Origin of the sequence: Pseudomonas sp. YQ_5, from assembly GCF_043103305.1 — a bacterium.
Lineage (GTDB): Bacteria > Pseudomonadota > Gammaproteobacteria > Pseudomonadales > Pseudomonadaceae > Aquipseudomonas > Aquipseudomonas putida_Y.
On record NZ_JBICJS010000055.1, the window covers coordinates 111,049 to 166,427 of the forward strand.

The 55,379-nt window shown below is 61.2% G+C and carries 57 protein-coding genes and 1 pseudogene (2 of these 58 only partly in view); 26 read left to right on the forward strand and 32 right to left on the reverse strand.

The features are described from left to right. The 3 genes and pseudogenes from ACF8EA_RS13040 to ACF8EA_RS13050 all read left to right on the forward strand — a co-directional run. Nucleotides 1–351, forward strand: the end of a protein-coding gene (locus ACF8EA_RS13040) for an SDR family oxidoreductase (RefSeq protein ID WP_392522242.1). It extends 507 nt beyond the left edge of the window; 351 of the gene's 858 nt are visible here — the last part of the coding sequence; its start codon lies beyond the left edge, outside the window; its stop codon occupies nucleotides 349–351. Nucleotides 352–388: 37 nt separating this feature from the next. Further along, nucleotides 389–520: pseudogene (locus tag ACF8EA_RS13045) on the forward strand (hemerythrin domain-containing protein); the annotation flags it as partial. Between the two features lie 126 nt (nucleotides 521–646). Continuing rightward, entirely contained in the window at nucleotides 647–904 is a 258-nt protein-coding gene (locus ACF8EA_RS13050; protein ID WP_223271121.1) for a hypothetical protein, read from the forward strand. Here ACF8EA_RS13050 and ACF8EA_RS13055 read toward each other — a convergent pair. Then, on the reverse strand, nucleotides 846–1,787 hold the full coding sequence (locus ACF8EA_RS13055) for a GlxA family transcriptional regulator (RefSeq protein ID WP_325950869.1): 942 nt from the start codon (nucleotides 1,785–1,787) through the stop codon (nucleotides 846–848). The genes ACF8EA_RS13050 and ACF8EA_RS13055 overlap by 59 nt on opposite strands. 109 nt (nucleotides 1,788–1,896) lie before the next feature. Here ACF8EA_RS13055 and ACF8EA_RS13060 point away from each other — a divergent pair, with 109 nt between their 5' ends. Continuing rightward, nucleotides 1,897–2,694 (forward strand): SDR family oxidoreductase, encoded by a 798-nt coding sequence (locus ACF8EA_RS13060; protein ID WP_021782276.1) that lies wholly within the window; start codon nucleotides 1,897–1,899, stop codon nucleotides 2,692–2,694. 151 nt (nucleotides 2,695–2,845) lie between these two features. Then, the gene (locus tag ACF8EA_RS13065; RefSeq protein ID WP_392522244.1) at nucleotides 2,846–3,853 is read left to right on the forward strand and encodes a zinc-binding alcohol dehydrogenase family protein; all 1,008 of its coding nucleotides are present in this window, start codon (nucleotides 2,846–2,848) and stop codon (nucleotides 3,851–3,853) included. 119 nt (nucleotides 3,854–3,972) lie between these two features. Here the strand turns inward: ACF8EA_RS13065 and ACF8EA_RS13070 are convergent, their stop codons facing one another. Then, nucleotides 3,973–4,146, reverse strand: coding sequence for a hypothetical protein (locus ACF8EA_RS13070; RefSeq protein WP_021782274.1), 174 nt, complete (start codon nucleotides 4,144–4,146; stop codon nucleotides 3,973–3,975). 214 nt (nucleotides 4,147–4,360) lie between these two features. On the opposite strand from ACF8EA_RS13070, the gene ACF8EA_RS13075 reads away from it, so the two are divergent. The 4 genes from ACF8EA_RS13075 to arsH are packed head-to-tail and all read left to right on the forward strand — an operon-like array spanning nucleotide 4,361 to nucleotide 7,227. Then, a complete protein-coding gene (locus tag ACF8EA_RS13075; RefSeq protein WP_021782273.1) occupies nucleotides 4,361–4,708 on the forward strand; it encodes a metalloregulator ArsR/SmtB family transcription factor in 348 nt (115 codons plus the stop codon). 21 nt (nucleotides 4,709–4,729) lie between these two features. Continuing rightward, complete coding sequence (locus tag ACF8EA_RS13080) at nucleotides 4,730–6,013, forward strand: arsenic transporter (protein ID WP_392522245.1); 1,284 nt, start codon at nucleotides 4,730–4,732, stop codon at nucleotides 6,011–6,013. Between the two features lie 28 nt (nucleotides 6,014–6,041). Continuing rightward, nucleotides 6,042–6,512 carry an arsenate reductase ArsC gene (locus ACF8EA_RS13085; protein WP_021782271.1) on the forward strand — a complete coding sequence of 157 codons (471 nt, stop codon included), beginning with the start codon at nucleotides 6,042–6,044 and terminating at the stop codon, nucleotides 6,510–6,512. A 13-nt stretch (nucleotides 6,513–6,525) separates the two neighbouring features. Further along, the gene (gene arsH / locus ACF8EA_RS13090) at nucleotides 6,526–7,227 is read left to right on the forward strand and encodes an arsenical resistance protein ArsH (RefSeq protein ID WP_103444544.1); all 702 of its coding nucleotides are present in this window, start codon (nucleotides 6,526–6,528) and stop codon (nucleotides 7,225–7,227) included. 12 nt (nucleotides 7,228–7,239) lie between these two features. On the opposite strand, the gene ACF8EA_RS13095 is transcribed toward arsH, so the two are convergent. The 12 genes from ACF8EA_RS13095 to ACF8EA_RS13150 all read right to left on the reverse strand — a co-directional run bounded on the left by ACF8EA_RS13095 (nucleotide 7,240) and on the right by ACF8EA_RS13150 (nucleotide 17,617). Beyond that, nucleotides 7,240–8,604 (reverse strand): ATP-binding protein, encoded by a 1,365-nt coding sequence (locus tag ACF8EA_RS13095; RefSeq protein ID WP_021782269.1) that lies wholly within the window; start codon nucleotides 8,602–8,604, stop codon nucleotides 7,240–7,242. Further along, nucleotides 8,601–9,263 (reverse strand): response regulator, encoded by a 663-nt coding sequence (locus ACF8EA_RS13100; protein ID WP_021782268.1) that lies wholly within the window; start codon nucleotides 9,261–9,263, stop codon nucleotides 8,601–8,603. Before ACF8EA_RS13100 ends, ACF8EA_RS13095 begins: the two co-directional genes overlap by 4 nt. 2 nt (nucleotides 9,264–9,265) lie before the next feature. Then, complete coding sequence (locus ACF8EA_RS13105) at nucleotides 9,266–9,907, reverse strand: hypothetical protein (RefSeq protein WP_103444545.1); 642 nt, start codon at nucleotides 9,905–9,907, stop codon at nucleotides 9,266–9,268. Next, nucleotides 9,904–10,710 carry an SDR family oxidoreductase gene (locus ACF8EA_RS13110; RefSeq protein WP_103462402.1) on the reverse strand — a complete coding sequence of 269 codons (807 nt, stop codon included), beginning with the start codon at nucleotides 10,708–10,710 and terminating at the stop codon, nucleotides 9,904–9,906. The genes ACF8EA_RS13105 and ACF8EA_RS13110 overlap by 4 nt, the downstream gene beginning before the upstream one ends. Beyond that, nucleotides 10,697–11,377, reverse strand: coding sequence for a TenA family transcriptional regulator (locus tag ACF8EA_RS13115; RefSeq protein ID WP_103462401.1), 681 nt, complete (start codon nucleotides 11,375–11,377; stop codon nucleotides 10,697–10,699). The genes ACF8EA_RS13110 and ACF8EA_RS13115 overlap by 14 nt, the downstream gene beginning before the upstream one ends. 8 nt (nucleotides 11,378–11,385) lie before the next feature. Continuing rightward, a complete protein-coding gene (locus ACF8EA_RS13120; protein ID WP_392522248.1) occupies nucleotides 11,386–12,855 on the reverse strand; it encodes an AMP-binding protein in 1,470 nt (489 codons plus the stop codon). Further along, nucleotides 12,845–13,525, reverse strand: a complete 681-nt coding sequence (locus ACF8EA_RS13125; RefSeq protein ID WP_028697243.1) for a thermostable hemolysin — start codon at nucleotides 13,523–13,525, stop codon at nucleotides 12,845–12,847. Before ACF8EA_RS13125 ends, ACF8EA_RS13120 begins: the two co-directional genes overlap by 11 nt. 116 nt (nucleotides 13,526–13,641) lie before the next feature. Further along, nucleotides 13,642–14,439, reverse strand: coding sequence for an exodeoxyribonuclease III (gene xth / locus ACF8EA_RS13130; RefSeq protein ID WP_338444840.1), 798 nt, complete (start codon nucleotides 14,437–14,439; stop codon nucleotides 13,642–13,644). Then, nucleotides 14,436–14,678: a hypothetical protein gene (locus ACF8EA_RS13135; RefSeq protein WP_021782260.1), complete on the reverse strand. Its 243-nt coding sequence runs from the start codon at nucleotides 14,676–14,678 to the stop codon at nucleotides 14,436–14,438. The genes xth and ACF8EA_RS13135 overlap by 4 nt, the downstream gene beginning before the upstream one ends. A gap of 65 nt (nucleotides 14,679–14,743) precedes the next feature. Continuing rightward, the gene (locus ACF8EA_RS13140) at nucleotides 14,744–15,001 is read right to left on the reverse strand and encodes a hypothetical protein (protein WP_021782259.1); all 258 of its coding nucleotides are present in this window, start codon (nucleotides 14,999–15,001) and stop codon (nucleotides 14,744–14,746) included. Nucleotides 15,002–15,129: 128 nt separating this feature from the next. Beyond that, a complete protein-coding gene (locus ACF8EA_RS13145) occupies nucleotides 15,130–16,314 on the reverse strand; it encodes a M20 aminoacylase family protein (RefSeq protein WP_392522250.1) in 1,185 nt (394 codons plus the stop codon). A gap of 1 nt (nucleotide 16,315) precedes the next feature. After that, nucleotides 16,316–17,617, reverse strand: a complete 1,302-nt coding sequence (locus tag ACF8EA_RS13150; protein ID WP_392522252.1) for an MFS transporter — start codon at nucleotides 17,615–17,617, stop codon at nucleotides 16,316–16,318. Nucleotides 17,618–17,990: 373 nt separating this feature from the next. On the opposite strand from ACF8EA_RS13150, the gene ACF8EA_RS13155 reads away from it, so the two are divergent. Further along, a complete protein-coding gene (locus ACF8EA_RS13155) occupies nucleotides 17,991–19,121 on the forward strand; it encodes a porin (protein ID WP_392522253.1) in 1,131 nt (376 codons plus the stop codon). Here ACF8EA_RS13155 and ACF8EA_RS13160 read toward each other — a convergent pair. Together ACF8EA_RS13160 and ACF8EA_RS13165 are read right to left on the reverse strand one after the other, a co-directional pair. Next, nucleotides 19,098–20,036: a LysR family transcriptional regulator gene (locus tag ACF8EA_RS13160; protein WP_392522255.1), complete on the reverse strand. Its 939-nt coding sequence runs from the start codon at nucleotides 20,034–20,036 to the stop codon at nucleotides 19,098–19,100. The two genes, ACF8EA_RS13155 and ACF8EA_RS13160, sit on opposite strands and share 24 nt — an antisense overlap. An 86-nt stretch (nucleotides 20,037–20,122) precedes the next feature. After that, a complete protein-coding gene (locus ACF8EA_RS13165) occupies nucleotides 20,123–20,623 on the reverse strand; it encodes a peroxiredoxin (protein ID WP_021782254.1) in 501 nt (166 codons plus the stop codon). 231 nt (nucleotides 20,624–20,854) lie between these two features. Between ACF8EA_RS13165 and ACF8EA_RS13170 the strand changes: the two genes are divergently transcribed. The 4 genes from ACF8EA_RS13170 to ACF8EA_RS13185 all read left to right on the forward strand — a co-directional run bounded on the left by ACF8EA_RS13170 (nucleotide 20,855) and on the right by ACF8EA_RS13185 (nucleotide 24,463). Further along, on the forward strand, nucleotides 20,855–21,838 hold the full coding sequence (locus ACF8EA_RS13170) for a DUF1852 domain-containing protein (protein WP_392522256.1): 984 nt from the start codon (nucleotides 20,855–20,857) through the stop codon (nucleotides 21,836–21,838). A 26-nt stretch (nucleotides 21,839–21,864) separates the two neighbouring features. Further along, nucleotides 21,865–22,899, forward strand: a complete 1,035-nt coding sequence (locus tag ACF8EA_RS13175; protein WP_104961955.1) for a methionine synthase — start codon at nucleotides 21,865–21,867, stop codon at nucleotides 22,897–22,899. A 26-nt stretch (nucleotides 22,900–22,925) separates the two neighbouring features. After that, nucleotides 22,926–23,435, forward strand: a complete 510-nt coding sequence (locus ACF8EA_RS13180; RefSeq protein WP_021782251.1) for a flavin reductase family protein — start codon at nucleotides 22,926–22,928, stop codon at nucleotides 23,433–23,435. A 98-nt stretch (nucleotides 23,436–23,533) separates the two neighbouring features. Further along, on the forward strand, nucleotides 23,534–24,463 hold the full coding sequence (locus ACF8EA_RS13185) for a LysR family transcriptional regulator (RefSeq protein ID WP_338444835.1): 930 nt from the start codon (nucleotides 23,534–23,536) through the stop codon (nucleotides 24,461–24,463). Nucleotides 24,464–24,529: 66 nt separating this feature from the next. Here the strand turns inward: ACF8EA_RS13185 and ACF8EA_RS13190 are convergent, their stop codons facing one another. Continuing rightward, entirely contained in the window at nucleotides 24,530–25,417 is an 888-nt protein-coding gene (locus tag ACF8EA_RS13190) for a LysR family transcriptional regulator (protein WP_014860458.1), read from the reverse strand. 95 nt (nucleotides 25,418–25,512) lie between these two features. Here ACF8EA_RS13190 and ACF8EA_RS13195 point away from each other — a divergent pair, with 95 nt between their 5' ends. The 11 genes from ACF8EA_RS13195 (at nucleotide 25,513) to ACF8EA_RS13245 (ending at nucleotide 38,344) form a co-directional block, all read left to right on the forward strand. After that, nucleotides 25,513–26,955, forward strand: coding sequence for an aldehyde dehydrogenase family protein (locus tag ACF8EA_RS13195; RefSeq protein ID WP_367250418.1), 1,443 nt, complete (start codon nucleotides 25,513–25,515; stop codon nucleotides 26,953–26,955). Nucleotides 26,956–26,968: 13 nt separating this feature from the next. Next, complete coding sequence (locus tag ACF8EA_RS13200; protein ID WP_338444833.1) at nucleotides 26,969–27,955, forward strand: dipeptidase; 987 nt, start codon at nucleotides 26,969–26,971, stop codon at nucleotides 27,953–27,955. 55 nt (nucleotides 27,956–28,010) lie between these two features. Continuing rightward, nucleotides 28,011–29,561 (forward strand): BCCT family transporter, encoded by a 1,551-nt coding sequence (locus tag ACF8EA_RS13205; RefSeq protein WP_338444832.1) that lies wholly within the window; start codon nucleotides 28,011–28,013, stop codon nucleotides 29,559–29,561. A gap of 26 nt (nucleotides 29,562–29,587) precedes the next feature. After that, the gene (locus ACF8EA_RS13210; RefSeq protein ID WP_338444831.1) at nucleotides 29,588–31,282 is read left to right on the forward strand and encodes a hypothetical protein; all 1,695 of its coding nucleotides are present in this window, start codon (nucleotides 29,588–29,590) and stop codon (nucleotides 31,280–31,282) included. 2 nt (nucleotides 31,283–31,284) lie between these two features. Next, on the forward strand, nucleotides 31,285–31,980 hold the full coding sequence (locus tag ACF8EA_RS13215) for a DUF3726 domain-containing protein (RefSeq protein ID WP_338444830.1): 696 nt from the start codon (nucleotides 31,285–31,287) through the stop codon (nucleotides 31,978–31,980). Nucleotides 31,981–32,007: 27 nt separating this feature from the next. Then, entirely contained in the window at nucleotides 32,008–32,379 is a 372-nt protein-coding gene (locus ACF8EA_RS13220) for a RidA family protein (protein ID WP_003254071.1), read from the forward strand. 432 nt (nucleotides 32,380–32,811) lie between these two features. Then, nucleotides 32,812–34,221 (forward strand): circularly permuted type 2 ATP-grasp protein, encoded by a 1,410-nt coding sequence (locus ACF8EA_RS13225; RefSeq protein ID WP_338444829.1) that lies wholly within the window; start codon nucleotides 32,812–32,814, stop codon nucleotides 34,219–34,221. A gap of 3 nt (nucleotides 34,222–34,224) precedes the next feature. Continuing rightward, nucleotides 34,225–35,175, forward strand: coding sequence for an alpha-E domain-containing protein (locus ACF8EA_RS13230; protein WP_021783993.1), 951 nt, complete (start codon nucleotides 34,225–34,227; stop codon nucleotides 35,173–35,175). Next, on the forward strand, nucleotides 35,172–35,951 hold the full coding sequence (locus tag ACF8EA_RS13235) for a transglutaminase family protein (RefSeq protein ID WP_021783994.1): 780 nt from the start codon (nucleotides 35,172–35,174) through the stop codon (nucleotides 35,949–35,951). The genes ACF8EA_RS13230 and ACF8EA_RS13235 overlap by 4 nt, the downstream gene beginning before the upstream one ends. A 73-nt stretch (nucleotides 35,952–36,024) precedes the next feature. Further along, nucleotides 36,025–36,747 carry a peptidase gene (locus tag ACF8EA_RS13240; protein ID WP_392522258.1) on the forward strand — a complete coding sequence of 241 codons (723 nt, stop codon included), beginning with the start codon at nucleotides 36,025–36,027 and terminating at the stop codon, nucleotides 36,745–36,747. Nucleotides 36,748–36,994: 247 nt separating this feature from the next. Continuing rightward, nucleotides 36,995–38,344 carry a D-serine ammonia-lyase gene (locus ACF8EA_RS13245; RefSeq protein WP_392522259.1) on the forward strand — a complete coding sequence of 450 codons (1,350 nt, stop codon included), beginning with the start codon at nucleotides 36,995–36,997 and terminating at the stop codon, nucleotides 38,342–38,344. 42 nt (nucleotides 38,345–38,386) lie between these two features. Here ACF8EA_RS13245 and ACF8EA_RS13250 read toward each other — a convergent pair whose 3' ends face one another. The 15 genes from ACF8EA_RS13250 to pedF form a co-directional block, all read right to left on the reverse strand. Further along, nucleotides 38,387–39,001, reverse strand: coding sequence for a hypothetical protein (locus tag ACF8EA_RS13250; RefSeq protein ID WP_021783997.1), 615 nt, complete (start codon nucleotides 38,999–39,001; stop codon nucleotides 38,387–38,389). A 526-nt stretch (nucleotides 39,002–39,527) separates the two neighbouring features. Next, a complete protein-coding gene (locus ACF8EA_RS13255) occupies nucleotides 39,528–41,198 on the reverse strand; it encodes a NahK/ErcS family hybrid sensor histidine kinase/response regulator (RefSeq protein ID WP_392522260.1) in 1,671 nt (556 codons plus the stop codon). Further along, the gene (gene ercA, locus ACF8EA_RS13260) at nucleotides 41,182–42,345 is read right to left on the reverse strand and encodes an alcohol dehydrogenase-like regulatory protein ErcA (protein ID WP_053870448.1); all 1,164 of its coding nucleotides are present in this window, start codon (nucleotides 42,343–42,345) and stop codon (nucleotides 41,182–41,184) included. Before ercA ends, ACF8EA_RS13255 begins: the two co-directional genes overlap by 17 nt. Before the next feature lie 89 nt (nucleotides 42,346–42,434). Then, a complete protein-coding gene (gene pqqD / locus ACF8EA_RS13265) occupies nucleotides 42,435–42,707 on the reverse strand; it encodes a pyrroloquinoline quinone biosynthesis peptide chaperone PqqD (protein WP_392522261.1) in 273 nt (90 codons plus the stop codon). Nucleotides 42,708–42,758: 51 nt separating this feature from the next. Then, complete coding sequence (gene pqqA / locus ACF8EA_RS13270) at nucleotides 42,759–42,830, reverse strand: pyrroloquinoline quinone precursor peptide PqqA (protein WP_003243383.1); 72 nt, start codon at nucleotides 42,828–42,830, stop codon at nucleotides 42,759–42,761. A gap of 230 nt (nucleotides 42,831–43,060) precedes the next feature. Further along, on the reverse strand, nucleotides 43,061–44,581 hold the full coding sequence (locus ACF8EA_RS13275; RefSeq protein WP_392522262.1) for an aldehyde dehydrogenase family protein: 1,521 nt from the start codon (nucleotides 44,579–44,581) through the stop codon (nucleotides 43,061–43,063). A 163-nt stretch (nucleotides 44,582–44,744) separates the two neighbouring features. Beyond that, nucleotides 44,745–46,532, reverse strand: a complete 1,788-nt coding sequence (gene pedH / locus ACF8EA_RS13280) for a PQQ-dependent alcohol dehydrogenase PedH (protein WP_021784002.1) — start codon at nucleotides 46,530–46,532, stop codon at nucleotides 44,745–44,747. A gap of 163 nt (nucleotides 46,533–46,695) precedes the next feature. After that, nucleotides 46,696–47,913, reverse strand: a complete 1,218-nt coding sequence (locus ACF8EA_RS13285) for an MFS transporter (protein ID WP_209966616.1) — start codon at nucleotides 47,911–47,913, stop codon at nucleotides 46,696–46,698. A gap of 42 nt (nucleotides 47,914–47,955) precedes the next feature. Then, nucleotides 47,956–48,342 carry an ectoine synthase gene (locus ACF8EA_RS13290; RefSeq protein WP_176684102.1) on the reverse strand — a complete coding sequence of 129 codons (387 nt, stop codon included), beginning with the start codon at nucleotides 48,340–48,342 and terminating at the stop codon, nucleotides 47,956–47,958. 36 nt (nucleotides 48,343–48,378) lie between these two features. Next, nucleotides 48,379–49,080: a hypothetical protein gene (locus ACF8EA_RS13295; RefSeq protein ID WP_392522264.1), complete on the reverse strand. Its 702-nt coding sequence runs from the start codon at nucleotides 49,078–49,080 to the stop codon at nucleotides 48,379–48,381. Then, complete coding sequence (locus ACF8EA_RS13300; protein WP_392522266.1) at nucleotides 48,998–50,611, reverse strand: class I adenylate-forming enzyme family protein; 1,614 nt, start codon at nucleotides 50,609–50,611, stop codon at nucleotides 48,998–49,000. Before ACF8EA_RS13300 ends, ACF8EA_RS13295 begins: the two co-directional genes overlap by 83 nt. Before the next feature lie 809 nt (nucleotides 50,612–51,420). Continuing rightward, nucleotides 51,421–52,359: a quinoprotein relay system zinc metallohydrolase 1 gene (locus ACF8EA_RS13305; protein ID WP_392522268.1), complete on the reverse strand. Its 939-nt coding sequence runs from the start codon at nucleotides 52,357–52,359 to the stop codon at nucleotides 51,421–51,423. Nucleotides 52,360–52,399: 40 nt separating this feature from the next. Next, nucleotides 52,400–53,161: a quinoprotein dehydrogenase-associated SoxYZ-like carrier gene (locus ACF8EA_RS13310; protein WP_392522269.1), complete on the reverse strand. Its 762-nt coding sequence runs from the start codon at nucleotides 53,159–53,161 to the stop codon at nucleotides 52,400–52,402. An 8-nt stretch (nucleotides 53,162–53,169) separates the two neighbouring features. Next, the gene (locus ACF8EA_RS13315; protein ID WP_028697249.1) at nucleotides 53,170–54,045 is read right to left on the reverse strand and encodes an ABC transporter substrate-binding protein; all 876 of its coding nucleotides are present in this window, start codon (nucleotides 54,043–54,045) and stop codon (nucleotides 53,170–53,172) included. Between the two features lie 5 nt (nucleotides 54,046–54,050). Then, complete coding sequence (gene pedF / locus ACF8EA_RS13320) at nucleotides 54,051–54,512, reverse strand: cytochrome c-550 PedF (protein ID WP_021784006.1); 462 nt, start codon at nucleotides 54,510–54,512, stop codon at nucleotides 54,051–54,053. 254 nt (nucleotides 54,513–54,766) lie between these two features. On the opposite strand from pedF, the gene exaA reads away from it, so the two are divergent. Beyond that, on the forward strand, nucleotides 54,767–55,379 hold the start of the coding sequence (exaA, locus tag ACF8EA_RS13325) for a quinoprotein ethanol dehydrogenase (RefSeq protein WP_367250412.1). The gene runs 1,283 nt beyond the window's last position; the window shows 613 of its 1,896 coding nt (coding positions 1–613); its start codon is at nucleotides 54,767–54,769; its stop codon lies off the right edge, out of view.

The window sequence follows — 55,379 nt, forward strand, 5'->3', positions numbered from 1 at the left end:
GGCGGCTCGATCATCAACACCAGCTCGGTCAACTCTGACGACCCGTCACCCAGCTTGTTGGCCTATGCGGCCACCAAAGGGGCCATTGCCAATTTCACTGCAGGCCTTGCGCAATTGCTGGGCAAGCAGGGCATTCGCGTCAATAGCGTCGCACCCGGCCCGATCTGGACACCGCTGATACCGGCCACCATGCCTGATGAGGCGGTGAGAAATTTCGGTTCCGGTTACCCGATGGGGCGGCCGGGTCAACCTGTCGAGGTGGCGCCAATCTATGTCTTGCTGGGGTCCGATGAAGCCAGCTACATCTCGGGTTCGCGCTACGCCGTGACAGGGGGCAAACCTATTCTGTGAACGTGCTGCCGGGGCCTGCTGACGCGGGCCTCGGTGCCACATTGAGGAAGAGGAAGAAGAGCTCTTCCCCACCGCGAAAAAGCTGCTCGGAAAAGACCGACTGGACGAGCTGGGGCTCGCCATGCAAGCCCAGAAAAAACTGCTGAAGGGTGAGCAACGGGCCGCGTGAATCAAAGGCGCCAGGCCAGGTCGGGCACGATCGACCCAGCCTGGCGCCATGGGTTAATGTTTGGGACTCGCTTCGATGGAGAGCTGGATCGACTTGCTGGAGTGGCCGGCCATGCTGGTCACGGTGGTGGCAGCCTGGTGCATCGGGTCGCACCGTCCAGGACGGCGCATGGTGGGCTTCTGCTGTTTTATCGCCAGCAACATACTGTGGTCAGTCTGGGGGTGGCATGCCCAGGCCTGGGCTTTGATTGTGCTGCAGCTTGTGTTGTGCGTCATGAACCTGAGGGGATGGCGCAAGAATAAAAGCGCTTCAACGAAAGCGCAGGTCACACTTGCCGAGCATCCCTTCGCACCGCCTGAGGAGGGACGCCAAACCCACGGATGAACACCTCGCGCATGTGCCGGCGGTCCCTGAACCCGGTTTCCTTGGCCACCACCTCCAGGCTGTGCCGGCTCTGCTCGATCATCAGCCGGGCAGCCTCGAGCCGCAGGCCCTCGATGGCCTTGGCGGGTGATTGCCCGGTCTCGGCAGTGAATACACGGGTGAACTGCCGAGGGCTCAGGTGCGCCACCTGGGCCAGCTCTTCCACGCTCAATGGGCGGCTGAGGTGACCGCGCGCGTAATCCAGCGCGCTCTGGATACGGTCAGTCCTGGGCGACAGCGACAACAGTTCGGAGTGTTGCGACTGCCCACCAGAACGGCGTTGATGCATGACCATCTTGTGCGCCACCGACCTGGCTATCTCGTTGCCCAGATCCTTTTCCACCATGCCCAGGGCCATGTCCAGGGCGGCGGTCATGCCGGCGGACGTCCATATCGACCCATCGACGATGAAGATCCGGTCTTCCTCGACGTCGATTTCCGGGTGCAACTCACGCAACTTGTTCGCGTAGGCCCAGTGGGTTGTAGCACGCCGCCCATCCAGCACCCCGGCCTGTGCCAGTACGAAACAGCCGGTGCAAAGACCCGCAGTGCGCCGCGCAGCGTCGACGAAGCCCCGCACGCTGGCCAGCACCTCTTCACCAGGCGGTGTCAACGGCGTCAGCGTACCCGTCACCATCCAGGTGTCAGCCAGACCAGGGGCGGCCAGAGGCAGCGTCTCGACAGACATCCCCAACGAGGAGCGCACCGTGCCGCCACCGACAGAAAAGTTCTCGAGCCTGTAAACCGCTTTGCCGGCGACGATGTTGGCAAACTCGAACACGGTTTGCGTTGCCAGGGACATGATCTGAAAGCCTTCGGTTAACAAATAGCCAACCCGGTGCATGGTTGAACCCCACTTAGCAATGTCCTGAAACACTACCATATACGTCCTTTAAGACAATAACCGTCTTCTGCATCATGGCTCCACCCACTCAAAGCAACGGAGTATCACCATGGCACAGGCATTCAAAGGCACCGCGCTTGTCACCGGCGCTTCCACCGGCATCGGTTCGCTCTACGCAGAGCAGTTGGCACGCCGCGGTTATGACTTGGTACTGGTGGCCCGCAACCGGGAACGCCTTAACGCATTGGCGGGCCGGCTCACCACCGAAACCCAGCAGAATGTGGAAGTGTTCCCGGCCGACCTGGCCAATACAGATGACCTTGCCAAGGTAGAACGCAAACTGCGCGAAGATGCCAGCATCAGCATGCTGGTGAACAACGCCGGCATCGGCACCCATACCAGCCTGCTGGAAAGCGATGTCGAGCGCATGGCCGAAATGATCAGCCTGAACGTGACCGCCCTCACCCGCCTGACCTATGCGGCTGTACCCGGTTTTGTGGCGCGTGAGCGGGGGGCGATCATCAATATCTCATCCATCGTCAGCCTGGCGCCAGAACTGCTCAACGGCGTCTACGGCGGCAGCAAGGCGTACGTCACTGCGTTCACCCAGTCCTTGAACAAGGAGCTGACGGGCAAGGGGGTGCAGGTGCAGGCGGTACTGCCCGGGGCCACCGCCACTGATTTCTGGCAAATCGGCGGCTTACCGGTCGAAAACCTCGACCCCGGCATCGTGATGTCGGCCCAGGACTTGGTGGACGGTGCGCTGCAGGACTTCGACAACGGGGTGCTGATCTCCTTGCCGTCAATGCAAGATCTGCAAGCCTTCGACCAATACGAAGCTGCCCGCCAGGCCTTGTTCGGCCAATTATCCAGCAACCAGCTTGCACCGCGGTACAGCGCCAGCTGACGGTTGCGCGTGAGGCGCTTACACTTGGTAACGAGCGCCTCACACCATTTTCACTGAAGGAGGGAAAGTCTTGCGCTATTTGGCCAGTTTATCGCCTTAATCGAAACGACTAGCCTGAGCTCACTTTTCCCCTACCCAAGAGGTTGCGCCAATGAAGGCTGTCGTTTACACCCAACCCGGTTTGCCGATCCAGGACCCGCAGTCGTTGTATGACGCGCAGTTGCCCGAACCCAAGCCGGGAGCCCGGGATCTGCTGGTCGAGGTAAAGGCCATTGCTGTCAACCCGGTCGACACGAAAATCCGCGCGAGCCGCGGCGGTGAGCAACCACAGGTTCTCGGCTGGGATGCGGTTGGCGTTGTTCGCGAGGTTGGGCCAGAGGTCACGTTGTTCCAACCTGGCGATGAGGTTTTCTACGCCGGTGCCATCGACCGTGCTGGCAGCTACAGTGAGCGCCATGTGGTGGACGAGCGTATCGTCGGACGCAAGCCCCGCAGCCTGGACAACGCCAGTGCCGCAGCCCTGCCCCTTACTTCCATCACTGCATGGGAGCTACTGTTCGACCGCCTGGGTATTGAGGAAAACGGGGGCCAGGGCCAAAGCCTTCTGGTGATCGGAGCCGCCGGCGGGGTGGGCTCGATCCTGGTCCAGCTCGCCAGCAAACTCACACAGCTGGTTGTCATCGGCACCGCTTCAAGGCCTGAAACCCAAGCCTGGGTCAAGGAGCTGGGGGCGCATCATGTCATCGATCACACCAAACCGATCCCCCATCAACTGGAAGCGCTGAAGCTGAACCCGGTCGATCATGTAATCAGCCTGACCCATACCGACACCTACCTCCCCCAACTGGTCGAAGTGCTTCGTCCACAAGGCAAGCTCGCGCTGATCGACGACCCGGCACAACTGGATGTCATGCCGCTCAAGCGCAAATCCCTTTCCCTGCACTGGGAGCTCATGTTCACCCGTTCGCTGTACCAGACCGAGGACATGATCAAGCAGCATCAACTACTCGATCGCATTTCACAGCTGGTGGATGATGGGGTACTCAAGACTACCCTCGGCGAGCACTACGGCACCATCAACGCCGAGCACCTCAAACGCGCTCACGCCTTGATCGAGAGCGGGAAAGCACGCGGCAAGATTGTTCTGGAAGGTTTCTGATCGCGTTCCGGTTCCGAGGCAAGGCTCAGCTTTCATGACCACCCCGTACTCCGCTTCGCGAATGCACAAGCCGTGAACCATTACCTGAAAGGAACGTTTCACGGCGGGTGCCGGCATTCTCAAGGCTTTGCAGTGCGCCCTTTTTTCCATTGCGCCCTGGAGACACCTTCAGAGTAACCGGTGACACCGATCGCTACCTGCTGAATGCGGCCGCCATGCTGAAGGAAGGCCTCGACCTGCTCGCAGATGCGCACATGGGCTTTTTGGGCCGCGTTGGGGTACGTCTGGGACATGTTGGCCTCTCGGTTATGAGCCACTGAACGACAGTCACCCGAGCAGGCACTATACACCCTGCATTGCCGTCAGGGCCTGAAGCCTGCCAAAACCCTGCTTTTGTCGACCGGAGGGGCCATGGCCATGCTGGGCTGCATGTGCCCACGCCCAAGAATGCTTGCCTGTACATATGGTAATACGTATATTCGGTTTTCCATATGTTCAGGCGCCCCCATGATCACTCCGCCCGATGTCTTCAAGAGCCTCTCTGACGAAACCCGCGCTCGCGCCACCCTGCTTATCGCCAGCCTGGGCGAACTGTGCGTCTGCGAACTGATGTGCGCGCTGGACGACAGCCAGCCCAAGATCAGTCGCCATCTGGCACAACTGCGCAGCAATGGCATGCTGCTGGACCGCCGTCAGGGCCAGTGGGTGTATTACCGCTTGAATCCGGAGCTGCCTTCCTGGGTTCACGAGATGCTGCAGGTCACCTTGCAAGCCAATTCGCAATGGCTGGCAGACAACGCCCTTCGGCTGAAGAACATGGACGGCCGCCCCGTTCGTGATTCGGCCTGCTGCTGATCATCACCAAGCGAGATATTCATGCTGCCCGCCATTGCTGTCTTTGTGTTCACCCTCATATTGGTCATCTGGCAGCCCAGGGGGCTCGGGGTTGGCTGGAGCGCCGCGCTAGGCGCCCTCATTGCCCTGGCTACAGGCGTAGTTTCGCTGCATGACATCCCTGCCGTATGGGCCATTGTCTGGAACGCCACCGCCACGTTCATCGCGATCATCATCATCAGCTTGCTGCTGGATGAGGCAGGTTTCTTCGAATGGGCCGCATTGCATGTGGCGCGCTGGGCAAACGGCGGCGGCTACCGCCTGTTCGCCTTCTGCGTACTGCTCGGCGCCGCTGTATCGGCCCTGTTCGCCAACGACGGTGCGGCGCTGATCCTCACCCCCATCGTCATGTCGATGCTGCTCGCGCTGCGCTTCTCACCTGCTGCGACACTGGCCTTTGTCATGGCAGCAGGCTTCATTGCCGACACGGCAAGCCTGCCGCTGGTGGTCTCCAACCTGGTCAACATCGTCTCGGCCGACTACTTCGGCCTGGGCTTCGCCGAATACGCATCGGTGATGGTGCCGGTGAATATCGCCAGCGTGGCGACCACCCTGCTGGTGCTTTTTCTGTTTTTCCGTCGTGATATCCCCAAGCAGTACGCGCTCGATGCGCTGAAGGCGCCGAGCGAGGCAATTCATGACCACGCCACCTTCAAAGTCGGTTGGTGGGTGCTGCTGGTGTTGCTTGCAGGCCTGTTCGTACTGGAACCTCTGGGCGTCCCGATCAGTGCGGTGGCCGCCGTCTGCGCCGCAATCCTCTTTGCCGTGGCCGCTCGCGGTCACCGCATCTCAACCCGTCGTGTGCTGCGGGAAGCGCCGTGGCAGGTGGTGATCTTTTCTCTGGGCATGTATCTGGTGGTGTACGGCCTGAAGAACGCCGGCCTTACGGACATGCTCACCCATCTGCTGGACTGGCTTGCCGGGCAGGGACTGTGGAGCGCGGCCATTGGCACCGGGTTGATCTCCGCGCTGCTGTCCTCAGTCATGAACAACATGCCCAGCGTGCTGATTGGCGCATTGTCGATCCAGGCCAGCGGCGCAGACGGCCTGGTACGTGAGGCGATGATCTACGCCAATGTCATCGGCTGCGACCTTGGCCCGAAGATCACCCCGATCGGCAGCCTCGCCACGCTGCTTTGGCTGCATGTGCTGGCGCGTAAAGGCATGCGCATCACCTGGGGTTACTACTTCAAGGTCGGCCTGCTGCTCACGGTACCGGTTTTGCTGATCACCCTTTCTGCTCTGGCACTGCGCCTAAGCCTCTGACGTTCGCCACCCAGCGGAGGAGCCCTCCATGCGAGTCCTGTTCATGTGCACGGCCAACAGCTGCCGCAGCATCCTTTCCGAAGCAATGTTCAACCACCTGGCACCGCCCGGTTTCGAGGCAGTCAGCTCTGGCAGCTTCCCCAAGGGCCAGGTGTTGCCACGCAGCCTGAGCACGTTGCAGCAGGCCAATATCTCGACCAAGGGCCTGAGCAGCAAAGGCAACGATGCGTTCGAGGGCAACCCGCCAGACATCGTCATCACCGTCTGCGACAAGGCCGCGGGCGAAGCCTGCCCGGTGTATTTCGGCCCTGCGCTGAAGTCGCATTGGGGGCTGGAAGACCCGTCCGATGTCGTGGGTGACGAAGCTTCGGTCGATGCGGCTTTCCGCGCCACACTGGCCCGCATCGAATCTCGCTGCCAGGCCTTCTTCGCACTGCCGTTCGATCAACTCGACCGCGCGCAGCTCAAGCACGCGCTGGATCGCATCGGCTCGCTTTGAACAGGAAAAATACATGTCCGAGCAACTGCCTAACCTCGACCTCACGCTGTTCGACCTGCCGCCTTCGGCAACCCCGACCAGCGAACACAAACCACGTATCCTGCTGCTGTACGGGTCTACCCGAGAACGCTCCTTCAGTCGCTTGCTGGTAGAAGAAGCCGCACGCCTACTGGAGCACCTCGGTGCCGAAACCCGCACCTTCGACCCGTCGGGCCTGCCGCTGCCTGACGATGTACCCGTGGAGCATCCCAAAGTGCAGGAGCTGCGTGACCTGGTGCAGTGGTCAGAAGGCCAGGTGTGGTGCTCGCCGGAGCGCCATGGGGCGATGTCGGCGGTGTTCAAGGCACAGATTGACTGGATTCCCTTGGCGCTGGGTGCGCTGCGTCCCACCCAAGGCAAGACCCTGGCCGTGATGCAGGTGTGCGGCGGCTCGCAGTCGTTCAACGTGGTCAACCAGTTGCGCGTGCTGGGCCGCTGGATGCGGATGTTCACCATCCCGAACCAGTCTTCGGTTCCCAAGGCTTATCTGGAGTTCGACGACGCCGGACGGATGAAGCCTTCGCCCTACTACGATCGGGTGGTTGATGTCATGGAGGAGCTGGTGAAGTTCACCGTCCTGCTACGCGACCGTCAGGCATTCCTGGTGGACCGATATTCAGAACGCAAGGAAAGCGCCGAGCAGCTATCTGAGCGGGTCAATCAGCGATCAATCTGAAGCAACCTCGGTTCAAGACAGTGGAAACGACAGGGTAGCGGCCAGCCCGCCAGCCGATCTGTTTTCAAGACGTACCTGCCCACCCATGCGGCCGATGATGGTCGCGACGATGGAGAGCCCGAGGCCAGCACCATTTGGGCTATTGCGGCTATAAAAGCGTTCGAATACACGGGACAGGCTCTCCTCATCGATACCCGTCCCTTCATCCTCGACGACCAGTTCGACGCTGCTGTCCAGGCGCCGCAGTGACACGGCTATGCGCCCACCAGGCGGTGAGTGTTCTACCGCGTTGGACACAAGGTTCTGTAGCGCAATGCCCAGCGCGCCAGCGTCGATCTGCAGGTGGTGGTCCCCTTCGTCGATGTCCAGCGAAGGTTCCAGGCCACGGTCCAGTATCCATGGCGCCAGTTCAGCCAGGGTTTCGGTGACGACCTCGGCAAGGTCGACCCGGGTGCTGGCTCGCTGCCCCAGTTTTGGCTCAACGCGGGCCAATGTCAGCAACTGGTTGACCACCCGTGTCAGCCGATCGACCCCGCCCACAAGAAAGCCCAGGGCTTTCTCGCGCTCGGCATCATTGCTGGCGGCCAGCGCGTTCTGCGCGTGCAGCCGCAGTACGGCCAGAGGCGTACGCATTTCGTGGGCAGCATCGGCAATGAAGCGATGTTCACGTCGCAGCAGATCGTCGATCTGCGCCAGCAGGCGATTGATGGCCGCCTGCATGGGCTCCAGTTCAGTGGGAAGCGGTACCAGTTGCAGCGGCTCCAGCGAATCGGCATGGCGCCTGCGGATGACATTGGCCATGTTCTGCAGTGGCCGTAGCCCCCAGCCGATCGCAGCCCACACCAACAGTGCCAATGCCAGGCTGCCAAGCAGGAACGGGAACAGCGTGTGGCGAACGATGCGGTCGATCAGGTCGTAGCGCACATCATCACGCTCACCCACCCAGATAAGCCAGTGTTTTTCCGGCACCGGCAAAACGAAACCGCGCCATTGTTCACCACCACTGGAAAAGTCGTAGAACCCTGGAGCAGTGGGTGGTGGGTCAATTGACGGCGCACTGGGTGTATGTACCAGCAATGCCATGCCTTCACCCCAGACCTGGAACGCCAGCTTGCTTTCGTAAGGGTGGCCCACCTGGTGCCGCCCCGCTTTGCCCAAGGCATCGTTGAAGGCCTGATACAGCGCCTCACGCGAGCCCTCTTGTACCGGCATGCTCATTACACCTTGCAGCAAACGCGCATTCTGGGCCAGGTGCGCGTCATACACCTCGTTAATTTCGTGGCTGCTGTCATGGTAGTTATAGAGCGCGAGCAGGCCGGTGCCGAGTAGCAGCAAGAGCATCACACGCCACAGCGTACGCTGGCGTAGCGAGCTCATGCCTTGACCTCGACCAGATAGCCAATGCCGCGCACCGTGCGAATCAGGCCGTTGAACAGTTTCTTGCGCAGGTGGTAGATGTTCACCTCCAGCGTGTTGCTCTCCGGCTCTTCATCCCAGCCATACAGCAGTTGAGTCAGGCGTTCACGCGTGAATACCTTGCCGGGATGTGCCAGCAATTCATGCAACAGCACATACTCTTTGGGGGTGAGCACAACTTCGACGCCATTGTAGTGCACTTGCTGGGTGGCTGGGTCCAGGCTGACCCCGGCATGCTCGATCAGCACCTTGGCGCGCCCGACGCTGCGCCGCAGCAAGGCGCGCAAGCGCGCCTTGAGCTCGTTGAGGTCGAAAGGCTTGACCAGGTAATCATCGGCGCCGGCATCCAGGCCGGCAATGCGATCATCGAGAGCATCCCGCGCGGTGAGGATCAGCACCGGCAAGCTGTCGCCGCCGGCGCGTAATCGCCTGAGTAGCTCGATGCCATCCATACGGGGCAATCCAAGATCCAGGATCAGCAGGTCGAAGGTCTCGTGTTGCAGCGCATGCAAGCCGCTGACACCGTCACACAACCAGTCGAGGGTGTACCCCTCCTGGCGTAAGCCGTCGCAGATCCCCTCCCCCAGTGCAATGTCATCCTCAACCAGCAACAGCCGCATGTTCAGTCCTGTTTGTCCTTGATGGCCTTGAGTAAAGCATCGATATCGGCACGCCGGCCCTGGTCAGCCAACTCACGCCCCGGCCGGGGCGGTGCCTGCAAGGCTTTCTGCAGGGCTGCGGTAGCTTCAGGGTAGCGCTTCTGCCGATACAGATGATCAGCCCAGAAATAGTTGCTGTCGATACCGTTGGGGTTGATCTGCAAGGCTTTGCGCAGCATCTTGTCGGCCATTTCGGTATCACCGAAACCGATAGGCCAGCCTGGCACCTGATCATACAGCGTACCCAGGCTGGTGTAGGCCGAACCTTGCAGCGCGTTGGGCTCCAGCTTCATGGCCTGCTCCAGGCTGGCTTTCGCCGCCTTGACCTTGCCCAGTGCACTGAGGCCACCCGTCGCCCCCGCCCAACTGCTGTTGATGATGCCCTCCCAGATCAAGGGTTCAGGTGTGCCGGGATACTGATGAACAAATGTTGCTGCATCGCCTGCCAGCTTTTCGAAGGCGTCGGCACGCTTGTCCTTGGGCATTTGGTACTGAATCTGCGCCCAGCGCTGCTGCAAATCGCTCAGGCGCTGGCTGCCTGCCTGGTCCAAAGCCCAGGTGAAGGGTGCGAATGCCAGCAAGCTGGCAATGAACAGACGCTTCATTTGTTCGACTCCTTGGAATGGCTGCCGATATAGCGGCGAATGACAGGCAGTTGCTTGCGCAGTGCGCGATCGACCATGCCCGGCAACATGCCGTTGATACGCACGAAGAGCTTTTCCGGCCACCCCAGATAAAGCTCGGTGCGCTCGGATTGCACCGCCTGAAGCACAGCACGAGCGACGTCCGCAGGGTCGTCCATGCCAACTTTCAGCGCTTGATTGAGCGCAGTCGCGGCGCTGCTGTTCATCGTTGTACGGGTTGCCCTTGGGGCGGCATACAGCACGTTCACCGTGGTATCGGCCAACTCGCGGCGCAGCGCTTCCGAAAAACCACGCAGCGCAAACTTGCTGGCGCAGTAGGTGGCGTAGCCGGGGTAGCCGATCGACCCATAGGTCGACCCGACATTCACCACCAACGCCTTGGGCTGAGCGCGCAGCAACGGCAGGCAGGCGCGTGTCAGCTGCAAGGGCGCCTTCAGGTTGATGTCCAATAGCTCGTCCAGCGCATGCTCATCCAGCTGGTCGAGCAGAGCGAAGCGATTCACGCCAGCCGCGTTGATCAGCACATTGACAGCCCCCATCTCGCGTGCCCGCTCGATGACGTGTTCGCGTCCTGACTGGCTGCGCAGGTCGGCTTCCTGCCAGCGCAGACGATCAGGGTACCGGTTCATCAGGCCAGCCAGCTTGCCCATATGCCGGCTGACCGCCAACACCTGGGCACCGGCAGCGCAGAGCTGTTCAGCCAGTTCCAGGCCTATGCCCCCACTGGCGCCGGTGAGGATCACCACGGACTCAGCCAAACGCATGGTGCACCTCTTGCTGCCCGGCACGCGGCAAGCCCTGGAACATCTCGGTATACAAGCGGTAGACGACCTTGGCCGCGTGGAGGACGGCCTGCTGGTCACCGGCATCGTCGAGGCGGTCCATCAACTGTTTGTAGGTCACCATGTGGTCCTGATCGAGCGCACCGTGCGAGCTAAGGTAGCTGAACGCCTGGTCAGGCAGTGCCAATGTGTTCTGGATAACGCCCGCCGCCTGGGTGGCCAGGGCGATGCTGGTGCCTTCGAGCACGTTGACCATGCCGAACAACCCGACCGGGTTGCCGCGTGCGATCAAGTCGTACAGGTAGGCAACCATCAGCTCGATGGATTGCACCGGCTGGCCATCGCGCACGGCCTCCCAGTCACCGCCGCACGCTTTGATGTCGTTGAGGATCCACTGTTCGTGGCCGTATTCCTCCTCGATGTATTCGCAGACCGCGCCGCGCAGCCACTCCAGCCGTAGCGGCAATCGTGCCCCACAGGCCATCATCAGCGGCACGGTATGGCGCACATGGTAATAAGCCTGAGTCAGGAACGCGACGTAGCTGTCCAGGCTGACCTGGCCGGCCAGGGCCTCGCGGATCACCGGTACGGCGAACAGCGCCTGACGCTCTTGGGCGGTTTGTACTTGCAGGGTGTCGAAAAAGGACATTGTGAACCTCACAACGAGATGTCGGATAACAGGGTGTGGTAACGCTGCAAGATCGCCTCACGTCGCGGGCGGCCATTGGCAGTCAAGGTTTCGTCAAGCGTGCTCAGAGGCACAGGTAAACGGCGCCAGGCGTGCACCCGGGCGTAATCGGGCAACCGCGCGTTGCATTGCTGTACGGCCTGTTCGATGGCCTCGTCGCTGATGCCGGGATCCAGGGGCCAGAGCAAGGCAAGGTTGTTTGGCAGGGCTTCGCCATGCACGAAAGCCTGGGCGATCACGCCACTTTGGCTCAGCTCGGCTTCCACCCACTCCGGGTTGACGTTGCGCCCGAAGCTGGTAATGAACTGGTGCTTCTTGCGGCCATCCAGATACAGGTAGCCCTCCTCATCGAGGTGGCCTACATCGCCTGTTGCCCACCACTGCCCGGTTACAGGCGGCTCTCCCAGGTAGCCCAGCAATATCGAGCCGGCCACCAGAACTTCGCCATCCTCGGCGATGCGCACCTGCACATGCGGCAACGGCTTGCCAACGCTCCCCGGGCGTACAGCCCCTGTGCGGTTGAGCGCCACTACCGAGGCGCACTCGGACAAGCCGTAACCTTCGAACACCGGCAAACCGACCGCCTCGGCCCGCGCGAGCAGGCTTGGCGATACCCGAGCACCGCCTACCGCCACCAAACGCAGTGGGCCGACCCGCATCAGGCCACGCTCGATCGCTGTCACCAACCCCATCAGCAGCTGCGGCACCAGGATCAGGCTCTGCGCACCACTGAGGGCGATTGCGCCCAGCAGGCGCTTGAAGTCGACCTGGCTTGCCCCTCCCATCCCCAACTGCTGCTGTGGATAGAGCTGCACACAAGCGCCAGCCATGAGCGCAGCGTAGACGCCCAGGTTTTCCAGCAAAACGCCCAGTGGCAGTACCGCCAGGTATCGCTGCGGCTCGGCTGGGCGGCTGGCGGCCTCCAGCTCATGCGCCACACGCAGCATGGTTTCAGCGCTCAGGCACACGCCTTTGGGCGTACCGGTGCTACCGGAGGTGTAAGTGATCTTGGCAGTGCCCTCAGGCAGCGCCGGGGCGACAACACGGTCACGCAGCCAGACATTAGCTGTTGCCTGCCGGTCAAAGCCAAGCGCAGTGAGCTGATCAGCCCACTGCGCCTCGCACACGACCGTTGTCACTCCGCTTTGCTGCAAGCAGTGCTGGAACTGGGCTGCGCTGAAAAACGACGGCACTATCACACTGGCACGTTCAGCGAACAGCGCCGCCAGATCCCAGAATAGCGCTTCGGGCCCGTTATCCAGCACCACGGCGAAGGTTCCCGCAGGTTGGTTGCGCAGGCTGGCCGCGCGAGATTCGACTTCGTCAAGCAGTTGCTGGTAGGTGTAACGCTGCGCATCTCCCTGGACGGCCACGGCGTCAGGATGTTCCACCCCGTGCTGGCGCAACAGTGCCTTAAAGGCAGTCAGTTCATGCCGCATGGCCGGTCTCCAGGGCTAACATGGGAAACCCAAGCCGCTCGAACATGCCCGCCTGTTTCAGGGCATCGAAGCCAAAGCCTATGTTGCCGGCAAATACCTGTGGTCGCTGGTCGTAGTAGGTCCCCCACTGGTCCACTTGGCCCTGCATGCGAGCAGGATCCGCTGAGGCCAGAACAGTGGGCACCAGCCCCAGTCGCCGGAAACTGTTGAACAGTGTCGCGGCGCCCGTGAATGCCACCCACTCCAAACCGCGCATGGCCAGCAACCACGTAACGGCGATGATCATTATTCGAGCGCTGCCGGCGCTGAGCGAGGCCAGGTTGCCTACTTCTACCATGCAGTTGCGATCCGGTGAGGCACCGGTTACCCGTGAAACAGCAGATTCCAGAGGCTCGTCCAGATACCGCTCAAGGAAGAGCGGCCCTTCGCTGGCCGGTCGCATGCCTGCCGCCGCGATCAGGCGACCGTGGCTACCCTGCAAGGCAAGCAGTTCCGGCAGGTAATGCTGCACATCCGCCTGGTGCACGCTGGCAAAGCGCTCGTGGATGAAGTGCTCCAGCTCGCCGCGCCCTTGATCGTCGCTGAGGTGAAGAGAAAGATGCGCCTGATGATCGGCATGGCTACCGATGGGTAACGGAAGCAAACTGTGCCATTGATGAGACTGAGTCATGAAATATCCCCGCCTGGGTGCGACGGAGGGAATTATCAGGGCCGAATCTGAATGCAATCTGAAGTCGACTACCGTCGAAGCGCATCAGCCAGGCATTCGTTCATGTGCTGGATTGACTATGACCGAGCACGACGCGTACCCAGCTCGATCCAGACGGGTGCATGGTCGCTGGCCTTGGCCTCGTTACGCACCCACGCATCGACACCCGCCCGTTTCAGATAAGGCGCAAGCTCGGGGTTGAGCAACAGATGATCGATTCGCAACCCGGCATTGCGCGCCCAGTGGTTACGGAAATAGTCCCAGAAGGTGTAGACACGCTCGTCCGGGTACAGATGGCGTATGGCATCGAGCCAGCCCTGGTCAAGCAGTCGTTGGTAACACGCTCGCGACTCAGGTTGCAGCAATGCGTCCTTCATCCAGGAACGCGGGTTATAGATGTCCATGTCAGTGGGCACGACATTGAAATCCCCTGCCAGCAGCGTGGGGTGGCCACTTTCATAGAGGCTGCGTGCATGCTTGATCAGGCATTCGAACCAGTGCAGCTTGTAATCGAACTTGGGCCCGGGCTGCGGGTTGCCGTTCGGCACGTAGAGGCACGCGACCAATACCCCGTGTGCCGCAGCTTCCAGATAGCGGCTCTGGCCGTCCTCTTCCATGCCGGGCAAGCCGCGGCGAACCTCAAGCGGATCGCTGCCCCGCACCAGAATGGCCACGCCGTTCCATGACGGTTGCCCATGATGAAGGCTGCCATAGCCTGCCGCCTCAAGCTCCGCACGAGGGAACTGCTGATCGGCCGCCTTCAGCTCCTGCAGGCAGGCGATGTCAGGTTGCTCCCGTTCCAGCCAGGCCAAGAGCGCCGGCAGACGGCTGCGGATGCCATTGATGTTGAAGGTGGCAATCTTCAGCGCTTTCATGCGTCCGGGTCACTCACATGGGCCTGCACGGCATCTTCCAGCGCGCGGATATGCGCTTCATCGGCCAGCGCCTTGAGCGCCAACCAGTCGTCCCAGTCGATGGCACCGTCGTCGCGCAGGGCCTCGGCAGTGCGGAGCAGTTCATGGTGGTAGGCATCCGGTGACTCGCGCCGGTAACTGATGTCGTCGTACTGGGCGTACCAGGCTTCAAGCTCGGGAATGTTGCGTTCGATGCTCATGAAAGCGTCCTCGCCGTACCCTTTGCTTGTCAGAACCCGGGCACAGCGCGACGTTCAATCAGGTGTCACTGAAAGTAATGGGGATACAGTGCCATGTCGCTCTCCAGTTTGTCCGCATCGGCTGCCCTCTTGCGCACTTCGGCATAAAAAAGCTGGCACTGGTTCTGAAACCTTGTGAAATCGCGGTTGGCGGTTTCAATGGCACTGCTCAGGTCGATGCCCTCAAGGCCTTCGACAAGCCGCTGTGACAAGGTATACGCCTGCCAGCAGGCTTCAACCTGCTGCAGCCCCTTTGCAAGGTTCTCGGTGTCGATAGTCGCCATTGCAGCACCCTCTTTGGACCGAGCATGGTCCGTCGGTGTGAATCGCCAGAGCGACGATATCGGGATGAAGCCTGTAACGACGCGCTTCGGCTGAGAGCGTAGACCATTCCAGCGCAGATGACGCAGGGTCAACGCAGATAGTCCTGAACCCACTTCACCCAACAATCAGCGCCAATCTTCACCAACGCATCATTGAAATCGTAGTGGGGGTTATGCACCGAGCAACCATGGAACTCGCCCGTGCCATTGCCCAGCATGAAGTAACAGCCAGGCCGCGCCTGCAACATGTAGGCAAAGTCTTCGGTGCCCATGACCTTCTTCGGCATCTTGTCCAGCAGCGCGCCGTCGGCGAACAACGGCCTCAGGCTTTCACGCAGCAACGCACTTTCGTCATCGCTGTTGCACAAGGCGGGCGCCAGTTGGGTGAATTGCACGTCGATCTCCACGCCAAAGCTTTCAGCGTGCCCCTTGGCCAGGGCGTCAATGCGGCTGTTGATCTTCTGCTGGGTCTGGGCCGTGTCGGTGCGCACGCTCAGCAACATGCAGGCCTCGTCAGGGATGATGTTGTAGACAGTGCCGGCCTGGATCATGCCGATGCTGATCACGGCGTAGTCCTCGACGCTGAGGTTGCGCGACTTGATAGTCTGTATGCCACTGATCAGGCTGTTCAACGCCATCACCGGGTCTACCGACAGTTCCGGCATCGCCCCATGCCCGCCTTTGCCGGTAATCCGAATGCTGACACGCTCGGAGGACGCCATGGTGGGCCCCGCCTGCACCACGCAAGTGCCCACCGGCAGGCCGGGCATGTTATGCAGCGCATACACCGAGTCGCACGGGAAGCGCTCGAACAGGCCGTCGTCGATCATCGCCTTGGCCCCTGTCAGGCCTTCCTCGTCGGGCTGGAATATCACGTTCAACGTACCGTTGAACTGGCGTGTAGTCGCCAGTTGCGCAGCGGCTGCCAGCAGGATCGCGGTATGCCCGTCATGGCCACAGGCATGCATGCGGCCGGGGATCTTGCTGGCATGCGCAAACGCATTCTTCTCGCCCATGGGCAGTGCGTCCATGTCTGCACGCAAACCGATGCTGCGCGGGCTGTCCCCCACTTTCAGCACGCCGACCACACCATGCCCGCCCACATTGCGATGCACTTCGTAGCCCAAAGCTTGCAGCTTGTCGGCTACCAGGGCCGCCGTATCCGGGGTGTCGCCGCCAATTTCCGGCGCAGCGTGGATCTGCCGGCGCAGCATGACGAACTGTTCCAGCTCGGCGGCTGAGCCCGGTGTTTGATTGCTCTGCAAAATACCCATATCACTCGCATCCTTTGTTTTCGGGGAAGTACCTGAGGCAGGCCAGGCTTACAACACCGCCGGCCAGCAAAAAGTAGGCAGGCGCCAACGGCGTGCCCAGCGCTGCAATCAACCAGGTGGCCACCAACGGCGAAAAGCCACCGAACAAGGTCACACCCAGGCTGTAGCTGACCGAGGTGCCGAAGGACCGCTTGGCTTTCGGAAAGCCCTCCATGATCAGCGCGAAGAACGCACCGGCACCGATACAGGTCGGCAAGATCAGGATCGCCACGCTCATCATGGCCAGGCCCATGTGCTGCACGTGCCCAAGCAGATAGAACACTGGCAGGGTCAACACCACCGGCGCGGCGACCGTCCACACCAGCAGGCGTTTTCTGAGCTGATACTTGTCGGCGAATTTGCCGGCCAACGGGCAGATGACTGCCATGCAGCCGCTACTGATACAGGCAATCGCCATGGCGCTGCCGGGCGGGTAATGCAAAGCCGTGGTCAGGTAGGTCGGCATGTAGAACACGAACAGGTACATGCCAATGGTCGAGCTGGCCATCAGACCGATGCCTTGGGCGATGCGTTTGAGCAGCTCGGCATCCAGCCCCTGCTCCCCCTTCTGCGCCGGTACGGCCTCATGGGTTTCCGGCAAACGCGTGCGTATATACCAACCGACCGGCCCAATCAGCAGGCCAAAAATGAACGGTATGCGCCATCCCCAGCTTTCCAGCGCCGCGGGGTCGAGCAACTGGCTGAGGGCCAGGCCAAAGCCGGCCCCCACCAAGGCGGCATAGCCCTGGCTGGCGGCCTGCCAGCTGACGCTCTGGCAGCGATTGCCGACCGCACTGGATTCCATCAGGAACACTGACGCGGTACCGACCTCCCCGCCAGCCGACATGCCCTGGATGAGCCGGCCGGTCACCAGCAACAGCGTGGCGAAAATCCCGATCTGTGAATACGTGGGCGCAAAGGCAATCATTGCGGTGCCCAGGGTCATCAGCCCGATGGTCAGGCTCAATGCTGCCTTGCGTCCATGCCGGTCAGCATAGCGACCGATAACCATCGCCCCGACCGGGCGCATCAGGAAACCGACGCCAAAGGTGGCCAGCGACATCAACAATGACGCCATTGCCGAGTCGGAGGGAAAGAAATGCTTGCCGATCAGTACAGCGAAGAAGCTGTAGATCGTGAAGTCGTACATTTCCAGCGCATTGCCCAGCGAGCAGGCGATCAAGGTTTTACGGGAGGACGATACCTGCGCGGCTGAATGCGCACCTTTTTGCAGGCTCGGCGATGTGGGTAGCGGTCTGATCATTGTTATCTCCGTTGGCAAATCGCGGCGTGCAGCGAATATCAGCCAATCGGGCACTCAATACACTTGCGCTTTCGGCATGTGCCTAACCAATGGTTAATTACCCGGAACGATCGTTGGCCAAAATGCCCTGAGCTGGCGCACCGTTCGCCCTCGCTCCGCGCGCGGCCCCAAAAACGCCCACAAACCAGCATCCGTAGCGCAGCGTTGACGCTGTTACGAAGCCCTTCTAAAACGGATGCGCTCGCCAATCCACACGCCGCGCCAGCCCCTGATTAACCAAACGGCATGACCTGACCGAATAAGCAATCACGCTGCAACGTTCTGTTCACCGACGCTAAAGCCACCACATCACCGTGCTGGCCTGGAGTCGTGAATGAACACTCGCACTACGTCGTTGCTGTTGATGATCCAAGGGGTTTGCCTTGCTGCGCAGGCACAGGCAGAGGGTTTTCCGACGCTCGCGCGGATTGCGCCGGGTTTCGGTCACTACGGAGTTGATTACGGCTTCGATGACACGCTCAAGGTGTACGGCACCGTGGATGCATTCGCCAGCTATCACGATTCGCAGCACCACACGGGTTTCAAGCTGGCCGGTGGCGGCGCCTGGACCAACAAGCTCGGGCTGTACGCGCGCAAGGGGCTTGGCCCCGATACCGTCGTGGAACTTGACGTCGAGGAGGGCTTCAACCTCAATGGCAAGGCCCTGGAGGGCACCTGGGACACCGTCGGTAACCTGCGCCTGGCAACAGTCGCCCTACGCTCGCGCACCCTGGGCAAGCTCGAGTTCGGCAAGACCTACAGCATGGGCACGCCCACCTATGCCGACCCGTTCCTGGCCACCTATGGCTCGCCTTACACCTACCTGGCCCTGCCTGCCGCCGGCAAGGGCGCCTTCTACCTTGACCTGCGCCCCAAGCACACCCTGGCCTACACCAGCCCGACCCTCAGCGGCTTCAGCCTCGGTACCGCGCTAAGCTTCGGCTTCGACGATGCCGCCAGCTCGGGGCGCACCGTGCGTGGCGGTGGCGCCCGGCTGCAATACCGCAACAGCCGGGTGATGTTGCTGGCCTCCTACAACCGGTACTACAGCGACCCATGGGACGATGGTGGTGTCTCACGCCAGACCGTCAACGACTTCAAGAGCATGTCGGCGTTCTACGATTTCGGCCCGCTGGCCACCAGCCTCACCTGGCAACGTCAGGACGTGGACCAGGCCGGCACGCCCAGCACCACGCTGTACACATTCGGCATGATGGCGCCGGTGGGCGAACTGGACGTGCTGCGCCTGGCGGTGATGCAACGCCAGGTCAGCGCCCGCGACAAGGACGCGTGGGGTGTGATGATCGGCTATGACCACTTCATCAACCCCCGCTGGGCCATTTATGGACGCCTCGGTATGATCGCCAACCAGCGCGCCTCGTCGGTCACCTACGCCGGCACCCCGGTGGACCAGGCTGGCGATAACCCGAGCAACATCTCGCTAGGCATGTACTACCACTTCTGAAACCACGGGGCGGGTCTGCTTGAGCACCTGCCCGCGCAAGCTGTGGAACAGCTCCTGGGCAGGCGCCGTAAGGCTGTGGCGGTCAATGCAGACCAGGTTGATGGGGTAATCCGGAATCAACTCCTGCACCGCCATGGCTACGAACTCGCAATCGATACCGTAGGTAAACCCTTGGTCCACTGCCAGTTCGCTGATGGTCATCAACGATTCAGTGTTCTTCAACAGCTTCAGCGCCATCATCACTGACGTGCATTCAACGGTGTTCTGTGGCACCCGAAGGCCGTTGACTTCGAACAATTGGTGAAACTGCGAAGCCTGATCGGACAACTCGTCCAGGCTGATCCAAGGGGCGTATTGCAAGGTGCGCAGTGACTGGCTGAACTTCTGCCGATTCGACGCATGGCAAATCACCGTGCCCTTGATACTGCCCAGTGCCTCCCAGTCCAGGCTCAGCCGACTCAGCGGTTGCTGCGAAGTAATGGCAAAGTCCAGGCTGCCATCGCGCAAGCGCTGCAGGATCTGACTTGGGCGCAAGTCGGTGATGGTGATCTTCACCCGCGGGTACTTGCGCCGAAAGGCCAGAATGCTTTCATCGACGCCATCGAGCATCGCCGTCAACGACGTAACCCCGATCGACACGGCGCCCAGCGCCGCATCCTGAATGCTCGCCGCTTCGATCTGCAGGCGACGTATGCTCTCTACCACGAGGTTGGCATGGCGGATGACACGCTTGCCTTCCTCGGTAAGGGCCATGCCTTTGTGCGACCGCTGCAACAAGGTAAACCCCACCTCTCGCTCCAGCTCCTTGATCGAACGGCTCAGTGCGGGCTGAGTAATGTGCATGAGCTTGGAGGCTTCGAGGATGCTGCCTGCGTTATGAATGGCGACCAGCGCCCTGAGTTGGTGAAGTTTCAACCGTTTGTACCTTGTTTTTAGCGGCCGGTGCGAAAGGTGTTCTGGCAGCCCTGACAGTCGTTGTCGGCAAGGCCTGAAAGGTATGGCTAACGCAACACAGCCAGCATGCTGGCCGCATCGCTGACCTCGAACTTGCCGGGGCTTTCAACCGCAATGTACTTGACTATCTGGTCGTCGACCAACATCGCATACCGCTGCGAGCGCCGCCCCAAACCGCGTGCCGAAAGGTCCTGAGTCAGGCCCAGCGCCTCGCTGAATTCGCCATTACCATCGCCGATCATTTTCACCGCGTCCCCGACCTGCAAGCTATTGCCCCAGGCGTTCATGACAAAGGCATCGTTCACCGAGATGCACAGGATTTCGTCAATGCCAGCCGCAAACAACGCAGGGGCCGCCGTTACATAACCGGGAACATGACGTTCAGAGCACGTAGGCGTGAATGCACCCGGCAACGCGAAGATGAGCACCTTCTTGTGCTTGCAACGCTCGCGAAGGGAAAAGGCATTCGGGCCGATCGCGCAGGCGCCTGCGTCGTTGTTGTATTGATAAAGGGTAACGTCGGGCAATTGATCGCCGGTTTTGATCATCGCTGTCTCCTGGGTGAGGTGAAGGCCAGGCAGCCATGATGCCGCAGTCGACCAGGCAACGCATCATGAGCAGAGCTAAAAAAACTGTGAAATAACTTCAATATCATTCATGCCGCGCCCCGCCTAGGATACACCTCAATCAAACACATCAAGATTACGGTGTGAACGACTCAGCCTATGCAACTGACAAGCACTGAGTTGCTCACACTCAGGCATCTGGAAGCCGTCACCATGAATAAAGCGCCAACATTCACCGTCAAGCGCATTGCGTTCGACGAAGATTATCGCCCCGCCGAAAACACCCGCATCACGACCAACTTCGCCAATTTGGCACGGGGTGCAAACCGCCAGCAAAACCTGCGTAACACCTTGACGATGATCAATAACCGTTTCAATGCGCTGGCGCACTGGGACAACCCCGAACATGATCGCTACCGCGTAGAGCTGGACATCATATCGGTGGAAATGAATCTTGAGAACGCGCAGCATGGCAATGCCCTGCCGCTGATAGAAATCTTGAAAACCTATATTGTCGATCGCAAAAACAATACTCGCCTCGAAGGCATGGCAGGCAACAATTTCTCCTCGTACGTACGCGATTACGACTTTAGCGTCGTGTTACTGGAGCATAACAAGCATCGGTCGACCTTCAGCACACCCGAGCATTTCGGCGAGCTGCATGGCAACCTGTTCAAGTGCTTCGTCAACTCGCAAACCTACCAGGAGCATTTCAGCAAACCACCGGTTATCTGCCTGAGCGTATCGAGCAGCAGGACTTACCTGCGCACCGAAAATCAGCACCCTGTGCTAGGTGTTGAATACCAGCAGGATGAATACTCGCTGACAGATGAATACTTCAAGAAAATGGGCTTGAAGGTGCGCTATTTCATGCCACCGAACAGCGTCGCCCCGCTGGCGTTTTATTTTGCCGGTGACTTGCTCGCTGACTACACCGACCTTGAGCTGATCAGCACCATCAGCACCATGGACACCTTCCAGAAGATCTACCGCCCCGAGATCTACAACGCCAATTCTCCTGCAGGCAAGGCCTACCAGCCCAGCCTGAACAACCAGGACTACTCGCTCACGCGCATTGTCTACGACCGGGAAGAGCGCAGCCGCCTGGCAATCGAGCAGGGCAAATTTGCCGAGGAGCAATTTGTCAAACCCTACCAGGCCACGCTGGCGCAATGGTCCGCTCAATACGCACGTTGAACATTCAAAGCACAAGGTCACTGTTCATGAACACATTGCTACCCACCTCCACGGCCGGCAGCCTGCCGAAACCCGCCTGGCTTGCTCAACCCGAAACACTTTGGTCACCGTGGAAGTTGCAAGACGAGCAACTGATCGAAGGCAAACAGGATGCCTTGCGCCTGGCCTTGCAAGAACAACAACACGCCGGTATCGACATCGTCAGTGACGGTGAACAAACCAGGCAGCACTTTGTCACCACATTTATCGAGCACCTCAGCGGCGTTGATTTCGAGCAACGGAAAACCGTCAGAATCCGCGATCGCTACGATGCGAGCGTGCCGACGGTGGTCGGTGCTGTCGCTCGACAAAAACCGGTGTTTGTCGAAGATGCCAAGTTCCTCCGCCAGCACACCACACAACCGATAAAGTGGGCGCTGCCCGGCCCCATGACCATGATCGACACACTGTATGACAATCACTACAAAAGCCGCGAGAAACTGGCCTGGGAATTCGCCAAAATTCTCAATCAGGAAGCCAGAGAACTGGAAGCTGCGGGCGTAGACATCATTCAGTTCGACGAACCGGCATTCAATGTTTTCTTTGACGACGTGAATGACTGGGGCGTAGCTACCCTGGAAAGGGCCATCGAGGGCCTCAAGTGCGAAACGGCCGTCCATATTTGCTATGGCTATGGCATCAAAGCCAACACCGACTGGAAAAAGACCCTCGGTTCAGAATGGCGGCAATATGAACAGGCCTTCCCCAAACTGCAGCAGTCCAGCATCGATATCATTTCGCTGGAATGCCATAACTCGCATGTTCCGATGGACCTGCTCGAGCTGATTCGCGGCAAGAAAGTCATGGTCGGCGCCATCGATGTGGCCACCCATGTCATTGAAACACCCGAACAGGTCGCCGCCACCCTGCGCAAGGCACTGCAATTCGTCGATGCCGACAAGCTCTACCCTTGCACCAACTGCGGCATGGCGCCCCTGCCTCGCCAGGTCGCCAGCGGCAAGCTCAAGGCGTTGAGTGCAGGCGCGGCAATTGTCCGCCAGGAACTCGCTAACGCACGCTGAAAATGAATGCAGCCACAGGACCTACCATGTTGCTTTCCGGTACGGCGATCGAGCCGTCGACTTTTCGCCAGGCACTCGGGCACTACGCCTCCGGCATCACGGTGATTACATCGCACCACGAAGGTGAGCCGATCGGCTTCACCTGCCAGTCGTTCTACAGCGTGTCGATGAGCCCGCCGCTGGTGTCATTCAGCGTGATGTCCAGTTCGGCCAGCTACCCGAAAATTCGCCAGGCTGGGCGCTTCACGGTCAACATTCTGTCAGGTGAGCAGGTCGGCATTTCCAACCAGTTTGCCCGGCGCGGCGCTAACAAGTGGCACGGCGTCGAATGGCAAGCATCGCCGTTGGGCAACCCGATCATTGCCGGCAGCCTGCACTGGCTTGATTGCGAAATTCACGCCGAACATGCCGCCGGGGACCACCTGATCGTGATTGGCGAAGTCAAAGCGTTGAACCTGCAGGCCACTGCTGCCACGCAGCCACTGCTGTATTTCAAGGGGCAGTACTGCAACCTCGCCGCGCCTCACGCGGCTTGAGCCTCACCCCACTCACGGAAAACCCATCAAAGGAATTGTCAGGATCACGCAACAGTGAAGAAAGCCCGCCATTACTGCGTTGATCCGCCATTTTACTCATGATCGATTTACGCCACCTGCGAACCCTCCACGCGCTGCGTGAAACCGACAGCCTGCACGAGGCCGCCGAGCGCCTGCACCTGACACAATCAGCCCTGTCGCACCAGTTCCGCGATATGGAAGAGCGCATCGGCATGCCACTGTTCGTGCGCAAATCCAGGCCTGTGCGCTTCACCAGCGCCGGGCTGAAGCTGCTGCAGCTGGCCGATCAGGTGCTGCCTCAGATCCGCAATACCGAACGGGATCTGGGCAAACTGGCCGGGGGCTGCGCCGGACGGCTGCACATCGCCATCGAGTGCCACAGTTGCTACCAGTGGTTGATGCCTTCAGTGGATGAGTTCCGCAGCGCCTGGCCTGAGGTGGAACTGGACCTCGCCTCCGGCTTTTCCTTCGCGCCACTGCCAGCCCTGGAGCGCGGCGACCTGGACCTGGTGGTGACCTCCGACCCGGTGACACTGCCGGGTATCAGCTACGTGCCGTTGTTCAGCTACGAGGCGCTGCTGGCCATCGACAACCACCACGCCATGCGCCACAAGCCGTACCTGGAGCCCGCCGATATCGCCAGCCAGACATTGATCACCTACCCGGTCGAACGCACCCGCCTGGACATCTTCACCCGCTTCCTCGACCCCGCCGACGTCGAGCCCGCACAGGTCCGTACCTCAGAACTTACCGTGATGATGATGCAACTGGTTGCGTCCGGGCGCGGCGTCTGTTGCCTGCCCAACTGGGCCGTGCACGAATACAGCTCGCGCGGCTATGTAACCGCCAAGCGCCTTGGCGAACACGGCCTGCAGGCAAACCTCTATGCTGCGCTGCGCAGTGACATGCTGGAGGTGCCGTACGTGCGTGATTTTCTGCTGACGGCCAAGGATATTTCGTTCACCACGCTGGCAGGTGTCAGCGTGCCTTCAGGCCCGGTTCTCTGAAAGCCGGGCGTGCGTTTGCGAACCTCAGTGCCGGCGATGGCGCGCCATGCCCCTACCGCCAACGAATCAGCCAGCCTTCGCCAACTGCACTTGCAGAAACGCCATCAGTGCCCCCGCCACAGGTGACAAGCTGCGCCCTTTGCGGGTGAGCATGCCGATGTGCCGTTCTACCTTGGGCTCCACAAGGGGCACGAACGCCAGTTTTTCGTTCTCCTGCGGAAAAGCGAGGTACGGCAAGGTACTGATCCCTACCCCCTCCTCCAGCATGGCTATCAACGAAATCATGTTGGAAATGAACAGCCGGCTATCGGCCAGCAAACCCTCGGCCTCGGTACCCGCCAGTAATTGCGAGGTACCGTTGCGGATCATCGGCACGCCCAGCAACTGCGCCCAATGCAGCTGCCCCCCCGCCTGCGCCAGTGGGTGGTCGCTGCGGCACACCACGCCAACCTGATCATTCACGATGGGGGCGAATTCGAGCTGGTCATCGTCCACCCACAGGCTGCTGATGCCAAAATCAACCTGCCCTTGAGCGAGCAACTGCTGCACACGTTCGGCCGTGCCGTCCTGAATGCTGACCTGCACATTGGGGTGCGCGGCCACAAAGCGGGCCAGCGGCCCTGGCAGCATTCGGCTGGCCACAGAAGGCACGGTGGCGATGCTGACCTGGCCGATTTCATGCCGGGCAAACAGCATGGCTTCACGGGCAATACGGTCATGGTGCTCGATCAAGCCACGAAACAACGGGAGGCAATGCTCGCCATATGGCGTCAGCTCTACCCGGCCACCGCCCTTTTCGACCAGTGCCTGCCCCAGCTTCTGCTCCAGTTCACGCAGGGCCAGGGATATCGCAGGCTGGGTGCGAAAGGCCTGGCGGGCGGCCGCGTGGAAACTCTTGTGTTCGGCGACCAGTACGAAGTAACGCAACTGCGCGATTTTCAGCTCGGGCAACATGGTTAGCATTCCTTATCAAAGCATTTTTTTTATTAATTTTTATTTGCTGCATATTGCTCGCATGATGAATGCCATGCAAACGGAGGCGTTCATCCATGTCACACAAGACCTACAACAACTACATCGATGGCCAGTGGTGTGAAGGCCACGCCACTTTGGGCAACTACAGCCCCTCGGACACTGGCGACCTGATCGGCCAGTACCATCAGGCCAGCGCCGAACAGGCCCGCCAGGCCATCCAGGCCGCCCGCGCCGCTCAACCCCTGTGGGCCGCCAGTGGCCTGGAAAGCCGCCAGCAAGTGCTGATGGCCATCGGCGACGAGCTGATCGCCCGCAAGGAAGAGCTCGGCGAACTGCTGTCGCGAGAAGAAGGCAAACCCTTGGCCGAAGGCATCGGCGAGGTCAACCGCAGTGGCCAGTTCTTCCATTACTACGCCGCCGAAGTGCTGCGCCAGATGGGCGAGACTGCCGCCTCGGTGCGCCCAGGGGTGGACATCGAAGTGCATCGCGAAGCGGTGGGTGTGGTGGGCATCATTACCCCATGGAACTTCCCCATGGCCACCGCCGCCTGGAAAATCGCCCCGGCCTTGGCCTTCGGCAACGCCGTGGTGTTCAAGCCGGCCAACCTGGTGCCGGCCAGTGCCTGGGCGCTCACCGAGATCATCAGCCGCCAGGGCCTGCCCAGCGGTACCTTCAACCTGGTGATGGGCAGCGGTGCCGACGTCGGCGAGGCCCTGATCCAGTCCGCCGAGATCGATGCCCTGACGTTCACCGGTTCTCTGCAGACGGGCCGACGCGTAGCGGTGGCCACCGCCGGTAACCTGGTGCGCTGCCAGCTGGAAATGGGTAGCAAGAATGCCCTGGTGGTCATGGACGACGCCGACCTCGAACTGGCCGTGGAATGCGCGCTCAACGGGGCCTTCTTTGGCACTGGGCAGAAATGCACTGCGTCGTCACGGCTGATCGTCTGCGACGGCATCCACGACCGCTTCGTCGAGGCGCTGCGCCTGCGCATGCGCCAGCTCAAGGTCGGCCATGCACTGGAGGCTGGCGTCCAGATCGGCCCGGTCGCTGACGCGCGTCAGCTGGAACAGAACCTGGCCTACCTGCAACTGGCCCAGGCCGAAGGCGCCACCCTGATAGAAGGCGGCGAGCGCCTGCAACTGGCCTCCGATGGCTACTACATGCGCCCGGCCTTGTTCATCAACAGCCGCAACGACATGCGCATCAACCGCGAGGAAGTGTTCGGCCCCATCGCCTGCGTGATCCGCGTGCGCGATTTTGAAGAGGCGCTGGCCACGCTCAACGATACCGAGTACGGCCTCACAGCCGGGATCATCACCCAGTCGCTGCGCCACGCCAGCCACTTCAAGCGCCGCGCCCAGACCGGCTGCGTGATGGTCAATCTGCCCACCGCCGGGACCGACTACCACGTGCCATTCGGGGGCCGCAAAGCCTCGAGTTTCGGCCCCCGGGAACAGGGGCAATACGCTCGCGACTTCTACACCGTGGTCAAGACCACCTACCTGCGGCCCTGAAGGAATACATGCCATGCACGACCTTTTGATGATCGACGGCCTGCAGTACTCCAACTGGAGCCAGGAAATATTCCAGCAGATGCAGGCCGGTGGCCTGAGCGCGGTGCACGCCACCATCGCCTACCACGAAAACGCTCGCGAAACCCTGTCACGCCTGGGCGAGTGGAACCGCCGCTTCGAGACATGGCCCGAGCTGATCCGCCCGGTGCGCACGGCCAGCGACATCCGCCTGGCCCACGAGGAGGGCCGGGTGGGTATCTTCTTCGGCTTCCAGAACTGCTCGCCGATTGAGGACGACATTGCCCTGGTGGAGGTTTTCCGCCAGCTCGGGGTGTTCGTCATGCAGCTGACCTACAACAACCAAAGCCTGCTGGCCAGCGGTTGCTATGAGCGCGAGGACAACGGCATCAGCCGCTTCGGCCGCCAGGTAATCGCCGAAATGAACCGCGTCGGCATGCTCATCGACATGTCTCACAGCGCCGAGCGAAGCACGCTTGAGGCCATCGAACTGTCCAGCCGACCGGTGATCATCTCCCACGCCAACCCTGCCAGCTTCCACGCCGCCAAGCGCAACAAATCCGATGCGGTGCTACGCGGGATCGCAGAGTCCGGCGGGCTGCTGGGCTTCAGCACCTACCCGTTCCACCTCAAGGGTGCCTCGGACTGTAGCCTGGAAAGTTTCTGCGACATGGTCGCGCGCACCGCCGACCTGATGGGTGTGGAGCACATCGGCATCGGCACCGACCTGTGCCAGGCGCAACCCTTGTCTGTACTGGAATGGATGCGCAACGGCCGCTGGAGCAAGGACAAGGACTACGGCGAAGGCTCCAGGGACAACGCCAACTGGCCGGCGCCCTTGCAGTGGTTCCGCAACAGCCGCGACTTCCGCAACATTGCCCAGGGCCTGCGCGCCCGCGGCTTTGCCGAGCACGACGTGGGCAACATCATGGGGCTGAACTGGTTGCGCTTGCTGGAGACCGCCACCACGGCACAGGCCTGAACCCCTTGCACGGACAGCATCAACAATAAAAAGAATCGCAGGTTCCGGAGGTTTCATGAAAAACCCAACTACCTTGCAGGCCGACGGCCAGGCCATGGGCCTGCCTATGGCACGCGATATCGACTGGCCGTTGTTCCTGATCAGCGGCGGATTCCTCGGCGCCTTCCTGATGGCGGCGCTGATCGACATCGACACCGTGTCGGCGCTGGTCAATACCCTGTTCGCCTGGTCGACAAAGGCCTTTGGCCTCTATTGGCAAGTGCTGATGCTGGCAACCTTCGCCGTCAGCCTGTTCATCGGTTTTTCCAGGTGCGGGCGTGTACGCCTGGGCGGGGTCACCCAGCGCCCGGACGTCAGCACCTTCAACTGGATCGCCGTGATCATGTGCGCCCTGCTGGCAGGTGGTGGCGCCTTCTGGGCCGCTGCCGAACCCTTGATGCACTTTGCCAGCCCACCGCCCTTCTTCGCCGGCCTGCAACCGCACAGCGAAGCGGCGGCCACCGCGGCACTGGCGCAATCGTTCGTGCACTGGGGCTTCCTGGCCTGGGCCGTGCTGGGTAGCCTGCTGGCGATCGTGCTGATGCACCTGCATTACGATAAAGGCCTTCCGCTGGCGCCGCGCACCCTGCTTTACCCCCTGTTCGGCAAGCGAGCGCTCAAGGGCCCGATCGGCACCTTGGCCGACGCTGCCTCGATCATCGCGGTAGTGGCCGGCACCATCGGTCCGATCGGTTTCCTTGGCCTGCAGATCAGCAGCGCCATGCACGCCGTGTGGGGGTTGCCCAACACTATCGTCACCCAGTCGCTGACCATTGTCCTGGTCACCGCGATGTACACTGTCTCGTGCCTGGTGGGCCTCAAAGGCATCCGCTTTGTCAGCGAGATCAACGTCTGGTTGATGATCGGCCTGGCACTGTTCATGGTGGTATTCGGACCGACGCTGTTCATCCTCGGCGGTTTCCCGGCGGCCTTTGCCCTGCACGTGGAGCACTTCATCCCCCTGACGATGTTCCGCGCCGACCCCAAATGGCTGGACTGGTGGACGGTGTTCTACTGGGGCTGGTTCATCGGCTACGCGCCCATGGTGGCACTGTACGTCGCGCGGATCTCGCGGGGCCGCACCATCCGCGAGATCATCATGACGCTGTCGATCATCGCACCGCTGGTGACCATGTTCTGGTTCACCGTGGTAGGCGGTACCGGGATCGGCCTGGAGCTGCAAACGCCAGGCAGCGTCACCGCCCATGGCGCCAAGCCTGAAGACCTGCTGCTGGGAGTGACGCAGAACCTGCCACTGGGTGGCCTTGTCAGCGCGCTGTTCCTGTTCCTGAGTTTCATCTCGGTGGCCACCAATGGCGACGCCATGGCCTTCACCGTGGCGCTGGCGATGTCCAGCGACGATAAACCGAAGAAGTGGTTGCGCGGTTTCTGGGCAATCGGCATGGGCCTGGCGGCGGTGGTACTGATCACCATTGGCGCAGGCGGTGTGACGGCCCTGCAATCCTTCATTGTCATCACCGCGGTGCCGGTGTCGCTGGTGATCCTGCCAGCCCTGTGGGATGCCGTGCGCATCGCTCGACACATGGCCCGTGAACAAGGCGTCTGAACATGATCCATCCAGGTACAACAACAATGCCCAACAGCGTGCCTGCAATACCCGCGTTGCGCCCTGCCAGCCAAGTCATGGACCTGGCCCGGCTGGGTAGCCACTACCAGAGCCCGCTAAGCTTCGTGCGCAGCAGCATGCGGCGGATGATGCAACAGCGCTGGCAAATCCGGCGCAGCTGTTTCGACCTCGATGGCCAAGGCTTCGGCACTGCGATCTACCGCATCGAAACGCCGAACGGCCATTACCACTGCGTGATCTTCTCGGCCTACCTGCCGCCGGAAAAGCGCAGCGATCGGGTCATCGCCGACCAGTGGGACGTCAGCTTCGTGCTGGTGGCCGGCGATGTCGACTCGGCACAACTGGCCGACCTGCAACGCAACGTGCCGCTGCAGGAAGCCGGCCGCTTCGATGCACGCGTGCTGGTGTTGTCGCGGGCCAACCGTAGCTTGCGCAATTTCGACCGGTTTCTGGCGGCGCTGGCAGAAGGTCGCCAGCCCGATCCACAGCAACTGGCTGAAGTCGGCTACCTGTATCGCACCACCGCGGTTTACGGTAACGGCAAGTTCGGCATCGCCGATTTTGGTTGCCTGCAAGATAACCCGGACTTCAACCAGCCGTTCAGCGCGCAGATGTTCACCGTCTACCTGCTGCGTCACTTCAGCATCGAGCAGATCAACCACATGGCCCAGGCACTCGCCCCGCAGCGGGCAGTGCAACTGGCCCCGGCGCTACAGCGCTACCTGGGGGTCGGCAACGCGACCGGGCTGGGAATGGCCCCTTTTCTGATCAACCACCCTCAACTGGTGGAGCACTGGATCAGTACGCGGGAAACGGCCCTGGCCCTGGTGCTGGCGCAGCCGGCGGAGCCCGCCCCGTTGGCGCGCCTGCAGCAATTGCTGGCGCGCGCCCAGTTGCACCTGAGCCAGTCCCGGACCGAAGACCAGCGCCAGCATGAGCAGAACCTGCAAACCTTGGCCGAGCTTGCTTTACTGGCCACCTGGCTTGGCACGCAAGCCGACGGCGCGGGCCTTTGGCCGCGCCTGCTGGCCTGGGCGCAATTACACACGGGGGTGGGCTGCCAGGAGCTTCTGGTCAGCCTGCTGCTGGAGCTGTACCCCGAGCAGGTCACGCCCCTGGCCGAGCACATGGGGGTCAACGAAAGCTGGCAGCTGGACGCCCAGATGCCCCTTGGGCAACTGCGCCAGCTCATCGAGCAGCAGTATGGCTGGGCGTTGCGCTACGACTTCAGTGCTGCCGATGCGGAGCACTTCTTCTGGTACCGCTCAGCTGAAAAAGAAGAGCCGCGCCTGGGCATTCGCGCAGAGGAGCCAGGGGCCGAAAAAGAAATGCAGCTGGGTATTGCCCGCAATATCCAGCAGTGCCATGGCGCGCTGCTGGAGCACCTGCAACGGCAGCCTCAGGCGCTGACCGCTCACTTCCTGATCGCCCAACCGAGGTTCAAGGGCGCGGTACGCCGCCTGCAAGGCATGGCAAAAACAAACTTCGGTGAAATCCGTGCCAATCTGCTGGCCCGGGACATGCTGCCGATTCACCTGCTGCGCTGCAAACTGGCATTTTTCGGCGCGGGGAAATTCGACCCCAAGTCAAGCCGCTGGGTGCGTATCACGCTGTTCCAGGGCGCGCCGCTGGTCAGCGACATCGGTCAGCCGTTCGCAGACGACTGGAATTTCGCAGTCATGCCGCAAAGGGAGCTTTGACCATGCGCGTATCGCTTAACGAAATACAGGTGATGTGCCGCAAGGCATTCGAAGGCATGGGCTTCGCCCCGGGCGACTGCGAGGATGCCGCCGAACTCGTGGGCTGGTTGCAACTGCAGGGGCTCGATGGCGTCGGTGCACTGGAAAAGGCGTTGCGTTATCTGCAAGCCGAAGCTGCACGGCCATACGCCTTGTGCCATGAGGATAACGCCCTGCTGGTGATCGACGCCAAGGGCCAGAGCGTATTGCGCTGCGCCGCGACGGTGGTGGAACTGGCGGCAGCCAAGGCCATGCGCTGTGGTCAGGCCGAACTGCGCATCCGCCACTGCCACAACCGTTTGCTGTTGCTGGGCTACCTGAGCCGGGCAGCTATTCAGGGGCTGCACGTGCAAGCCCGCTGGGAGGACGCCCGCCAATACCACCTGGCCGATTTTACCGCCGGCATGCCGCGCCCGGAACTGAGCAGTGAAGCCCGGCCCCGGGGCATTGAAACGGCCGCGCAAGACGTAACGGTGCTGTTCACCCGAGCAGGCCAGACCGCCCAGGCGATAACCGACCCGCAACGTACACTGCAGCAAGGTTTTACCGTCAACGAACATACCTGGCAAAGGCTCAGGCAACTGGCCGAACACATCCTTGTCGAGAGCACCGATGCCTCACGCCGCCACGGTGCAGGCGGCGGCAGCGACGCCGACTGAACACCCTTGCCACTGAGGAAACAACCCATGAAGCATGCAATAAAGACCGAGCTGTTCGCCTCCAGGGCGCCACTGGAATGGGCGGTCGTCGGCAACGGTACGTTGTACACGGCCCAGATCCCAATCGATACACAGGGCCAGGTGGTTGCCGGCGGCATCGAGGCACAGGCCCGCCAGACACTGGACAACCTGCGCCACACCCTGGAAGCCGCTGGCAGCTCGCTGGATGCCGTGACCCAGGTACTGATCTACGTGACCGACCGCCGCTATCTGGCAACTGTAAATGCCGTGTACGCCGAGTATTTCCAGGCACCCTACCCCAACCGCGCGGCCGTCGTGGTGGCGGGCCTCGCCCGGGAAGAAATGCTGGTGGAGCTGGTGGTCTACGCCTGCCTCTGAGGGCCTGAAGGCGCTCGCCTCGCGATATTCAGCGTGTGTTCAATCGGGTGCCGCCCGCGCGGCACTCGATGCATGCCCCCTCCCCCCAAGTCATGCACCCGGCCTATTCCCTTTTTCTGCCGCCCGGCACCGGCTTGCGCCCCATTTCGGTTCAAAACCCACGCCCGGATCAAAAGCGCCCTTTTTTGATGCGCCGGCCCTTGCGGCCAGGCAGCACACATCGGGTGTGCCCCTCACATTTCCTGCATCGCTAGAACCGCCAGGGGTATTCGGCACTTTTATTGCACAGACCGGTTGTACTCAACGCACAGGCAATCTACCGAGACCGAGGTTAACGCGAGACACAGCTCCCACTTACCCCAGCAAGGCAGCACCCTGAAAGACGCAGATGAACCGCAATGAAGCTGCCGGCAACGGCGGCAAGGAGTGGGTATGTCCCGGGCTTTTTTCAATGAAATGTACGAAGCGAACGGCACTTGCCGCCCGCATTACCAGGAGTTCGCCCGCTGGCTGGCCAACACCCCGCTGGAGTTGCTGGAACAGCGCCGACGCGAGGCCGACCTGCTGTTTCACCGCGCTGGCATCACCTTCACCTTGTACGGCGACAAGCAGGATACCGAGCGCCTGATTCCCTTCGATATCATCCCGCGCAGCATCCGCGCCAGCGAGTGGCGCACGGTCGAGCGTGGCTGCATTCAACGGGTACAGGCGCTGAACCTGTTCCTGCAGGACATCTACCACAACCAGCGCATCCTCAAGGCCGGCATCATCCCGCCAGAGCAAGTGCTGGCCAACGAGGGCTACCAGATCGCCATGCAGGGCCTGGACCTGCACCGTGGGTTGTATGCGCATATTGCCGGTGTCGACCTGGTACGTGACGGCGATGGCAGCTATTTCGTGCTGGAAGACAACCTGCGCACCCCCAGCGGCGTCAGCTACATGCTCGAAGACCGCAAGATGATGATGCGCCTGTTTCCCGAACTGTTTGCCGCCCAGCGTATCGCGCCCATCGACCACTACCCCAACCTGCTGCTGGACACGCTCAAGAGCGCCAGCCCATTGGACAACCCCACCGCGGTGCTGCTCACGCCCGGCCGTTTCAACAGCGCCTATTTCGAGCATGCCTTCCTGGCCCGGGAAATGGGCATCGAGCTGGTCGAAGGCGCCGACCTGTTCGTGCGTGATGAGCATGTGTACATGCGCACCACGGCCGGCCCCCAGCAGGTGGACGTGATCTATCGCCGCCTGGACGACGACTACCTCGACCCGCTGTCCTTCAACCCTGATTCGATGCTGGGCGTGCCGGGGCTGGTCTCGGTTTACCGCGCCGGCAATGTGGTGCTGGCCAACGCCGTCGGCACTGGCGTGGCTGATGACAAATCCATCTACCCCTATGTCGACGACATGATCCGCTTTTACCTGAGCGAAGAGCCCATCCTGAACAACGTGCCGACCTGGCAGTGCCGCAAGCCGGCGGAGCTGTCCCATGTACTGGCCCACCTGCCCGAACTGGTGGTCAAGGAAACCCAGGGCTCCGGCGGCTATGGCATGCTGGTCGGGCCTGCGTCGACCAAAGCCCAGATCGAGGACTTCCGCGGGCGCATCAAAGCCCGCCCGCACGCCTATATCGCTCAACCGACGCTGTGCCTGTCAACCTGCCCGACCTTCGTCGACAGCGGCATCGCACCGCGTCACATTGACCTGCGCCCGTTCGTACTGTCGGGCAGTGAAACCCGCCTGGTGCCCGGCGGCCTGACGCGCGTGGCGCTCAAGGAAGGCTCGCTGGTGGTCAACTCGTCGCAGGGCGGCGGTACCAAGGACACCTGGGTGGTGGAGGACTGAGCCATGCTTTCGCGAACCGCTTCCGACCTGTACTGGATGTCCCGCTACCTGGAACGTGCAGAAAACCTCGCGCGCATGCTCGAGGTCAGCTACTCGCTATCGCTGATGCCCCAGGCCGGGCGCAGCGACGGCCATACCGAACTGGCAATGTCGCTGATGGCCTCGGGCATGCTGGACGACTACCTGCGTCGGCACAATGAACTCGACACCGAGCGCATGCTGCACTTCTTCGCCCTCGACGCCACCAACCCCAGCAGCATCTATTGCTGCCTGCAGGCTGCCAGGACCAATGCCCATGCAGTACGCGGCCGTATCACCGCCGACATGTGGGAGAACATCAACGCCACCTGGATCGAAATGCGCAACATTGCCAGCAATGGCCTTGGTCGCTATGGCATCAGCCAGTTCTGCGACTGGGTCAAGGAACGATCGCACCTGTTCCGCGGCGCGACCTCCGGCACCATCATGCGCAACGATGCCTACAGCTTCATTCGCCTGGGGACCTTCCTGGAGCGGGCGGACAACACCCTGCGCCTGCTCGATTCGCGCTATGAAATGTTCGGCGAGGCCTCCGAAGAGGTCAGCGACGACTCCGCCCGCGGCTATTACCAATGGAGCGCCCTGCTGCGCGCGCTGACCTCGTATGAGGCCTTCAACGAGCTCTATCGCGCCGCGCCCAGTGCCCGGCCGGTGTCCGAACTGCTGCTGTTGCGGGTAGACGTGCCGCGCTCGCTACATGCCTGCATCGAGGAACTGGACCTGATCCTGGCGGGCCTGCCGGGCAGTACCGGGCGTGCCGCCCAGCGCATGGCCGCCGAACTGAATGCGCGCCTGCGCTACACCGCAATCGACGAAATCCTCGATGCCGGATTGCACCCCTGGCTGAGCGACTTCATTGGCCGCATCAACCAACTGGGCCAGGCCGTCCATCACTCCTACCTGGAGGTTGTATGAAACTGTCCATTCGCCACGACACGACCTATAGCTACGCCAGCGACGTGTGCAACAGTATCCAGTTCCTGCGCCTGACACCGCGCAGCAGCGAACGCCAACGTATCAATCAATGGCAACTGGACCTGCCCTGCAAGGTGAAGGGCCAGATCGACCCTTATGGCAACATCCTGCACGTGCTGACACTGGACAAACCCCATGGCCACCTGGCGCTTACCGCACACGGCCAGGTCGAGATCGACCCGGATTGCGAACACGAAACCGAGAGCCAGTCGCCCCTGCCGTTCCTGCGCGGCAGCCACCTGACGCAGGCCGACGACACCCTGATTGCTTTCGCCGCCCGGCAATGTGGCAGTCACCGCGACCGGGCAGCGCTGATCGGGCTGATGCAAGGCCTGGCCGAGCACATGCCCTACAGCCCTGGGGCCACGTCGGTGGGCACCACGGCCATCGAAGCCTTCAGCGGTGGCGCGGGCGTGTGTCAGGACCACACCCACGCCTTCCTGGCCTGCGCACGCAGCCTGGGGGTGCCGGCACGCTATGTGTCCGGCTATCTGTGCACCGAGGATGAACAACACCTGGCCAGCCACGCCTGGGCCGAAGCCTGGGTCGACGATGCCTGGTACAGCTTCGACATTACCAACCGCCTGACCCGGCCAGAGCGTCACCTGAAGCTGGCGGTGGGCCTGGACTACCTCGACGCCTGTCCGGTCAGGGGCGTACGCCGCGGCGGCGGCGCCGAATCGATGCAGGCCAGTGTCCACGTGCATCGCCAGTGACAGGCTGGCTTCAGACCGGTCTTGCCGCCCGAGTGCGGCAAGACCCTTTCACACGCAACGCAAGGGAAACCGCATGACTTACTGTGTCGCCATGCACCTGGAGGACGGGCTTGTCTTCATCAGCGACTCACGCACCAACGCCGGCATCGACCAGATCTCCACGTTTACCAAGTTGTTCGTCTTCAGCGTGCCGGGCGAGCGGCTGATCGTGCTGCAGACCGCCGGCAACCTGGCGACCTCGCAGTCGGTGATCAACCTGCTGCAGCAACGCACCCAGGGCAACGGCCCCCACCTGCTGAACGTTGCCACGCTGTACGATGCAACGGTGCTGGTCGCCGACACCCTGCGCGAGGTGGTCAGAAGAGACCGCAGCAAGCTCACGGCCGATATCGACCTCAGCAGTTCATTCATCGTCGGCGGCCAGATAGCCGGCGGCCCCATGGCCATCTACAACGTGTATGCGCAAGGCAATTTCTTCCAGGCCACGCCGGACACCCCGTTTCTGCAACTGGGTGAAAGCAAGTACGGCAGGCCAATACTCGACCGCAACCTGGATTACCGCACGCCGCTCGATGAAGCGCTGCGCTGCGGCCTGATTTCGTTCGACTCCACCATCCGCAGCAACCTGTCGGTGGGCATGCCGCTGGACTTGCTGGTGTACCGCAATAACAGCCTGGAAAGCATGACGCGCAAGCGCATTACCAGCGACGATGCCTATTACCAGCAGATTCGCAGGCAGTGGAGCGACGGCTTGAAAACCCTCCTGGCCGAACTGCCAGCGCCGCCTTATGGCTGAACAAGCAAACGGTTCAGATCCTTTGCCTGTACCGGCCCCTTCGCGGGCTTGCCCGCTCCCACAGGTACTGCGCAAGCCTTTAAGGCTGGGATGTCCTGTGGGAACGGTCGAGCCCGCGAAGGGGCCGGTACAGGCAACACCTCAGTAAAGCCAATGTGTAATGTTCGAGACTCCGTGGGTTATCCTGCCCCTTCCCCCTGTCACGAGACTGCTGCAGGCGGACAACAGACTGCCTGCAGGTGAAATCATGATTCACGGAAAAACCCTGGAAGCCTGGCGACAAAGCCATCCGATCATCGCCGATCTGGTTGCCCTGAAGCAGACCAGCTGGTTCAACCCGGGTATCGCCAAGGCTGCAGAAGCCCTGCACGATGTGGGCCTGACGGCTGCCGACGTGCAAGCGGCCAGCGCGCGGCTGCAGCGGTTCGCGCCTTACCTGGCCACTGTGTTCCCCGAAACAGCCGCTGCCGGCGGGGTCATCGAGTCGCCTGTCATCCCGCTGCCACAGCTGCGCCGGGTGCTTGTCGAAGAAGGATCACTGCAGAACGCAGGCAACCTGTGGCTCAAGGCGGACAGTGACTTGCCCATCTCCGGCTCGATCAAGGCCCGGGGCGGTATCCATGAAGTGCTCAAGCACGCCGAAGACCTGGCCCTGGCGGCCGGCTTGATCACGCCAACGGATGACTACACCCAACTGGCGAGCGACCAGGCCCGCGCATTTTTCAGCCAGCACAGGATCGCCGTGGGTTCGACCGGTAACCTGGGGCTGTCGATTGGCATCATGAGCGCCAAGCTGGGTTTTAAGGTGAGCGTGCACATGTCGTCAGACGCCCGGCAATGGAAGAAGGACAAGCTGCGGGCCAACGGCGTGACCGTGGTAGAACACGCGTGCGACTACAGCGTAGCGGTCGAGCAGGGTCGCCAGCAGGCGGCCTCAGACCCCAGTTGTTATTTTGTCGACGACGAAAACTCCCCACAGCTGTTTCTCGGCTATGCCGTCGCCGCCGAACGGTTGGCACGGCAACTCGACCAGGCGGGCATTCAGGTGAACGCAGACCATCCATTGTTCGTGTATCTGCCGTGCGGCGTAGGGGGCGGCCCGGGCGGTGTCGCATTCGGGCTGAAGCTGGTGTTCGGCGATGCCGTGCACTGCATCTTTGCCGAACCCACCCACTCCCCCTGCATGCTGCTGGGTGTCTATACCGGCCTGCATGATGAAACCAGCGTGCAGGACTTCGGCATCGACAACATCACCGCCGCAGACGGCCTGGCGGTCGGGCGCCCATCTGGGTTTGTCGGCAAAGCCATGCAGCGGCTGATCGATGGTTACTACACCGTGACCGACGAAGAGCTGTACCGCTTGATGGTCATCGCCCATGAGCAGGACAAGGTCAAACTGGAGCCCTCTGCCCTGGCCGGCGTACCGGGTATGCTACGGGTGCTGCAAGCCGACGAGTACCTGGCCCGCCAACGCTTCACCCCAGCCCGGCTGCGACAGGCCACCCACCTCGTCTGGGGAACGGGGGGCAGCATGGTGCCGGAAGAAGAGTTCAACGCTTATCTGGCCAAAGGGCGCAGCGAGCAGGCAAACGTGTAACCGAAGCGCCGGTTCGCAGCGCCGTTGCAGTGCTTCAGGCCATCAGCAAGGAATGCCCGCCAGCGGCCACACAGGTGCTGGCGTCGCTTTGACCATATTGCGTTTTCGCGCCCACTGGGTCAGTGCGGCCATCAGGGCAAAGCCAAGCAGGATCATCACCGGATAGGCCAACAGCAACTCGGTCAGCGAATACTTCCAGGCCAGTGGCCGACCGACGCCCAGCATCGCTGCATATAACCAGGAAACACCTGACAGTGCACCAGAAAACAGCGCAAACATCCGCACGCCTATATTCAGGTCAAGCAAAGAACCGGCCTTGAGCAAGGCAGGTAATACATAACGATGCAACAACATGCCATTAAAGGTCAGGAGCAAGACAATAATGACTTTTGCGTGAAGTTTGGGATTGGCGAAATAACTCATGCCCTTTTCAAGATAATCGATACCAATGACCGCAGCACCGGTAAGCCACAAGAATATCAAGGCATTGGCAACGGACGCCTGCAATCGCGCCATGTGCTTACCGTCATGGCTGGCCTGTTGATGCCCCTTCAACAAGTCCCTGACCATCTCGGCATCGCTGGTAAAGACCAGGCCGATGGCGATACAACAGGCCAGCAAATGAACATAAATGACCGACAACCGCACCAGTTCCATGGATTCTTTCTGCCCGAACAGGCTAATAATTGTATTAAACTCCACGTCGAATTCTCCACGTAATGCATCAGTGCTAGATGGCCTTGCAACAAGCACGCGTGCGAATTGATCGCACCGGGAAGACCAAATTCATATCGTTAATTGAAACAGAGAATGGTTTCTCAATTGCACACAGTGGCTCAACCGTTGAGCCTCGGTTGGGCATGGCGTTACTCCATCGTCAGTGGTAAAAATGCCCCGTGTGTATCCCTGCGATTCAGATCAAGTTGAACGTCCATTACGTTCTGGGGAGAGGTGCGAAGTGCGCTGCTTGAAGCACACACTTGCTGGCAAATATGAGCGACCCACTGGCAAATCGTTCATTTCCTGAGCAAAAGCACCGACCAGCGGTATTTAAAGCCGTATTAGTTAGTTTACTAACTGCTTGCAAGCTGACCGAATAGTAAGTTTTAAAGGCCCGTGGATCCAAACTTCGCGACAGGCCATTTAAGTGCTCTATTTCGCCGAGTGGTGAACGACTACCCGGTCAATGCATCAAGAGCAACTGGCTCAACACCGCCCGCAATTTCCCGGGTTTCACAGGTTTGTTCAGTAGCGGCGCCCCTAGCTTCTGCAAGCCACGCCGGCACTGATCGCTGCGGTCTGCAGTAATGACCACTGCCGGTATGGCAGTCGCAAAATGCTCACGCAGGTTCCTCACCACCTCGCAACCCACCACGCCATGGTCCAGGTGGTAGTCGGCCAGGATCAGTTCCGGGGCTCGCCCCTGCAACGCCAGCAAGGCGCCCTCCTGGTCGGTAGCTGTAACCACTTCGCACCCCCACTGCCCCAACAGCGCGCCCATGCTCTCGAGTATGCTCACTTCGTTGTCCAGTACCAGCAGGCGGCGGCCCGGCAGCGGATTACCGGCGCTGGGCAGCGGCACAGCTTGATGAACAGCCAGCGGCACTTCTTTGCCAAGAGGTACCTCGATGCTGAACACCGAGCCACGCCCCGGCCACGAGCGCACTTCGATCCGGTAACCGAGAATCTTGGCGATCCGTTCAACGATGGCCAGCCCCAGGCCAACACCCTTGCGATCGGCAGCACGGCCAACGTCCAGCTGGTTGAACTCGAGAAAAATGGCCTGCAGCCGATCCTGCGCGATGCCTCGCCCGGTATCCCACACCTCCAGCCGCAACTGGCCGCCGCGGCGCCTCGCCCCGAGCAGGATCCGCCCCTCGTCGGTGTACCGGCAAGCGTTGCTGAGGAAGTTGCGCAGAATGCGCGTCAGCAGCCGCAAGTCAGTGCTGATGGCGTAATCGGCTATGCGTGCATGCAGCTTCAGGCCTGCAGCATCGGCCACCGAGCTGAACTCCGAGACCAGCGGCGCGAACACCTCGTCCAGGCGGTACACAGCCACGTCCGGCCTGACGGCAGCCTGGTCGAGCCGGGAAATGTCCAGCAGGTCGGTCAGCAGGTCTTCCGCGCCCTCCAGGGCCTGGTGGGTACGCTCCACCAGCACATGCTCGGCCTCTGGTAATGGCCGCTCGCGCAAGGTCGAGATCAGCAAGCGCGCGGCGTTCAACGGCTGCAGCAGGTCATGGCTGGCGGCAGCGAGGTATTTGTCCTTGCTGCGGTTGGCGGCTTCGGCGGCATCACGCGCCTCAAGCAATTCATCGGTACGCGCAGCGACCCGTTGCTCCAGTTCGTCATTGAGCTGTTGCAGGCGTTGCTGGGCCAGCTTGCGTTCGGTGATGTCGGCAACGAACCCCTCCACCAGCCCTTCATGGCCGGGTTTTAGCAGCAGGTTCATCAGCACATCGAGATGGCTGCCGTCCTTGCGCCGCAAACGGGTTTCGTAGCCGTGCAGGCTGTGCTCACGGGCGAGCACCGCCGTGATCGCCTGCAACTCCTCGGCACCGCCATCAAACAGGTTGGCGGCCAGGTCAGTCAGGGAAAAAAGCACCGCTTGCGGGTCGTCGTAGCCAAGCATGCGGGCCAGCGCCGGGTTGGCGGCACGCATGCCGTCCTGAAGGCTGGCCTGGAAAATCCCGTGCACGGCGTTTTCGAACAGCCATTTGTAACGGTTGCGTTCGGCCTCCAGCTCGTCCAGGCGAGCGGACAGCTCCGGGTAATGGCTTTTGCGCGCTGAGTGGTCACCCAGCCCCAGCAGCCCGGCCAGCGCCCGCTGCTGCTCGTCAGAGGGCCTCGCCATAGACCACCTCGACATCACGCTGGCTCGACGCACGGGGGTTGGTGAGGATGCACGGATCGTCCATCGCGTGTTGCGACAGGAACGGGATATCGGACGTGCGCACCCCATGCAGGCCCAGGGTTTCATGGAAGCCAATGGCATGCTTCAGGGCAGTCAAGTGCTCCACCAGGCGCCCACAGATCTGCCGGTGATTGAGACCGCGGCAGTCGATCCCGAACACCTCGGCGATCACCTTGAAACGCTCCGGCGCCGAGCTGTAGTTGAACGCCACCACGTGCTCCACCAGCACCGCGTTGCACAAGCCATGGGGCAAGTCGAGGAAACCGCCCAGGCTGTGCGACATGGCGTGCACTGCGCCCAGGATCGCATTGGAGAACGCCAGCCCCGCCTGCATGCTGCCGAGCATGATCTTCTCGCGCAGCGCAATATCGGTGGGGTTGGCGATCATCTCCACCAGGTTGCCATTGATCAGGCGCATGGCTTCCAGCGCATGGGGGTCGGTCAACGGCCCGTGGCCGGTAGACACGAAGGCCTCGATGGCATGCACCAACGCATCGATGCCGGTGCAGGCCGACAGGAACGGGTCCATGCTCAGGGTGGTCTGCGGGTCGATCAGCGACACGTCCGGCACCACCGCCTTGCTGACGATGGAGAACTTCATGCGTTCCTGCTGGTTGGATATGATCACGAACTGCGACACGTCCGCCGAGGTGCCGGCGGTGGTCGGGATCAGGATCAGCGGCGGGCTGGGCACGCGGATCATGTCCACGCCTTCGAATTCGAGGATGCTGCGTCCGTGGGCCACCACGATACCGATGGCCTTGCCGCAATCCATCGGGCTGCCGCCGCCAACGGCGACGATCACGTCACAGTGGTTCTGCCGATAGATTTCGGCGCCGAGCATCACCTCTTCGACCCGCGGGTTGGGTGACACGGCGGTGTACAGGCAATAGTCGATGCCCTGGGCCTGCAGGCTGGCCTCCACATCCGCCACCCAGCCGGCGGCGATCACGCCAGGGTCGCTGACCACCAGTACCTTGCGCGCACCGAAGGTTTTGGCGTAATTGGCCACATTGTGCCGGCAGCCGGCACCAAAGATAATTTCAGGCGATACGAACTTGCGAAGGGGGCTGAAACTCTGGCTCATCGGTAAGCCTGTTCTTATTGTTCTGGAAGATAAACGCCAGCGTAAAGCATCCCACCACGAAAGCAACCAGACCAAAGCGGGGCTACCGGTCATTCTATCCAGGATTTGGCGCGGGCCACCTCCAAAAATGCCAGCACGTCCTCTTCGAGCCCCGGTACATCGGGGAAACGTTGTGCCAGGCGGTCGATGACCGTTGCCACGGTACTGTGGCCGTCCAGCAGCTCCAGGACCCAGCCGGCACTGGCATTGAGCTCGATGATGCCCCCGGCGTACAACAGCACGTGGCAACCCTTCTGTGGCGCCCAGTCCAGGCGCAAGCCTCGCCCCAAGGCAAGGGCTTGCTGGCGATCTATCAGGTTCAAAGGCGCATACTCCAGGAGGATCCGGCCACCGTGGCGATGGCCGGGCCGTCATCAACGGTTGGCGAAATACATCGTCACTTCGAAGCCAATGCGCAGGTCGGTATAGGCGGGTTTAGTCCACATAGGGCAAGTCCTCTTCTTGTGCCGGAGGATTCCGGTAGAAGCATTAATGCACGGGGGTGGACCGGACCGAATGCTACTTTGGAACGAGCTGGCGGGGTGCGTTGGTACGGGTAGGCCATGCATGCGCCGGCCCTTTTGCGGGCTCGCCCGCACCCACAGGTTCTTCACCGGTTCTGGAACCAGCGGTGAACCTGTGGGAGCGGGCGAGCCCGCGAAGGCCGCGACGCGGTCTAGAAGAAGCCCAGCGGATTGATGTCGTAGCTCACCAGCAGGTTCTTGGTCTGCTGATAGTGGTCGAGCATCATCTTGTGGGTTTCGCGGCCAACACCGGACTTCTTGTACCCCCCGAACGCCGCATGCGCCGGGTACAGGTGGTAGCAGTTGGTCCACACTCGCCCGGCCTTGATCCCGCGTCCCATGCGATAGGCGCGGTTGATGTCGCGGGTCCACAGGCCGGCGCCCAGGCCGAATTCACTGTCGTTGGCGATAGCCAGCGCTTCGGCTTCGTCCTTGAAGGTGGTCACGCCCACCACCGGCCCGAAGATTTCTTCCTGGAACACGCGCATCTTGTTATTGCCCTTGAGCAGGGTTGGCTGAATGTAGTAACCGCTGGCCAGGTCACCTTGTAGCCGCTCGGCACCACCGCCGGTGAGCAACTGCGCGCCCTCCTCCCGGGCAATCTCCAGGTACGAAAGGATCTTGTCGTACTGTTGCTCGGACGCCTGGGCACCCACCATGGTTTCGGTATCCAGCGGGTTGCCGCGGGTGATCTTGGCGATCTTCTTCATCACCTCGGCCATGAACGGTTCGTAGATCGACTCCTGGATCAGCGCCCGTGACGGGCAGGTACACACCTCGCCCTGGTTGAAGAACGCCAGCACCAAGCCTTCGGCAGCCTTCTCGATGAACGCCGGCTCGGCCTGCATGATGTCTTCGAAGAAGATGTTCGGCGACTTGCCACCCAGTTCGACGGTGGACGGGATGATGTTCTCGGCCGCGCACTTCATGATGTGAGAGCCCACCGGGGTGGACCCGGTGAAAGCGATCTTGGCGATGCGCTTGCTGGTGGCCAGCGCCTCGCCGGCCTCACGGCCAAAGCCCTGGACGATGTTCAGTACACCTGCAGGCAACAGGTCGGCGATCAGCTCGGCAAAGACGGTAATCGACAGGGGCGTCTGCTCCGCGGGCTTGAGCACCAAGCAGTTGCCAGCGGCCAAGGCCGGGGCGAGCTTCCAGGCGGCCATCAGCAGCGGGAAGTTCCACGGGATGATCTGCCCCACCACACCCAGCGGCTCGTGGATGTGATAAGCCACGGTGCCTTCGTTGATCTCACCTACGCCACCTTCCTGGGCACGGATGCAACCGGCGAAATAGCGGAAGTGGTCGGCTGCCAGCGGCACGTCGGCATTCAAGGTTTCGCGTATGGCCTTGCCGTTGTCCCAGCTTTCGGTAACCGCCAGCACCTCCAGGTTCTGTTCGATGCGGTCGGCAATTTTCAGCAGTACCAGGGCGCGGTCTTGCACCGAGGTCTTGCCCCAGGCTTCGGCGGCGGCATGCGCGGCGTCCAGGGCGCGGTCGACGTCCTGGGCCGTGGAGCGCGGGAATTCGGCAATCGGCTGGCCATTGACCGGCGAGCTGTTGGTGAAGTACTGGCCAGCCAACGGCTGCACGAACTCGCCATTGATGAAGTTGCCATAACGGGGTTTGAAGGATACGACGGCGCCTGGAGTTCCGGGTTGTGCGTAGATCATGCTGAGCCTCTGCGGGTCGGTGCCTGTCCCACGACAGGCGATGCACCGATGGTAAGAAGCCCCGCGTGCCGGGCGAATGCATCGTTGGCAGCGGGGCTCTCGTCATTTGGTAGTAGGGCCGCTTGTCACCGGATCAGCGGCGGCAAGCGGCAGTAGGCAGGCGTTAGGGCTTGGTGCTCGCTGTTTGCTGCAACTGCTTGGGCAACTTGAAGGTCCAGAGCATGCCGCCCTGGTTGAAGTCCTTGACCCGTTTGGCCACTTCGCCACCCCACAGCGGCACCGCGCCGCCCCAGCCGGAGACCACCGAAACGTACTGCTCGCCGTCCATTTCCCAGGTGATGGGCGAGCCCAGCACGCCTGACCCGGTCTGGAATTCCCAGACCTTGTCGCCGGTCTTGGCATTGAATGCCTGCAGGAAGCCCTCTGGCGTGCCCGTGAACACCAGGTTGCCCTTGGTGGTCAGCACGCCGCCCCACAGCGGCGCGTAGTTCTTGTGGCGCCACACTTCCTTGCCGCTGATCGGGTCGATGGCGCGCAGCACGCCGATGTAGTCTTCGTTGAGCGGCTTGATGGTGAAGCCGGCACCGAGGAACGCCGCGCCCTTCTTGTAGGCGATGCCTTCGTTCCAGATGTCCATGCCCCACTCGTTGGACGGCACGTAGAACAGCCCTGTGTCCTTGTTGTAGGCCATCGGCATCCAGTTCTTGGCGCCGAGGAAGGCCGGGGCGACGAACACCGAGCTGCCCTTGGCCTCGCTGCCTGGTGCGCCCGGGCGGCTGGCGTCGTTGTAGATCGGCCGGCCGTCCTTGTCCAGGCCCGTGGCCCAGGTGATCTTGTCAACGAACGGGAAGCCGCGGATGAACTTGCCGTTGGTACGATCGAGCACGTAGAAGAAACCGTTGCGGTCCGCCGTGGCGGCAGCCTTGACCTCCTTGCCGCCGTCCTTGTAGTTGAACGAGATCAGCTCGTTGACGCCGTCGAAGTCCCAGCCGTCATGCGGCGTGCTCTGGAAGTGCCACTTGATGGTGCCGTCGTCCGGGTTCAGCGCCAGGCGTGAGGAAGAGTACAGGTTGTCACCGGGGCGCAGGTGCGAGTTCCACGGGGCCGGGTTGCCGGTACCGAACAGGATCAGGTTGGTTTCCGGGTCGTAGTAACCGCCCAGCCAAGGCGCAGCGCCGCCGGTCTTCCACAGGTCGCCAGGCCAGGTCTTGCCCGCCTCACCGCCGGAAATGCCGTTCTCGATCGCCTTGCCGTCCTTGTACACATAGCCCATGTGCCCTTCCACGGTGGGGCGCATCCACAGCAGCTCGCCGTTCTCCGGGTTGTACGCCTGGATCTTGCCCACCACGCCGAACTCGCCGCCGGCAACGCCTGTAATCAGCTTGCCATTGACGATCATCGGCGCGGCGCTGATGGAGTAGCCTTCTTTGTGGTCGGCGACCTTCTTGCTCCAGACCACCTTGCCGGTGTCCTTGTTCAGGGCCACCAGCTTGGCGTCCAGCGTGCCGAAGAACACCAGGTTGCCGTACAGCGCGACGCCGCGGTTGATCACGTCGCAGCAGGGGCGGATGTCATCCGGCAGACGTGCATCGTATTGCCACAGTTTCTTGCCGGTGCGGGCGTCCACGGCGAACACCCGCGAGTAGGAGCCGGTCAGGTACATCACCCCGTCCTTGATCAGCGGCTGGGCCTGTTGGCCGCGCTGCTTCTCGCCGCCAAAGGAGAACGCCCAGACCGGGCGCAGTTCCTTGACGTTATTGACATTGAGCATATCCAGCGGGCTGTAGCGCTGGCCCTGCACGCCCAGGCCATTGGTCACGATCTGCTGGGGGTTCTTCGGGTCCTGGAGGATGTCTTCATTGCTGACAGCGGCGTGAGCCGCGCCGGCAAGCAGCATGGCGCTGAGCACCAGGCTCACGGCGAACAAGGGGCGACGTGGGGATCGGGTCATGACGGCTACCTTTGGTTTTTTTGTTGTGCCCGGGAAAATTTCCCGGTGTGTCGGGAATTCTTGGTCCCGACCCGATTGCCAACAATTGCCCGCAGTGCGGAGTTTTCTAGTTCCTTGGTAGGGGTTGGGTTTGCCCGTCCTGTTCAACCAGAAACTGCTTGAGTCAATCTGCCCTGCCTTGGATAACTGCTCCCCCAGGCAAACGCCGTACGCCGCCAAACCACCACACAACTCCCGCTCCAATCACGGTAGTCAGCACTGCAAGCAGCAAGATAACCCCTTGCGCCCCCACCGGCGCCGCCAGTATTCCCACCAGCAAGCCCGCCAACGGTTGCGACAAGTTGTTGAGCAATGTGACCACTCCCACCGTCTTGCCAAAGTCCTGGGTCGGAATTACCCGCTGCCGAACATTGCGCATATAGACATTGAACATCTTGTCGAAACCGACAATCAGCAAAAACCCCAGCACATACCCTGCAAAGTTCGGACTCAAGGCACTGATGAAAGCGCCGGCGGCAATCATCAAGTAGCCCACGCCACCCATTACCCGTAACGGCAGCACCACCCGGGCGAGAAAGAACAGGATCACGATAGTAGTTACTGCGGCAGCCGCCTGCAGCCATGCGTAGGTGTCCTTGCCAGCGCCATGCTCGCCGAGCACCATGGCCGCCGACGTTGCTAAGGTGACCCCGACGATCAGGTTGACGCCGACGGCCAAGGTGATGATCTTCTTCAGTTCGGCCTGTTCGCCAATATGCCTGAAGGCGATACGCACGGGTTGGAACCAGATATCACGATGCTGCTCGTACACCGGCAGGGTGACCTGGCTGGCGCGCTGCCATGCCCGCATGCTCAGGTCGGCCAGCAGGAACAGTCCAGCAGTCCATAGCACTACCCAGTGCCATGCCATAAACTCCAGCAGCGCAGCTGCCACCAGTGGCCCGAGTACCAGGCCCGTCTGGTCAGCGATCTGAGAATAGGCGAGGGTCTTGGTGTAGTTGTAGTGCTGGAAGATATGCGGCATCACCACCTCGCGGGCCATGATGCCCTGAGTGGTCAGCCCCCCACACAGCGCCGACAGTACCACCAGCCAGGCAAAACCGCCGAACAAGGCATGAAGTCCCATCGCCAACAAGCACAGCAATGCCCGGTAAACTTGGCTAATGTGCAGGATCTTGATGGGTGAGAACTTGTCGCACAGTGCGCCGCATACCGGGAAGGCGAGAAAACGCGGCAGCGACTCGACAAAGAACGCCAGCCCTGCCCAAGCGACGCTGTTGGTGGCCTGGAACACTATCAGCGGCACGATGAACAACAGGATCTGGTCTGCCAGGCGCGAAAGAAACAGCGAAATGAAAAAGGCTAGGTAATCCTTGCGCATGCTGAACTCCTGTAAGAAGCAAGAAAGAGACCTTGCCAAACCTCAATAGGCCGAGCCCAAACGGTCATTGAGGTTGTGTTTCTCGTCACCACGCAACGGTGGGTTGAACACACTGACCAGGATCAAGTCCTGCTCCTTGCCGCCGCGTAGGTAGTGCCGATCATGCTGGTCGAGTACATACACATCACCGGGACGTATCGGGTAGACATTCCCCTGCATGTCCTCGACCTCGCCTTCCCCGGCTATGCAGTAGCACGCCTCCAAATGGTTCCGATAGTGCAACAGCGATTCAGTGCCGGCACGAACCACCGTGTGGCAGAGGGTAAATCCCATGGCATCACGTTCGGTGAGTAGACGATGGCTAGTGCCGGCGCCCCACTCCACGTAGTAGGCGGTTTTCTCCACGTCGGACCTGCTGCGGATGAACATGTGAACCTCTCTGGGTATAAGGAGTTGAATGAAGAGTCATGCTTGGTCGTGACTACCATTGCGCAAGGTCGCTTCGCCGCAAGCCAGCATCGCGTCGCTCCAGGCCAGATCGCGATGCGCGGCGATGGCCTGGATGTCACACCAATGGCGCTGGAGTGGATGCCCTGCCGCCAACGAAGAGGCACCGAGCCGTCCTACCAGACGTTGCACCGCTTGCACGCACTGCCTCGCCAAATAGGCACGGTCGCGGCGTAACCGCAGCAGTTGACAGGTACTCAGGGCTTGATCGTGAATGCCTGCTTCATGCAACCGCGATATCAACGAGTCATAGAGAAGGCCAGCGCTGTGCAACTGTGCGGCCGAGTGAGCGACCTGCTCGGCAATCCTTGGGTCGCTGGCCAGCGAGTCAGTGAGCGCCGACACGAACGCATCATGGGCCCCCTCCGCGCAGCCAAACAACGGACCGATGATCGAAGTAGCCAGAAAGGGCGCCAATGGCAAACGGTCGATGTAATCGATCTCCGGTTTGGATGGGCGTTGGGCGAAGATTTCATGCAAGGCGAAAACCCGCTCGTGTGGCACCAGCAACTGGTGGGCCTGAACGTCGTGAGAGCCAGTTGCGGCCATGCCGCAACTGTCCCAGCTGTCGATTCGCTCAATATCCTGCGCGGCGACCAGTACGAGAAAACGTGGAGTGTGCCAGGCAGCCGGGTGGTTCTGACAAGGTGCATTGAGCATCAACCACGTCGCGTCTTCGATCCCTGAGCTGAACCGCCAGCGCCCGTTCACCCTTATAAGCCGGCACCATGTGCCAGTCCAATTGGGCTATGCAGTGATCACGCAGGGATTGCTCGATGGTCTGTATATGGTCAGTTTCGAGCACAACATAGGCCTTCGGTACGTGCCCGGCCGATTCGTCTGCGACCGGCACCACTAATACCTCGGCAACCGCCGGGTGTGACGCCAAACATTGTTCAATTTCCCGCGGGTTGACCTTCCAGATATTGCGGGCAAACACGTCATCCTTGCGTGCCACGAAGTAGAGGTAGCCTTGGGCGTCTCGCTTGAACAGGTCACCTGTGCGAAACAGGCGCGGGTGGCCGAATGCATTGTGTAGGAAGGCCATGGCATTGGCCTCGGGCATGTTCCAATACTCGAGCATTAGGTAGTCGCTGGTTACCAGCAGTTCGCCGACCTCCCCAGGCTGGTCAATGGCCCGCCCTCGCTCGTCCACCAAGTACAAGCAGACGCCGGGCAGAGGTTTGCCCACCGAGGCTGGGCGCTGATCGAGCTCCTCGGGAGGCAGGTAACTGACACGTTTGCATTCCGTGAGCCCGTAGTTGGAAAAGATCCGTACCCGAGGCAAAGCTTGCCGAATCTTCTGGATATGACGGGTGTAGAGAGCCTGGCCACTGCTGGATATATAACGCAGGCTGGGCACCCGAGCGTCCCAATGCGGGCCGGTATTGGCCAACAGGAAAAATAATGGAGGAAACACATGCACGGCGGTTACCTCCTCCCGTTCAACCACTGCGAGTATGTCCTCGGCAGTAGTGGCCGGCTGGCTTTCAATCACGCTGGTGGCGCCGACTACCAGCGGCATCATCACGTTGTAGACACCATAATCGGAGGCCAGAGTCGAATAACTGAGGACGCGATCATCTGGGGTATTCTGCTGGTAGGCGGTGACTTGGCGTGAGGCAGCCAACATGATTCGGTGGTTGACCAGCACGCCCTTCGGATTGAAGGACGATCCGGATGTATAGAATATCGACGTAGACCTTTCGGGGTCTTCAATCAATGGCGGATGCCTCGTAGCAGCCTTTTGCGAAGGTCTGGAGAGGGCATCGGACATTTGAATGACCTGAGGCGGGAGCACAGCGCTCGGGGTCGTGAGCAGCACCCATTCAAGCCCAACGGCCTTGATAAGGCCCGGAAGGTCGTCGGTGCAGTCAGTGATCAGCAACCGAGCGCCTGAATGCTTGAGTTGATGAATCAGCCTGGCACGGCTCAGGGTATGATGGATAGCAGCAGTAACTGCTCCGGCTTGCAGAATGCCCAGATAAGCAGCTACCAGTTGTACGGAAATTGCCGAGTACAGACCCACACGATCGCCTGGAGCAATTCCCAGGGTTGGCAGGATAGATGCGATATCATCCGCTTGTTGTTGCAACACTCGATAGGAAGTTGCTACACCGTCTAGAACGATTGCTGACTTGCTTGGGTATGCATTGGCATTGTCCGCAATGACTTTATGAAACAAAGGCATGGCTCGATATCCTCTCAATCCCTTGCTCGGGTGCTAACGGCGCTTTCTTGCGCTCACAAAAATATAAGTACCTTACAGCTGCAGGCAGAAACTCGAAGGTCGTCGATTTCAGTAAGTTGGCCGTGCGGGTCATCTAAAAATCAATAGCAACTGACATACTCTGTCTTACCGATTTGGGAAAGCGGCACCACTCACTCTGATGATTTCCTTCAAAAGGTGTGCATAGCCTGCAAACAGGTTCAGAATATTTATGCACTCAAGACTTCAGACAGACAGAGAGGAACAGAGACAACCATTACAAATAGTTACAGAGGTATGACAACGGAAAAACATAAAAACACCACTTATATTTGCTTGACACCCACACCACCAACAAAAACCAAACATATCGACAAGCAAAATCCTCCACCACAAAAGTTATCACGTCAAGGCGATTCTAAATAAAGTCAGGTCATTTTTGTCACTATTCAGTGACATTGTTCGCGCACCAGAAATTTGAAATATTTTGTTATCAGAAGTATCTGACAGATATTTGGAAGTTCCAAGAAAGTTACCCCTCCCGTTTGCAACGAGCAGCGTTTAAACGTGGCATGAACGCCCGCCCGAACGACACCTTTACCAGGCCACTGGGAGTCGCGAACTTCTCCGCACCTCTCCAACCTGTAGTGGACAATATGCTACTCGACAGTGTTCCGTGAGCAGCATTCCACCGACCCGACTCGGCTCTCAAGCCACGTGGATCATGGCTGCTGCACGACAGCGCGCCGCCTCGGTGACGGGCGTACTCCATAGAGCAGCGCGTTCCGCCATCAGATTGGGGGCCTGGTATCGATGCGCCGGAGTTGCTGACGCTCATACCGGGGGTACAGGTGGCTGACACTGCGGATCAGCTCATAACGCGTCAGGCTGATCCCGGCAAACCGTTCAGGAATGGGGCTGCGGATCATCTCGGCCATGTCGTCACCGCGCGCCGCGCCATCACGCATCAGGCCATCGAGCCAGCCCAGGTAGTCACGCATCTGCACGAACGGCTGCGCATCACTGGCCACCGGGCCATGCCCGGGTACCAGCTGCTTCCAGGGCAGTGCCTGCAGGGTATCCAGGTCCTTGAGCCACACGTCCAGCCCTGGGCTGTTAGGCGTGGTCAGGGCCCGTTGGTAGAACACCAGGTCACCGGCGAACAGTACGCCGGTCTTTTCATCGAAAATCGCCAGGTCGGCCCCCGTGTGCCCGCCCAGCCCCAGCAACCTCAGGCGGTGCCCACCCACCTCATGCACACCCGGCTGCAACACCTGGGTCGGCAGTACCACTTCGGTACCGCGCATCCAGTCGCCAACCAGGCGATACATGTTCTCGGCCATGGCATCGCCCTGCTGGCGCAGCAGGTCGCGGGTGCCGGCCAGGGCACCGATCGGCACATCGGCAAAGGCCTGGTTGCCCAGTACATGGTCAGGATGATGATGGGTCAACAGCACTTCCACTACCGGCTTGTCGGTGAGGGTGGCAATTGCCTTGCGCAACGCCTCGCCATAGCCCTTCGACGGCCCGCTGTCGATCACCACCACACCGCTGTCGGTGACGATGAACGCGGTGTTGACCACATTGCCGCCATTGGCCTTGGCGAAATTGTCGGTGCTGCCTTCCAGCAACCAGGTGCCCTCAGCGATCTGCCGGGGTGTGAGCCGGTACGCCAGATCAGCCTGGGCTGGCAGCCCCAGGCACAGCAGCAACAGCAGGATCCAACGCATGACAGTGCCTCGGGTCAGGGGGGGGAATCAGACAACGCGCTCAGGGCAGCGCCGCCTCGAACTGGTTGCCGCTGTTGTCCCGCAACAGCAGCCGTGTTGGCCCGGGGCCCTGAATGTCAAAGCCCAGGTTGGGGTTTTCGCTGACCGCCGGGTACAGCTCCAGGCTGGCCAGACGCTGGCCATCTGCACTTTGCAACTCGGCATGGTTGAGAAAGAATTCAGGAATGCCGCTGACCAGGCCGTTATCCATCGGGTGGGCCACCTGCAGGCGCAGGCGGCTGCTGTCACCACGCGGGTAGCGCCCGCCCAGCACCTCACCGAGGTGCTCCTCCCAGCCGGGCTGGGTGCGCACCACGCTGGGTGCGGTACAACCGCCGCCGGCAGCATCGATCAGGGTCGAACCGACGTGCCACAGGCCATCGCGTGTCAGTACGGCAGCGCGCAGTGGTGTAGCCTGTTCGATGCGGATGCGGATCGACAACCAGGGCAACACGCGCTCGCCGGGCTGAAAGTCGACGATGCGCGGCAATGGGTTCAGCTCTGCCCAGGCGATTATCCGCACCACCTCGCCTGTGAACGCCCGGGCGTCGATCTCCAGCGGCACCTGCCGTGCATCCTCGGCAAAGGGTGGCGCCAGAAGCTTCACACGGTCATCGAACACGAACGCGGCCTGGGCCAGCAACTGCTTGTGGTAGAAGTCCCACATCACGGAAGGCACCGGGTCTGTGGGGGTGCCTTGCATCGCTGCCTGGGCGGCCCAGGGCATCCAGCAGGCCAGCAGGAAAGTTGCTCGCCAGTTCATGGCCACTCCTATTGATACATCTCCGGGACCTCGTAACGCAGGCCATATGCGGCATACATCGCCTTGAGCCGGCCATCGCGAATCATCTCCTCCATGGCCTCCTCCACCGCGTAGGCCAGCTGCCGGTTGCTTTCATGCACGGCCATGCCGATTTCCCAAGCCTGTTTACCGAGGTTCGGGTAGGCGTTTTCTGCCAAGGCCAGTTGCGGGTCGGCGGCCTGGTGCAGCTGCCAGTCAACCTCGCCGCGCATCGCCATCACAGCGTCTACCTGGCCGGCCTGCATCGCAGCAAATGCCTGCTGCACGCTGGGGTAATGGTGGGTCCTGGCGCTAAGCATGCCGTTGAACACCGACGTCAGGTAAAACGACGGCACGCTGTCCACCTCGACCCCGACAGGATGCTGCTGGAATACCGCGACACTGGCCACCGACGGCAGGCGACGGCGATCGTAGGCCACCTGCCAACGCTCCTCCTGATAGGGGCCGAACATCACCACCTGGGCGTTTTCCAGCTCCCCCAGCTCGTTGCGCCGCTGCGCGTAGGCGCGATCGTAAGGCACCCGCATCATCAGGTCGGCCAATTGCTGATGACGCAGCGGGCTGCCACGCCAGATGTAGTCGCGCAGGTCATCGTCGAGCTTTTCGCCGGGTGGCGCCCAGATCAGTTGCAGACGTACCCCCAAGGCCGTGGCCAGGGCCTGCGCCAGTTCCACATCGACACCACGCGGCTGGCCGTGGTCCTGGAAACTGTAAGGGGCGAAATCCTTGTACACCGCCACCTTGAGCTCTCCGGCAGCGATGATCGCGTCGTAGTTGCGCACCTGCGCCTGGGCCGCCGCGCAACACAGCAGCAGGCCACTCAACAGCACCGCCCACAGACGCATGGCCGTCACTCCTCGACGTGCACGCTGTCGAGGTAGGTGCGCACCGCCCACAGGGCTTCCTGACTGAGGTAATCGGCCATCTTCGGCATGTACACGCGGCCGTCGCGAACCGCGCCGTGGCGCACCCGCTCGACGAACCATTCATCGCCAGCATCACCTGCATCGAGCATGCGCAAGTCAGGGGCGATACCACCAGACTTGGCCTCCAGGCCATGACAGGCGGCGCAGTTCTGGTTGTAGGCCGAGGCGCCGATTTCCACGGCCTTGTCGTGCTCGGGTGAGCTGCGGTACGGGTTGACAGCCGCCCAGCCGTCGTCGTCCAGGCTCACGCCAGCGTCCTTGATCGGGGTCAGGCCCTTGGTCTCCACTGCCTGGGGCACCACGTTGCCATGGGCCCAGGCTGTACCGGTCAGCACAGATGCGGCCAGCAACCCAGCAGCAAGCAACACATTGCATTTTGTTGTCATTGTTATGCCCTCACCATTGCACACAAGGCCTCAACCACAGAGGCCGTGCCGCCATCTTAGAAACACCCTGCGGGCGACCGAATGCTGCTTTGGTGGCCGGGCCGTCATCCCTTGGTAGTAGGGCTTGTGGCCAAGGGCCAATTGAGGTGCCGTGCGGGAACTTTTCCCGGCAAGGGCGGGACTTTTTCCGTATCCCGCGATAGCCGCTGCGCCCCACCCTGTGCAGGCCAAAACCTCCACTGGGAACTGCAACCATGACAATAAGATCGCTACCCGCCCTTTCCCCGCTGGCCCTGAGCGTGCGCGTCCTGCTGATGGCCGGTAGCCTGGCCTTGGGCAATGTGGCAACAGCGGCCAGCACACCCGCTGCACCTGCCGGCAAGAACGTCACCTGGGAAGACATCGCCAATGACCACCTGACCACCCAGGACGTGCTGCAGTACGGCATGGGCACCAATGCCCAGCGCTGGAGCCCGTTGGCCCAGGTCAACGACCAGAACGTGTTCAAGCTGACCCCGGCCTGGTCCTACTCCTTCGGCGACGAGAAGCAGCGCGGCCAGGAATCCCAGGCCATCGTCAGCGATGGCGTGGTCTACGTCACCGGCTCGTACTCGCGGGTATTCGCCCTTGATGCCAAGACCGGCAAACGCCTGTGGACCTACAGCCACCGCCTGCCCGACAACATTCGTCCCTGCTGCGACGTGGTCAACCGCGGAGCGGCGATCTACGGCGACAAGATCTACTTCGGCACCCTCGACGCGCGGGTCATCGCCCTCGACAAGCGCACCGGCAAGGTGGTGTGGAACAAGAAGTTCGGCGACCACAGCGCCGGCTACACCATGACCGGTGCGCCAGTGCTGATCAAGG

Excerpts from the sequence above, each read along its gene's own strand:
- ACF8EA_RS13200 (WP_338444833.1), top strand. The coding sequence starts at position 26,969 with ATGCACGACCTTTTGATGATCGACGGCCTGCAGTACTCCAACTGGAGC.
- ACF8EA_RS13230 (WP_021783993.1), top strand. The coding sequence starts at position 34,225 with ATGCTTTCGCGAACCGCTTCCGACCTGTACTGGATGTCCCGCTACCTG.
- ACF8EA_RS13225 (WP_338444829.1), top strand. The coding sequence starts at position 32,812 with ATGTCCCGGGCTTTTTTCAATGAAATGTACGAAGCGAACGGCACTTGC.
- ACF8EA_RS13080 (WP_392522245.1), top strand. The coding sequence starts at position 4,730 with ATGCTGCCCGCCATTGCTGTCTTTGTGTTCACCCTCATATTGGTCATC.
- ACF8EA_RS13115 (WP_103462401.1), bottom strand. The coding sequence starts at position 11,377 with ATGTCCTTTTTCGACACCCTGCAAGTACAAACCGCCCAAGAGCGTCAG.
- ACF8EA_RS13165 (WP_021782254.1), bottom strand. The coding sequence starts at position 20,623 with ATGATCAAAACCGGCGATCAATTGCCCGACGTTACCCTTTATCAATAC.
- ACF8EA_RS13180 (WP_021782251.1), top strand. The coding sequence starts at position 22,926 with ATGTTGCTTTCCGGTACGGCGATCGAGCCGTCGACTTTTCGCCAGGCA.
- ACF8EA_RS13175 (WP_104961955.1), top strand. The coding sequence starts at position 21,865 with ATGAACACATTGCTACCCACCTCCACGGCCGGCAGCCTGCCGAAACCC.
- ACF8EA_RS13290 (WP_176684102.1), bottom strand. The coding sequence starts at position 48,342 with ATGTTCATCCGCAGCAGGTCCGACGTGGAGAAAACCGCCTACTACGTG.
- arsH (WP_103444544.1), top strand. The coding sequence starts at position 6,526 with ATGTCCGAGCAACTGCCTAACCTCGACCTCACGCTGTTCGACCTGCCG.
- pedH (WP_021784002.1), bottom strand. The coding sequence starts at position 46,532 with ATGACCCGATCCCCACGTCGCCCCTTGTTCGCCGTGAGCCTGGTGCTC.
- ACF8EA_RS13070 (WP_021782274.1), bottom strand. The coding sequence starts at position 4,146 with ATGTCCCAGACGTACCCCAACGCGGCCCAAAAAGCCCATGTGCGCATC.
- pedF (WP_021784006.1), bottom strand. The coding sequence starts at position 54,512 with ATGACAACAAAATGCAATGTGTTGCTTGCTGCTGGGTTGCTGGCCGCA.
- ACF8EA_RS13210 (WP_338444831.1), top strand. The coding sequence starts at position 29,588 with ATGCCCAACAGCGTGCCTGCAATACCCGCGTTGCGCCCTGCCAGCCAA.
- ACF8EA_RS13085 (WP_021782271.1), top strand. The coding sequence starts at position 6,042 with ATGCGAGTCCTGTTCATGTGCACGGCCAACAGCTGCCGCAGCATCCTT.
- xth (WP_338444840.1), bottom strand. The coding sequence starts at position 14,439 with ATGAAAGCGCTGAAGATTGCCACCTTCAACATCAATGGCATCCGCAGC.
- ACF8EA_RS13095 (WP_021782269.1), bottom strand. The coding sequence starts at position 8,604 with ATGAGCTCGCTACGCCAGCGTACGCTGTGGCGTGTGATGCTCTTGCTG.
- ACF8EA_RS13125 (WP_028697243.1), bottom strand. The coding sequence starts at position 13,525 with ATGACTCAGTCTCATCAATGGCACAGTTTGCTTCCGTTACCCATCGGT.
- ACF8EA_RS13215 (WP_338444830.1), top strand. The coding sequence starts at position 31,285 with ATGCGCGTATCGCTTAACGAAATACAGGTGATGTGCCGCAAGGCATTC.
- ACF8EA_RS13105 (WP_103444545.1), bottom strand. The coding sequence starts at position 9,907 with ATGAAGCGTCTGTTCATTGCCAGCTTGCTGGCATTCGCACCCTTCACC.
- ACF8EA_RS13150 (WP_392522252.1), bottom strand. The coding sequence starts at position 17,617 with ATGATCAGACCGCTACCCACATCGCCGAGCCTGCAAAAAGGTGCGCAT.
- ACF8EA_RS13145 (WP_392522250.1), bottom strand. The coding sequence starts at position 16,314 with ATGGGTATTTTGCAGAGCAATCAAACACCGGGCTCAGCCGCCGAGCTG.
- ACF8EA_RS13245 (WP_392522259.1), top strand. The coding sequence starts at position 36,995 with ATGATTCACGGAAAAACCCTGGAAGCCTGGCGACAAAGCCATCCGATC.
- ACF8EA_RS13100 (WP_021782268.1), bottom strand. The coding sequence starts at position 9,263 with ATGCGGCTGTTGCTGGTTGAGGATGACATTGCACTGGGGGAGGGGATC.
- ACF8EA_RS13140 (WP_021782259.1), bottom strand. The coding sequence starts at position 15,001 with ATGGCGACTATCGACACCGAGAACCTTGCAAAGGGGCTGCAGCAGGTT.
- ACF8EA_RS13190 (WP_014860458.1), bottom strand. The coding sequence starts at position 25,417 with ATGTTGCCCGAGCTGAAAATCGCGCAGTTGCGTTACTTCGTACTGGTC.
- ACF8EA_RS13065 (WP_392522244.1), top strand. The coding sequence starts at position 2,846 with ATGAAGGCTGTCGTTTACACCCAACCCGGTTTGCCGATCCAGGACCCG.
- ACF8EA_RS13300 (WP_392522266.1), bottom strand. The coding sequence starts at position 50,611 with ATGCCTTTGTTTCATAAAGTCATTGCGGACAATGCCAATGCATACCCA.
- ACF8EA_RS13250 (WP_021783997.1), bottom strand. The coding sequence starts at position 39,001 with ATGGAACTGGTGCGGTTGTCGGTCATTTATGTTCATTTGCTGGCCTGT.
- ACF8EA_RS13185 (WP_338444835.1), top strand. The coding sequence starts at position 23,534 with ATGATCGATTTACGCCACCTGCGAACCCTCCACGCGCTGCGTGAAACC.
- ACF8EA_RS13255 (WP_392522260.1), bottom strand. The coding sequence starts at position 41,198 with ATGGCGAGGCCCTCTGACGAGCAGCAGCGGGCGCTGGCCGGGCTGCTG.
- ACF8EA_RS13120 (WP_392522248.1), bottom strand. The coding sequence starts at position 12,855 with ATGCGGCATGAACTGACTGCCTTTAAGGCACTGTTGCGCCAGCACGGG.
- ACF8EA_RS13155 (WP_392522253.1), top strand. The coding sequence starts at position 17,991 with ATGAACACTCGCACTACGTCGTTGCTGTTGATGATCCAAGGGGTTTGC.
- ACF8EA_RS13220 (WP_003254071.1), top strand. The coding sequence starts at position 32,008 with ATGAAGCATGCAATAAAGACCGAGCTGTTCGCCTCCAGGGCGCCACTG.
- ACF8EA_RS13240 (WP_392522258.1), top strand. The coding sequence starts at position 36,025 with ATGACTTACTGTGTCGCCATGCACCTGGAGGACGGGCTTGTCTTCATC.
- ACF8EA_RS13075 (WP_021782273.1), top strand. The coding sequence starts at position 4,361 with ATGATCACTCCGCCCGATGTCTTCAAGAGCCTCTCTGACGAAACCCGC.
- ercA (WP_053870448.1), bottom strand. The coding sequence starts at position 42,345 with ATGAGCCAGAGTTTCAGCCCCCTTCGCAAGTTCGTATCGCCTGAAATT.
- ACF8EA_RS13170 (WP_392522256.1), top strand. The coding sequence starts at position 20,855 with ATGAATAAAGCGCCAACATTCACCGTCAAGCGCATTGCGTTCGACGAA.
- ACF8EA_RS13295 (WP_392522264.1), bottom strand. The coding sequence starts at position 49,080 with ATGCTCAATGCACCTTGTCAGAACCACCCGGCTGCCTGGCACACTCCA.
- ACF8EA_RS13060 (WP_021782276.1), top strand. The coding sequence starts at position 1,897 with ATGGCACAGGCATTCAAAGGCACCGCGCTTGTCACCGGCGCTTCCACC.
- ACF8EA_RS13305 (WP_392522268.1), bottom strand. The coding sequence starts at position 52,359 with ATGCGTTGGATCCTGCTGTTGCTGCTGTGCCTGGGGCTGCCAGCCCAG.
- ACF8EA_RS13135 (WP_021782260.1), bottom strand. The coding sequence starts at position 14,678 with ATGAGCATCGAACGCAACATTCCCGAGCTTGAAGCCTGGTACGCCCAG.
- ACF8EA_RS13205 (WP_338444832.1), top strand. The coding sequence starts at position 28,011 with ATGAAAAACCCAACTACCTTGCAGGCCGACGGCCAGGCCATGGGCCTG.
- ACF8EA_RS13235 (WP_021783994.1), top strand. The coding sequence starts at position 35,172 with ATGAAACTGTCCATTCGCCACGACACGACCTATAGCTACGCCAGCGAC.
- ACF8EA_RS13275 (WP_392522262.1), bottom strand. The coding sequence starts at position 44,581 with ATGATCTACGCACAACCCGGAACTCCAGGCGCCGTCGTATCCTTCAAA.
- ACF8EA_RS13195 (WP_367250418.1), top strand. The coding sequence starts at position 25,513 with ATGTCACACAAGACCTACAACAACTACATCGATGGCCAGTGGTGTGAA.
- ACF8EA_RS13055 (WP_325950869.1), bottom strand. The coding sequence starts at position 1,787 with ATGCACCGGGTTGGCTATTTGTTAACCGAAGGCTTTCAGATCATGTCC.
- ACF8EA_RS13310 (WP_392522269.1), bottom strand. The coding sequence starts at position 53,161 with ATGAACTGGCGAGCAACTTTCCTGCTGGCCTGCTGGATGCCCTGGGCC.
- ACF8EA_RS13315 (WP_028697249.1), bottom strand. The coding sequence starts at position 54,045 with ATGCGTCTGTGGGCGGTGCTGTTGAGTGGCCTGCTGCTGTGTTGCGCG.
- ACF8EA_RS13110 (WP_103462402.1), bottom strand. The coding sequence starts at position 10,710 with ATGCGTTTGGCTGAGTCCGTGGTGATCCTCACCGGCGCCAGTGGGGGC.
- ACF8EA_RS13285 (WP_209966616.1), bottom strand. The coding sequence starts at position 47,913 with ATGCGCAAGGATTACCTAGCCTTTTTCATTTCGCTGTTTCTTTCGCGC.